Consider the following 55968-nt stretch of genomic DNA (forward strand, 5'->3'; position numbering starts at 1 on the left):
CATCCGCGTGCTCATCGCCGAGCGCCTCGAGAAGGGGCTGCGCGACCCGCGCCTCGGCTTCGTCACGATCACCGACGTGCGCGTCACCGGTGACCTGCAGCACGCGTCGGTGTTCTACACGGTGTACGGCGACGACCAGGCGCGCGAGGACTCCGCTGCTGCCCTCAAGGCCGCAACCGGCATGCTGCGCAGCGAAGTGGGCAAGCGCCTCGGCATCCGTCTCACGCCGTCGCTGGAGTTCATCCCCGACGCGCTTCCCGAGAACGCAGGGCACATCGCCGAGCTGCTGCGCGAAGCGCAGGAGCGCGATGCGGCCGTGGCCGGTCTTGCGGCCGGAGCCGCATATGCGGGCGACGCCGACCCGTACGTCAAGCCGCGCGAGGACGACGACGAGGACTGAGCACGGTCGCTTCCGCGTCACCGCGGCAGGCGCAGGCAGCCGTCGACGGCTTCGACGAGTCCGTCGACGATGAGCGAGTCGATCGCGCGATCGCGCTGCGCCGCGACCGGCCAGTCGGCGGCGACGTCGTCGGCGGGGAGAGCATGTGCGGGTGCGGCGCGCAGCGCGTGCAGCACCGCTCCGCGCGCCTGACGATCGCTGCCCTCGTATGCAGCCTGCTTGCGGCGCAGGTCACCGGTGTCGGGGTAGCCGGCCGCACGCCAGGCGCACAGCGAGGAGATCGGGCACACGTCGCATCGCGCGGAACGGGCAGTGCACACGATGGCGCCAAGCTCCATCATGGCGGCATTCACGACCGCGGCATCCTGATCGTCGCGCGGAAGCAGCCCCGCCATCGCCGCCAGATCACCGCGAGCCGGCGGCCCGGGCTGAGAACGTCCGTCGACGGCACGGGCGATGACGCGGCGGGTATTCGTATCGACGACCGGGTGACGGTCGCCATAGGCGAACACGGCGACCGCCCGCGCCGTGTAGTCTCCGATACCCGTCAGCGCGAGGAGCGCCTCGACGTCGCGCGGCACGACGCCGTCGTGTCGGTCGCGGATCTCCACCGCGGCGCGGTGCAGCCACAGGGCGCGCCGCGGGTAGCCGAGGTTCGCCCACTGCGCGACCGCCGACGCCGGGGCATCGTCGGCGAGGGCGGTCGGTGTCGGCCACCGCGCCAGCCAGGCATCCAGCAAGGGGATCACGCGCGTCACGGGCGTCTGCTGCAGCATGAACTCGCTGACGAGCACGCCCCAGGCGCCGAACCCCTCCGCGCGCCACGGCAGATCGCGCGCGTTGTCGCGGTACCAGGCGATGAGCGGCGTCGCGAGGTCGGGCATCGCACCAGCCTACGGCGGCCGTCAGGTTCGTCCTTCCGGCTCCGCGGCGAAGCGGCGCGTCGCGGCACCGCGCCTAGGCTGGAGCAATGCCCGTTCCTCCGCCCGCCGTCCACGGCATCCTTCTCGTCGACAAGCCGCAGGGGATCACCAGCCACGATGTGGTCGCCCGGGCCCGCCGCGCACTGAACACCCGCAAGATCGGGCACGCCGGCACGCTCGACCCCATGGCCACCGGGCTGCTCATCCTCGGAGTCGGACCGGCGACGCGGCTGCTCACCTTCATCGTGGGGCTCGGCAAGACGTACGAGGCCACCGTGCTGCTCGGCGTGGCGACCGACTCCGACGACGCGGACGGCGTGGAGATGCGCCGGGCGGATGCCGAGACTCTCGCCTCCGTGACCGACGAGCGCATCGCCATGGCAGTCGCGGCTCTCACGGGTGAGATCGATCAGGTGCCGAGCACCGTGTCGGCCATCAAGGTGGCCGGCAAGCGTGCCTACGACCTCGCCCGGGCGGGGGAGAGCGTCGAGCTGGCAGCCCGCCGGGTGACGGTCGATCGGTTCGATGTCGTCCGCCGCCGCGACACCGCCGACGGCCTCATCGAACTGGATGTCGTCGTGGACTGCTCCAGCGGCACGTACATCCGTGCCCTGGCCCGTGATCTCGGCGCCGCCCTCGGGGTGGGTGGCCACCTCACGGCGCTGCGGCGGACGCGCATCGGCGCGTTCGACGTGGGCGACGCCGTCTCCGAGATCACGGCGGACGCACCGCTGCTGGCGCCCGCGCACGTCGCGGCATCCGTGCTCGGCGCCCTGCCCGTCACCGCGGCTGAGGCGCGTGACCTTCGCCACGGCAAGCGTCTCGTCGGCGCCGCACCGCGCCTGGAGGGGGCGATGACACCGACGCCGGCGGCGATCGACCCCGATGGTCGGCTCGTCGGCATCGTGGAGCGCCGCGGCGCCGACATCAAGAGCGCGATGAACATGGCGGAGGACGCATGATCGAGTGGTTCGCCATCGTGCAGGTCGCCGTCGCGGTCGTGGCGGGGCTGCTCGCGATCATCCTCGGACTCGCGGGGCGTCGGCCGAGCGATCTCACCGTCGGCGCGATGGCCCTGATCCTGCTGCTCCTGCTCGCTCAGGTGGTCGTCGCGATCGTCGCGCCGCTGGTCGGCAACCCGCCGGCCGGCAGCGCACTCGAGTTCTGGGTCTACCTCGTCTCGGCGGTGCTCATACCGCCGGCGTCCGTCGTCTGGGCGCTCCTCGAGCGCAGCCGCTGGAGCACGGTGATCATGGGCATCGCCGCACTGTCGGTCGCCGTCATGGTGTGGCGCATGCAGGTCATCTGGACGACCGCTGGTATGTGAGGCCGCGGCCCCGGCGAGGGCGGGCGCCTATCATTGACAGGTCATGACTGCGCCACACGCCGACGCCGCCGCCCCGACCCGGATGACCGGAATCGGGCGCGTGCTCGTCGTCGTCTACGCCGTCATGGCGCTGGCGGCGACCGGACGCTCGTTCGTTCAGATCTTGCAGGACTTCGCGGCCGCGCCGCTCGCGTACACGCTCTCTGCGCTCGCGGCGGTCGTCTACGTGCTCGCGACGGTGGCTCTCGTGAAGTCGGACGGCCGGCGGTGGTACGTCGTGGCGTGGGTGGCGATCTGCTTCGAACTGGCGGGCGTGCTCATCGTCGGAACACTCAGCCTCACACATCCCGAGCTCTTCCTGCACGACGCGACCGTGTGGTCGGGCTATGGCTTCGGCTACTTCTGGGTACCTCTCGTGCTGCCGTTCGTCGGCCTGTGGTGGCTGCGCAGCGGCGGCCGCGAGCGCCCGGACCTGGATGGTGCCGCGGCGCCGGACGACGCGAAGGCGGGCATCGTGCGCACAGACGGGAGGTCCAGCTGGTGATCGTCTTCCACGACCCCGCGGAGGTGCCGGCCGGGTTCGGCCCCAGTGTCGTCGCGATCGGCAAGTTCGACGGGGTGCATTCCGGCCACCGAGCGGTGATCGACCGTGCCCGTGTGGCCGCGGAGGATGCCGGGGCACGGGTGGTCGCCGTCACGTTCGACCGCAACCCCTTGAGCCTGCTGCGGCCCGAGCTGTGCCCGCAGCCCGTGTGCAGTCTGCCGCAGAAGCTCGATCTGCTCGCCGCCGCGGGGGTCGATGCGACCCTGGTGCTCCGATTCGACCAGGAGCTGGCCTCTCTGGAACCTCGCGCCTTCGTCGAACATGTGCTGGTCGGCCTGGGCGTCGTGATCGTGATGGTCGGCGACGATTTCCGCTTCGGCAACGGGGGAGCGGGCGATCCCGACACCCTGGTTCGTCTCGGCGCGGAGTACGGCTTCCAGGTCGACGTGGTCGGGGACGTTCAAGGCGGAGGCCGCCGCGTGTCGTCGACCTGGGTACGGGACCTGCTCGCGGCGGGCGACGTCGAAGGCGCCGCGCGTCTGCTGGGACGCCCGCATGCGGTGCAGGGCGAGGTCGTCCACGGCCTCAAACGCGGTCGCGAGCTCGGCTACCCGACGGCGAATCTGTCAGCCGATGCGGAGGGCTTCATTCCGGCAGACGGGGTCTACGCCGGGTGGCTCGTCGACCTCGGCACCGATGGCGCGACGGTGACGACTCGCTACCCGGCGGCCATCTCGGTGGGGACCAATCCGACGTTCGATGATGTTCCGACACGCCAGGTCGAGGCGTACGTGCTCGACGAGACCGGGCTCGACCTCTACCGGCATCGGGTGCAGATCCGGTTCACGAACCGCATCCGCGGCATGGTCGCCTTCGAGGGGATCGAAGCGCTCATCGCCCAGATGGACGACGACATCACGCGGGTGCGCGCCGCCCTCGGCTGAGCCGCGCGCACCCGGGCGGGGTCAGTACGACGAGGTGTCCACGGCGCCCGACGCCTGCTCGCCGGCATCCACACGGCGCGCCTCGCCGAGGATGACAGCGCTGCCGCTCGTTCCGAGCCGTGTCGCCCCGGCGGCGAGCATCGCGAGCGCGTCGGCGTAGCTGCGCACCCCACCCGATGCCTTCACCTGCACGTCCGGGCCGACACTGGCGCGCATGAGCTCGACGTGGGGGACCGTCGCCCCACCGCCGGCGAAGCCCGTGGACGTCTTGACGAAGTCCGCGCCACCGGCCTCGGTCAGGCGGCTGCCGCGGGCGATCTGCTCGTCGTTCAGCAGCGAGGTCTCGAGGATCACCTTCGTCACCTTGCCGGCCGCGGCCGCGACCACCGCCTGGATGTCGGCGACAACGGCGTCGTCGAAGCCCGAACGCAGAGCACCGATGTTGATCACCATGTCGAACTCGACGGCGCCGTCGGCGAGGGCCTGGCGAACCTCAGCCACTTTCCCGGCAGTGGAGGTCGTGCCGTGCGGGAAGCCGATGACGGTGCCGACGTTGACGCCGGTGCCCGTCAGCCGCTGCACGGCGTGCGCGATGTCGCTCGGGCGCACGCACACGCTGAACACGCGCCATTCGGCGGCGATGTCGAGTTCCGCGTCGACGTCGGCGCGGGTCAGTTCAGGCTTCAGGATGGCGTGATCGATCGTCGCGGCGAGGTCGCGCTCGGTGATGGTGGACATGGCTCCAGCCTACGCCAGCGCGGGTCGGGAATACCCCAGGGGGGTATCATCGTTGGTATCGACAGCAGAGGCGGATCGGGACCGCCCGCGGAAGGAGCTCCACATGTCCACACACACGTACGCCGTCGAGGGAATGACCTGCGCCCACTGTGCCGGTGCCGTCACTCGTGAAGTCCGCAAGGTCGCGGGCGTGACGGACGTCGCCGTCGACGTGACCGAGGGCACGTTGACGGTGACCGTCGACGGTGGGGCGCCGGATGACGAGATCGCCGCGGCCGTCGACGAGGCCGGTTACGCCGTCGTCGCTCGCTGAGAGGAGCACAGCGTCCATGGGTGCGACCACGTCTGACGCCGAGCCGCGGGCAGAGGCGGTGCTGGAGATCGAGGGCATGACGTGCGCGAGTTGCGTCGCGCGGGTCGAGAAGCGACTGCAGCGGCTCGACGGCGTGTCGGCATCCGTGAACCTCGCGACCGAATCCGCACGGGTGGATTACCCGAGCGGCCTCGATGCCGCGGCTCTCATCGCCGCGGTGCGCGAAGCGGGGTACGACGCGCGCGTGCGAGAGCGCACCGCCCACCCGCATGCCGGCCCCCACGACGGCCCTGCGTCGTCGTCGCACGGCGGCCACGTCCACGACGTCGAAGACCGCCCGGGTGCCACACGGCTGACCACTCGTCTGCTCATCAGCGCCGTGCTGGCCGTGCCGGTGGTACTTCTCGGGATGATTCCGCCGTGGCAGTTCCCGGGGTGGCAGTGGGTGTCGTTCGTACTGGCGGTGCCCGTCGTGCTCTGGGGAGGCTGGCCCTTCCACCGCGCCACCTTCGCCAACGCCCGCCATGGCGCGATGACGATGGACACCCTCATCACGCTCGGAACAGGTGCGGCGACGCTGTGGAGCGTCTGGGCGTTGTTCTTCGGCTCGGCGGGACGTGTCGGCATGCGCCACGACGGGGGACTGTTCGCCCCCGTCCATGACCCCTCCTCGCTCGTCTACTTCGAAGTGGCGGCGGCGGTCACGGTGTTCCTGCTGCTCGGCCGCGTCATCGAGCAGCGCTCCAAGCGCGCCGCGGGGGCGGCCGTGCGCGCGCTGATGGATCTGTCGGCGCGTGATGTGGAGCTCGAAGACGGCCGTCGCGTGCCGATCGAGGCGCTCGGTGTCGGAGACCTGTTCGTCGTGCGTCCGGGAGAGAAGGTCGCCACCGACGGTGTCGTTCGCGGTGGTCGTGCCTCGGTCGACGAGAGCATGATCACGGGCGAGTCGATCCCCGTCGACGTCGACGCCGGCTCGTCCGTGACCGGCGGCACGATCGCCACCGATGGCCGTCTCGTCGTGGAGGCCACCTCCGTCGGCGAGGACACGCGCCTTGCCCGGCTGGCCCGCCTGGTCGAGGACGCGCAGGCGGGCAAGAGCCGCGTGCAGCGCCTCGCCGATCGCATCTCGGGGATCTTCGTCCCGATCGTCATCCTCCTGTCGGCTCTCACGCTGTTGGCGTGGCTCGTGGTGGGAGGCTTCAGCGGTGAGGCCCTGGCGTCGGGGTTCACCGCCGCGGTGGCCGTGCTGATCATCGCCTGCCCCTGTGCGCTCGGGCTGGCGACGCCGATCGCGATCCTGGTGGGGACCGGTCGCGGTGCACAGCTCGGTGTCCTCATCACCGGACCGGAAGCGCTCGAGGCGGCGGACCGCATCGACACCGTCGTGCTCGACAAGACCGGCACGGTGACCGAGGGCGCGATGACGGTCGACGCCGTCACGCCCATCGGCGGAGCGGATGCCGACGAGGTGCGACGACTCGTCGGATCGCTGGAGAAGGCCTCGGAGCATCCGATCGCGCGTGCGGTCGCGGCACTCGCGACCGCGCCGCAGGAGGTCGGCGCGTTCACTGGTCACGCCGGTCTCGGCGTGACCGGGATCGTCGACGGCCACCGCGTGTTCGCTGGTCGGCCGGCCTTCGCCCGTGCTCAGGCGCCGGGCTCGGGCGCGGACGTCATCGGCGCGGTCGACGCCGCCGTCGACGCCGCTCAGCGGCGCGGCGCGACCGCCATCGTCGCAGGCTGGGACGACCGCGTTCGCGGCGTCGTGGTCGTCGCCGACAGCGTTCGCAGCGACAGCGCGCGCACCGTCGCGGCGCTGGAGTCCCTGGGCCTGAACCTCGTGCTGTTGACCGGCGACAACGCGGGCGCCGCGCGCGCGGTCGCCGACGCCGTCGGCATCCGCGAGGTCGTCTCGGGCGTTCTCCCGGAAGGCAAGGTCGCCGAGATCGAGCGGTTGCGCGCCGGCGGACACCGGGTCGCCATGGTCGGTGACGGTGTGAACGACGCCGCCGCGCTGGCCACCGCCGACCTCGGCATCGCCATGGGATCCGGCACGGATGCGGCGATGCATGCGAGTGACATCGCCGTCACCGGCAGCGGCTTGTCGCCGGTGCTCACCGCGATCGGCCTCAGCAGACGCACGATGCGCATCATCCGCGGCAACCTGTTCTGGGCCTTCGCCTACAACGTCGCCGCGCTGCCGCTGGCGGCGTTCGGCGTGCTCAACCCGATGATCGCCGGCGCGGCCATGGCCTTCTCGAGCGTCTTCGTCGTGCTCAACAGCCTGCGGCTGCGCCGCTGACCCGGCCGCCGCTCGCGGCGGTGGGGGAGGGCGCGCTAGACTGACGACGAGGTCCGCCCCGTTCGTCGCCGCAGCTCGCAGAAGCGAGTACCCGCAGCCGGAGGATCCGCACCTCGCCCCACCCCGCGGCGACCGCTGCGGAACGACTGACCGGTCATCCGACCGGACCTCCGCCGGCTTTCCGGCGCTTCACGCTCAGGAGGAGCATGCCGACCACGGCATCCACTGCCACCGCGTCCCGCCGACGCGGCTCGTCCCATCGCGGGTCATCCGCCCGTCGCGACGACGACGCCCCGCTGATCCCGATCCTCGCCCGCAAAGTGCGCGAGGTCGAGGCGAAAGCCCAGAAGGGCAAGCTGGGTCCGACCAACCGCGTCAAGTTCCAGGTCATCGCCTTCCTCGTTCGCGAGGAGCGCGCGCGGGTGAAGGCTGACGAGGCCGTACCCACAGCGGCGCGGGCCGAGCTGCTCAAGCGCCTCGACGGCGTCGCGACCATCCTCGCCAAGACCGCCGCGCGCGACACCTCGCTCATCCAGCTGCTCGAGGTCGATCAGGCCACCTCTCCGGTCGCCAAGCGCATGCGTCGCGACTGGCTGCTCGAGTCGGGCGCGGAGCTGCCCGATGACGAGCTGATCATCACCGATGCGGCGCCCGCCGCCCAGAGCTGGGGACAGACCCCGGTGGTTCCGGCCGCGCTGGCCGAGCGCCAGGTCGTGCCGCCGCAGATCGAGGCGCGCCGCGAGGCGAATCCCTTCCTGGCGCCCGACGTCGCGCTGCGCGCACCGGCATCCACGGCCCGCCGCCGGCTGGACGGCTGGGAGTTGATGGGGCCGCTGTACAAGGCGTTCGAGACGGGGGCCGGCGGCGCCACCGCCTCCATGGAGCTTCCGCCCGTCCCCGAGTTCGATCGGATCTCTCCCAAGGGGCTCGAGATCATGCCGCACCAGTCCCGCTTCCTGGAGGCGGTGCGAGCCGGTCACCGGTCGTTCCTTCTGGCCGACGAACCGGGCCTCGGCAAGACCGCCCAGTCCGTGCTCGCCGCCTCCGTCGCCGATGCGTATCCGCTGCTGGCGGTCGTGCCCAATGTCGTCAAGATGAACTGGGCGCGTGAGGTCGAGCGGTGGACGCCGCAGCGACGTGCGACCGTCATCCACGGCGACGGCGACACCGTCGACGCGTTCGCCGACGTCTTCATCGTCAATTACGAGGTGCTCGATCGGCACCTGTCCTGGCTCGGCTCGCTCGGCCTGAAGGGCATGGTCGTCGACGAGGCCCACTTCATCAAGAACCTCAGCTCGCAGCGTTCCCAGAACGTGCTCGCTCTGGGCGGGCGCATCCGCGAGCAGGTGCGCAACCCGCTGATGCTCGCCCTCACGGGAACGCCGCTGATCAACGACGTCGAGGACTTCGACGCGATCTGGCGCTTCCTCGGCTGGACCAACGGCGAGAAGCCGGGCCCCGAGCTCATGGAGAAGCTCGACGCGACCGGATTCACACCGGCGGACAAGGCTTTCTACCCCGAGGCGCGCGACGCCGTGATCTCGATGGGCATCGTCCGTCGCAAGAAGAAGGACGTCGCAGCCGACCTTCCCGACAAGCTCGTCGCCGACCTGCCGGTGGAGCTCGACGACGAGTTCGGACGCTCGATCCGCGAAGCCGAGCGTGAGCTCGGGTCGCGCCTGGCGGCCAAGTACCGCCGCATCATCGAAGCGCGCGGCGACAAGGTGCTCATCGGCGAGGTCGACGAGGACATCGTCCGCCTCGTCGCGCACGGCGAGCTCGAAGAGGCGAAGGCGTCGGCCGCCGGCGCGGACAACGTCTTCACGATGGTCCGCAAGATCGGTCAGGCCAAGGCGCACCTCGCCGCTGACTACGCGGTGCAGCTGCAGCGCTCGGTCGGCAAGGTGGTGTTCTTCGCGAAGCACATCGACGTGATGGATGCCGCAGAGGCGCACTTCGCGGCATCCGGCCTGCGGACGATCTCGATCCGCGGTGATCAGACGACGACCGCCCGCCAGCAGGCCATCGACGCCTTCAACACCGACCCCGGTGTGGCGATCGCCGTCTGTTCGCTGACGGCGGCCGGCGTCGGACTGAACATGCAGGCGGCATCCAACGTCGTTCTCGCCGAGCTCTCGTGGACCGCCGCCGAGCAGACCCAGGCGATCGATCGGGTGCACCGCATCGGTCAGGACGAGCCCGTCACGGCATGGCGGATCATCGCCGCGCACACGATCGACACGAAGATCGCGGAGCTGATCGACTCGAAGCAGGGGCTCGCCCAGCGCGCCCTGGACGGCGCCCAGCTCGACCCCACCTCGAGCGATTCCGTGCAGCTGTCGGCGCTCATGCACCTGCTGCGCCAGGCGCTCGGCGCCGCCTGAGGCGGGCCGGGATTATCGACGGCGGATGTGGTGGCATCCGCCGTCGATACGGCGATAGTGTCGAGGAGGCAGCGTCGCCGAATCACATCCCGAATCACCAAAGGATCTCCACATGAAGATCGGTATCCTCACCAGCGGCGGAGACTGCCCCGGACTGAACGCGGTCATCCGCGGTGTGGTCCTCAAGGGCACCACGAACTACAACATCGAGTTCGTCGGCATCCGTGACGGCTGGCGTGGCGTCGTCGACGGCGACTTCTTCCCGCTGACCCGGCACGAGGTCAAGGGCCTCTCGAAGGTCGGGGGCACCATCCTCGGCACGAGCCGCACCAACCCCTACGAGGGTCCGCGCGGCGGCGCGGAGAACATCGCGAAGACGCTCTACGGCCACCACATCGACGGGATCATCGCCATCGGTGGCGAGGGCACGCTCGCCGCGGCCAACCGGCTGTGGAACGACGGCATCAATGTCATGGGCGTGCCCAAGACGATCGACAACGACCTCCGCGCCACCGACTACTCCTTCGGTTTCGACACCGCCGTCAACATCGCCACCGACGCCATGGATCGCCTCCGCACCACCGGAGACTCGCACCAGCGCTGCATGGTCGCCGAGGTCATGGGCCGGCACGTGGGGTGGATCGCCCTGCACTCCGGCATCGCGGCCGGTGCGCACGTGATCTGCATCCCCGAGGTGCCCATGTCGATCACCGAAATCGCCGCGCAGGTGCAGAAGGCGCATGACCGCGGTCGCGCGCCGCTCGTCGTCGTCTCGGAGGGCTTCACGCTCACGGGCATGGACGAAGCCTTCAGCGACAAGGGGCTCGACGCCTTCAACCGCCCTCGCCTGGGCGGCATCAGCGAGGTCCTGGCGCCCGAGATCGAGCGTCTGACCGGCATCGAGACGCGTGCGACCGTGCTCGGTCACATCCAGCGCGGCGGCTCGCCCTCCGGTTTCGACCGGGTGCTCGCGACGCGCCTGGGTCTGCATGCCGCAGACTCCGTCTACGAGCAGGCCTGGGGCCAGATGGTCTCGCTGAAGGGCACCGACATCGTGCGGGTGCCGTTTGCGGAGGCTCTCGGTGAGCTGAACACGGTGCCGATCTACCGCTACGAAGAGGCCGCCGCGCTCTTCGGCTGAGCCCGCCACCGGGACACCGCAGATTCCGTGTCCCACTTTTCGCTGGCGTTGTCCCACTTCCGCCGTGCCGTGTCCCACTTTCTGCTGTGCAGGAGGCCACCCGACAGCAGGAAGTGGGACACGTCCTGTGCGAGGGTCACTCTCACTGACCACGCCCTACGCAGGTTCCTCCCCGGTCGGCGTCGGGCTCTGAGGTTTCCACCGTTCGGTGCTCAGCCACCAGAGCATCGCTGCGCACGGGTGACGCTTGCGCGATGACGACCTCGAGCGACCTGCCGCTGAGTCTGCCGGACGCGTTCACCGTCGCGCAGGCGCGAGATGCGGGCGTGAGCCCCGGGCGGCTGCGGGGACGCGATCTGTCGCGTCCCTTCCACGGCGTCCGCGCGCGAGTGGAGCCCACTCCTGGCTCGCTTGAGGCATCGTGTCGGGCGCTGCTGCCGAGGCTGCGCAGCGGGCAGTTCTTCAGCCACGAGACCGCCCTGTATCTTCTCGGGGTGCCTCAGCCGGAGTGGCCGTATGAGCCGACCATCCACGTGTCCACCCACCGTCCTGCGCGCGAACCCCGTACTCACGCCGTGGTGGGTCATCGGCTGCAGCTGCGAACGCCGGCCCACACGACGGTGGGCGGGATGCCGGTCGAGCACCCGGCGCGTGCCTGGCGTCAAACGGGCACGCTCTGGCGGCTCGATGACCTCGTTGCTGCCGCAGATCACCTGATCTCAGGCCGGAGCCCGCTGACGGATGCGGCCGAGCTTCGGGGTGAGATCGAGGTGATGGGGGACGTGCGCGGCGGAATTCTCCGCAGGGCGCTGGCGCTCGCTCGCGGTGGCGTGCGCTCTCCTCGCGAAACGCGCTTGCGGTTGCTGCTGAGTCGCGCGGGCCTGCCGGAGGCCGAGGTGGCCTGGAACCTGTTCGACGATCGGGGGACGTTCGTCGCGGAGCTCGATCTGGCCTTTCCCCGCTATCGTCTCGCGGTCGAGTACGACGGCCGCGTCCACGCTGACGATGCGCGTCAGTTCGCGCGCGACGCCGACCGGTGGGCGGCCATTCGCGGCCTGGGTTGGCAGCACGAGCGGGTGCTGGCCCATCACCTCGTCGGCGATGGCCGGCTCGCGGTCGCGATGGTACGAGAAGCCCTGCAGCGTGCGGGGTGGACGCCCGGGCGCTGACGCCGAGGCACAGAGGCGCGGCGCCGGAACTGTGTGTCCCACTTCCTGCTGCCTGGGAGCGCTGTCAAGCACAGGTAATGGGACACGCCTCGGCATAAGTGGGACATGCCTCGGCATAAGTGGGACATGCCGCGGCGTGCGGGGGGGGGGGCAGGTGCGGGAGGGCGGAATCAGTCCTCGGCGAGGCCCAGCACGTCGAGCAGCCAGGCGAGCTCGAAGGCGCGCTGCTGCCAGGAGTTGTAGCGCCCGGAGACACCGCCGTGGCCCGCGACCATCTCGCACTTGAGCAGTGCGTCAGCACCGACCTCGCGCAATCGCGCCACCCACTTGGCGGGTTCGACGTAGTAGACGCGGGTGTCGTTGAGCGACGTGGTCGCGAGGATCCGCGGATACGTCACTCCCTCGCGCACGTTCTCGTATGGCGTGTACGACTTCATGTACGCGTAGACCTCGGCGTCGTGCAGCGGATCGCCCCACTCGTCCCACTCGATCACCGTCAGCGGGAGCGAAGGATCGAGGATGGTCGTCAGGGCGTCGACGAAGGGGACGTCGGCGAGGATGCCGGCGAACAGCTCGGGGGCGAGGTTCGCGACCGCGCCCATCAGCAGACCGCCCGCCGAGCCGCCCTCGGCGACGAGGCGGTCCGGTGCGGTGACGCCCGTGTCGACCAGGTGGCGCGCGACCGCGACGAAGTCGGTGAAGGTGTTGCGCTTGTGCTGCAGCTTGCCGTCCTCGTACCACTGGCGTCCGAGTTCGCCGCCGCCGCGAACGTGCGCGACGGCGAAGATGACGCCGCGATCGAGCATCGACAGACGCGCGACCGAGAAACCGGGTTCGATGGAGTGCTCGTAGGACCCGTACCCGTAGAGGTGGAGCGGACGCGGCGCGTCCCCCGGCTCGCCGAACGAGCGCTTCCACACGATCGAGACGGGCACGCGGGTGCCGTCGGATGCCGTGACCCACTCGCGCCGCTGCCCGTAGGCCGACGGATCGTATCCGCCGAGCACGGGCTGGCGCTTGCGCAGGTGCAGCTCACGCGCCGCCACGTCGTAGTCGTAGACGGTTCCCGGGGTGAGGAACGAGCCGTAACCGAGCCGCACCACGGGTGGGGCCCATTCGGGATTGCCGCCGGCTCCGGCGGTGTAGAGCTCCTCCTCGAAGGCGAGCTCGTCGATGCTGCCGGTGGCGTAGTCCAGGATCCCCATTCGCGACAGCCCGTCGCGTCGGTACGACACGACCCCCCAGTCGCGGAAGGCGGACATATCCAGCACGCGCCGCCCGGGAGTGTGGGCCAGCACGACGTCACGTTGGCCCTGTGGATCGGATGCCGCGACGCGCACCAGTTCGAAATCGAGCGCGCCGTCGTTGTGCACGATGTAGAGCACGTCCTCGCCGCCCACGACGGCATGGGTGGCCGAGTACTCGACGCCTTCTCGACGCGGCCAGATGGATCGCGGCTCGGAACGCAGATCGGTCGCGTCGACGAGGTACTCCTCGGTCGTGATGGAGGAGCCCACCTCGATGACCAGGTACTTCTCGCTGCGCGTGAAGCCGGCACCCACCCAGTAGCGCTCGTCCGGCTCGTGGAACAGGCGCGCGTCGGCTGCGGCATCGGTGCCGACCTCGTGCAGCCAGACGGTGTCGGGTCGCCACGCGTCGTCGACCGTTGTGTAGACGATGTACCGGCCGTCGGGGGAGAACGACGCTCCCGCCGAGGTGTTCTCGATGACGTCGGGCAGGTCCTTCCCGCTGACGAGGTCCCGCACACGCAGCGTGTAGCGCTCGTCGCCCTCCACATCGACGCCGAAGAGCAGTCGAGAACTGTCGGTCGAGACGTCGAAGCTGCCCAGGGAGAAGAACTCGTGACCGTCGGCCTCGACGTTGCCGTCGAGCAGGACGATCTCGCCCGGGACGTCGACGCCCGGCGTCAGGACAGGAGGCGTCCAGTCGTCGGGGCCGGCCAGAGGCGCGCGGCATTGGATGCCGTACTGCTTGCCCTCGACGGTGCGCCCGTAGTACCACCATGCGCCCTGACGCGTCGGAACGGACAGGTCGGTCTCGAGGGTGCGAGCCTTGATCTCGTCGAAGATGCGCTGGCGCAGCCCCGCGAGGTGGGCCGTGCGCTGCTCGGTGAAGGCGTTCTCGGCTTCGAGGTGCGCGATGACTTCGGCATCCTCCTTCTCCCGCAGCCACTCGTAGTCGTCTCGCACCTCGTCGCCGTGATGACGGCGAAGCGTCGGACGGGCGGCGGCTACGGGGGCGGACAGCGGCGTGGAGGACGTCTCTCGGGTCACCGCTCCACGCTAATCCACGCCCGGCGTGTCGGGGCGGGATCGCCGTTCTGCGAGGGGCCTTGAATGTGGGAGTATTTCTGTGGTCCGGTTGCCGGAGAATGAAACCACGGTGAACTCTTCGTTCGCATCGCCGATTCCGTCGGCTCCCTTCCTGTGAATCCCGACGAAAGCGAACTGTGGAAACCGCTGCCCTCATCGTCGTGCTGGTGATCGTGCTGGCGCTGTTCTTCGACTTCACGAACGGCTTTCACGACACCGCGAACGCGATGGCCACCCCGATCGCGACCGGGGCGCTCAAGCCCAAAGTCGCCGTTCTGCTCGCCGCGAGTCTCAACCTCGTCGGCGCCTTCCTGTCCACCGAGGTGTCGAAGACGATCTCGCACGGGATCATCCGCGAGGACCAGATCGAGCCGCTCGCGTTCTTGCCGATCATCTTCGCCGGCCTGATCGGTGCGATCACCTGGAACATGCTGACCTGGCTGCTGGGTCTGCCCTCCAGCTCCTCGCACGCCCTGTTCGGCGGGTTGATCGGGGCGACGCTCGTCGGCGCGAGCGCGGCGGCCATCGATTTCGGCATGGTGCTGAGCAAGGTCGTCCTGCCGGCATTGATCGCCCCGTTCACGGCCGGTGTCATCGCCTTCCTGGCGACGCGGCTCGCCTACGCGATGACGCGTCGCTACGACAACAAGCCCGACGGTCGCGACGGGTTCCGCTGGGGCCAGATCTTCACCTCCTCCCTCGTCGCCCTCGCCCACGGCACGAACGATGCGCAGAAGACGATGGGAGTCATCACCCTCGCGCTGATCATGGCGGGCTGGCAGAGCGGTGCCCATGCCGACCCGCAGCTGTGGGTGATCCTGGCCTGTGCGTTCACGATCGCGCTCGGCACCTACATGGGCGGCTGGCGCATCATCCGTACGCTCGGCAAGGGGCTCACCGACGTGAAGCCCGCACAGGGCTTCTCCGCCGAGACGTCCACGGCGGCGACCATCCTCGCCTCCAGCGCGCTCGGCTTCGCACTGTCGACCACGCAGGTCGCCTCCGGTTCGGTGATCGGCTCCGGACTCGGTCGGCGCGGCTCGAAGGTGCGCTGGCGTACCGTCGGGCGCATCGCCGTGGGGTGGGTGCTGACGCTGCCCGCCTCCGCCGCCGTCGGCGCCTTCGCGGCCCTGCTGGTCGTCTGGTTCGGAAGTGCCGGCATCGTCGTCGACGCGGTGCTCGCCGTCGCGATCATCGTAGGTCTGTTCCTGCGCTCGCGCCGCGATCACGTCGACTCCTCCAACGCGATGAGCGAGGTCGCCGATTCGGGTCTCGCCGTCAAGGTCAAGCGCAACCCGCCGCCCACGCGTCGCCAGCGCGCCATCCTGCGCGCGGAGCGCGCGCAGGAGAAGGCGGAACGCGCCAAGGAGCGAGCGAAGAGCACGGCGCCCCGCGGAAAGAAGCCCTCGCCCACGAAGTCCTCGGCCACGAAGCCTTCGGTCGAGAAGTCCGGTGCTGAGAAGACGGGGGAGCGCTGATGGGTATCAGCATCGACTGGTTGGCCTTTGTCCAGGTCTTCGCCGCCGCCTTGATCGGTGCGCTGCTCGTCGTCGGCTTCTATGCGGGCGGTCTTCGGCTGCTGGTACGTGGCGGACGGGCGCCCATCGTCGCTCCCGCGGAGTTCACCGACGCGATCACCGTGATCAGCGAGAAGGAGGCGCGTCGTGCGGCCAAAGCCGCCGCGAAGGCGGCGAAGAAGAGCCCTCTGACCGACGGGCAGAAGCGTCTGGCGCTGATCGGCGCCTACCTGTCGTTCGCGCTGTGCGGCGTCGCGGTTCTCGCTGGACTCGCCCTGATCGTCCTGCACTGATCTGCCGGCGCCGCGGGCGCCTCACGCCGAGAACTGCGGGAGGGCCCGCGCCGCGTCGGCGGCGGCGCCTAGGCTGAGCTCATGGCCCCCGACTCGTTCTCGTTCGGCATCCATCCACCCGCCCAGCGCGTGATCGTCCATCTCAGCGATACGCATCTGCTCGCCGGGAATCGGCCCCTCGGTGGCCGATACGACACCGCCGCCAACCTCACCGCGACGTTGGCGGCAGTCGAGCGCACCGGCGTCACGCCCGACGCCATCGTGTTCACGGGCGACCTGACCGATCTGGGTGAGCCGGACGCCTACGCCGCCCTGCGCGCCGAGGTCGAACCCGTCGCTGCGCGGCTGGGCGCGCCCATCGTGTGGGTCGCGGGCAATCACGACGAGCGCCCCGCGTTGCGTGCGGGACTTCTCGACGAGGCGCCGAGTCTCGAACCCGTCACCGGTGTGTGGGACCTCGGCGGACTGCGCCTGATCGCTCTCGATTCCTCCGTGCCGGGGTGGCATCACGGCGACCTGGATGCCGCACAGCTCGACTGGCTCCGCGGCATCCTCGCCGAACCGGCGCCGCTGGGCACCGTGCTGGCTCTGCATCATCCGCCGCTGCCGAGCCACATCCCGTTCTTCGATATCCTCGAACTCCGTCATCAGAGCGAGTTCGCGGCGGCGCTCACCGGCAGCGACGTCCGCGCCATCCTCGCCGGACACCTCCACTACGCCACGGCGGGCACCTTCGCCGGCATCCCGGTCAGCGTCGCATCGGCGACCTGTTACGCGATGAACCTCCAGCGTCCGCCGCAGGAGGTCAACGGCATGGACGGCGGACAGTCCTTCCATCTCGTGCACGTCTACGACGACACCATCACGCACAGCGTCGTCCCGGTCGGTGAGGCCGAGACGGCCGAGGTCTTCAGCGAGGAATGGACACGGGCGATGGCCGCACTCGACCCGGAGGAGCGGCTCGAGGCCTTCTCCCGAAAGCGCTGAGATCGCGAGGTGTCCCGGGCGCGGCAGATGCGCTCATGCGGCTTGACTTCGAGTGCACTCGAAGTTCTACCGTGGGGACATGACCCTGCTCCCCGTCCCCGCGCGCGAGGGCGTCTCGATCGCCGAGGCCGCCGCCGCCACCGACGTCTCGACGCACACCCTGCGCTACTACGAGCGCGAGGGGCTCATGCTGACGCCGATCGACCGCGCCTCCTCGTCGCACCGCCGCTACTCGGATGCCGACATCTCCTGGGTGCGCTTCCTGACGCGGCTGCGCCTCACGGGCATGCCGATCGCCGGCATCCGCGCGTACACCGAACTCGTGCGCAGCGGCGAGTCGACCATCGCCCAACGGCGGGAGCTGCTGGTCGCGCATCGTGAACGCGTGCGCGCACAGCTCGACGAGATCACCGCGAGTCTGCGGGCCATCGACCACAAGATCGACATCTATGACAAGGAGATCGCACACTCATGAAGACCACCACTCTGGGAAGCGCCACCCCCATCGAGGTCAGCCGCCTCGGTCTCGGCCTGATGGGAATCAGCGCCTTCTACACCGGCGCCGGACAGGACGATGCGGATGGTGCACGCACCATCCTCGGGGCCCTGGATCGCGGCGTCACCTTCCTCGACACGGCGGAGATGTACGGTCCGTACACGAATGAGGAACTGCTGGGCACGACGCTCGCCGACGCCGGACGCCGCGACGAGGTCGTCATCGCCACGAAGTTCGGCACGGTTCGCCACACCGCGGGCGGTGAGCGCGGATTGGACGGAACTGCGGCCAACGTGCGCCTGGCCGTCGAGGGGTCGCTGCAGCGTCTGCGCACCGACCGCATCGACATCTACTATCAGCACCGGATGGATCCGTCGACCCCCATCGAAGAGACCGTCGGCGCGCTTGCCGAACTGATCGCCGAGGGCAAGATCCGCGGCTACGGACTATCGGAGGCGTCGGTCGCGACGATCCGTCGTGCGCACGCGGTTCATCCCGTCACCGCGGTGCAGACGGAGTACTCGCTCTGGACCCGTGACCCCGAGGCGGAGCTGCTTCCGACGCTGTCCGAGCTGGGCATCGGGTTCGTGCCGTACTCGCCGCTGGGCCGCGGATTCCTCACGGGCACCATCCGCTCGCTGGACGTGCTCGACGACGACGACTTCCGCAAGAGCAACCCGCGCTTCGCCGACGGCGCGCTGCAGGCGAACCTCGCGATCGTCGACGCCGTCGAGAAGGTCGCCGCGGATGCCGGCGCCACCCCCGCTCAGGTCGCGCTGGCGTGGCTGCTGGCGCAGGGGGAGCACATCGCGCCGATCCCCGGCACGCGAAAGCTCACCCGTGTCGAGGAGAACATCGCAGCGGTCGATCTGGTGCTGACGCAGGACCAGCTGGCCGCGCTGGCCGCCGTCGGCTCTCCGGTCGGCGACCGCTATGCCGACATGTCGACGGTCAACCGCTGACCGTCGGGGTGCCCTTCGTCGCGGCCTCGGCCTCGGCGGAGGGCACCCGTCTGTGCGGTGTACGCCGTGTACACCGGATGCGCGTCGTCGTCGCGGGTAGGCTCGACCGCGACCACCCGAGGCGACGACCCAAAAGGACTGCACTCATGGCACCTGCCGCAACGACGCGCACCGAGACCGACTCCCTGGGATCGATGGAGATCCCCGCCGATGCCTACTGGGGCATCCACACCGCACGGGCGCTCGAGAACTTCCCGATCTCCATGCGCCCGATCTCCGTGTACAAGGACCTCGTGACCGCGCTCGCGATGGTCAAACAGGCTTCCGCCCGCGCGAACCTGGAGATCGGAGTGCTCGACGCCGAACGCGCCGATCTGATCGACCGCGCCGCCCAGCGGGTGATCGACGGAGAGTTCCACGACCAGTTCGTCGTCGGCGTGGTGCAGGGCGGTGCCGGCACCTCGACCAACATGAACGCGAACGAGGTCATCACCAACATCGCCCTCGAACTCGCCGGACGTCCGAAGGGCGACTACGCCTATCTCTCACCGATCGATCACACCAACCGCTCGCAGTCGACCAATGACGTCTACCCGACCGCGGTGAAGGTGGGGCTCAGTCTCGACCTGAAGACCCTCCTGGAGGAGCTGGACCTCCTGCGCCAATCGTTCCTCGCGAAGGCGGTCGAGTTCCACGACATCCTCAAGATCGGTCGCACCCAGCTGCAGGATGCCGTGCCCATGACCCTGGGCCAGGAGTTCCACGGGTTCGCGACGACCCTCGGCTACGACCACCAACGCCTGACCGAGAACGCGTACCTGCTCTTCGAGATCAACATGGGCGCCACCGCGATCGGCACCGGCATCACGACCCACCCCGGTTATGCGCCCGCCGTCCTACGCCACCTGCGGGAGATCACGGGCCTCGACCTGGCGACCGCCGACGATCTGGTCGAAGCCACGAGCGACACGGGGTCGTTCATGTCGTTCTCCTCGACCCTCAAGCGCAACGCGATCAAGCTCTCGAAGATCGCGAACGACCTGCGCCTGCTCTCCAGCGGTCCGCAAGCGGGCCTGGGGGAGATCAACCTGCCCGCGCGTCAGGCCGGATCGAGCATCATGCCCGGCAAGGTGAACCCGGTGATCCCCGAGGTCGTCAACCAGGTGGCGTTCTCCGTTGCCGGCGCCGACCTCACCGTCACGATGGCCGTCGAGGGCGGGCAGCTGCAGCTGAACGCGTTCGAGCCGATCATCGCCCACTCGATCTTCCAATCGATCACGTGGATGCGCCGCGCCATGCGCACCTTCCGGATCAACTGCGTCGACGGCATCACCGCGAACCGTGAGCGTCTGGGGGCGATGGTGGGCTCATCTGTCGGAGTGGTCACCGCGCTCACGCCGTTCATCGGCTACGCCGCCTCGGCAGCGCTCGCCAAGACCGCGCTGCTGACCCATCGCAACGTCGGCGACCTCGTCGTCGAGGCGGGGCTCATGACCCGCGACGAGGTCGACAAGCAGCTCTCTCCGGCGCGGCTGTCGGGCCTGGAGGCGATCACGCAGGCCATTCCCGTCGTACAGCCCGCCGAGAACCTCGTCGAGAGCTGACGAACCCTTTGCGCGAGACGCACGCGGGCCGATAGCGTCACTGTCAGCAACGCGCCGCACCGGCCGACCGAGGAGAGACGCATGACCGACCCCACTCAGCCCCCCGTGAATCCGCAGACGCCGCCGGCGGCACCGCCGGTCGCACCGCCGGCGTATCAGCAGGCCGGTTACCCGTCCGCTCCCGCCTACAACGGCGGCCCGGCGGCCTCCGGCTCCGTTCCCGGGCGCACGCTCGGCATCGTCGCCCTCGTTCTGGCCATCGTGCCGGTGGGGCTGCAGCTGATCGGTCTCATCCTCGGCATCGTCGCCCTGGTGCAGTCCAAGAAGGCGGGCGCGAAGAACGGCATGGCGGTCGCCGCCATCATCGTCAGCTCGGTGCTGATCGTCGTCGGCATCATCGTCGGCATCATCATCGCCGTCGTGCTTGCCAACACGGCCGGTGACCTGATCCAGTTCTGCGCGAACAACCCGAGCGGCATCTACGAGCTCAACGGCAAGACCATCACCTGCAACGGCGGCTGAGCCGCCTGCAGACGACGCCCCGGCGTCCGCGCGTGCGGATCGCCGGGGCGTCGTGCGTGTCAGTCCAGAATGCGGCAGTGAGTGGTGAGCTCACCGATGCCGTCGATACCCACTGTCACGATCGAGCGGTCGCGCAGGAAGATCTGCGGATCGCGAGAATACCCCGCCCCTCCCGGGCTTCCGGTCGAGATCAGGGTGCCGGGCAGCAGTGTCGCCGACTGCGACAGATGCGCGATCAGCGTTGCCACCGAGCGAATCATCTGTCCCGTCGAGGCGTCCTGCACGGTCTGACCGTCGACGACCGCCCAGATGTGCAGGTTCTGCGGATCGGCGATCTCGTCGGCGGTGACGACGAAGGGACCGTTGGGGGTGAAGCCGTCGAACGACTTGCAGCGTGACCACTGCGCTTCCGAGAACTGGATGTCGCGCGCGGTGATGTCATTGACCACCGTGTACCCCCAGACATGGGCCAGCGCGTCCTCTGCGGCGACGTCCTTGGCGGGCGTACCGATCACGACCCCGAGTTCCGATTCGTAGTCGACCGACTCGCTGAGCGATCGCGGCCACGAGGTCGTGGCGTCGTGTCCGGACAGCGAGTTCGGCCAGAGCACGAACACGGTCGGAGCGGTGTCGGCCTTGAGGCCGAGCTCGCTGGAGTGCGCCGCGTAGTTCAAACCGACGGCCAGGACGATGGGCGGCGCGTCGACCGCGGGGCCGAATGTCAGGCCGTCCAGAGGGATGCCGTCGACATCGCGGGCAGCCTCGCGCACGCGAGCGAGGAGCTCGTCGCCCCCCTCGATCAGGGCCTGCAGCGTGCGCGGAGCCGCGTCGAACAGGTCCGCCACGGGGGCGATCCGTCCGGGTGCGACCACGACGACCAGCTGCGGATCGTCCGTTTCGGGCAGGAGGACGTGGGCGAAACGCATCCCTCCAGGGTAGTGCGGGGCGATGAACTCCGCAGGTTTTGGTGATTTCGGTCACCGCGCATCTGCCGTACAGATTCTGCCCACACACAGACTCAGCGCCCGGTGCCGCGGCGATGCCTGCGTGTCTCCCGGGCGCTGAGTTGGCCTGCATTCATTGTGTTCCGAGCTCTCGGAGGGTGTCAAGAGGGTGCCCGGCCCATCCGCGCATGCTTGGATGGAGGTATGACCGAAGAGCGCACCAAGCCCGAGTTCGACGCCCCTGCAGGACCTGCTCCCACCGACCTCGTCATCCGCGACATCATCGTGGGTGACGGCGACGAGGCGAAGCCCGGCGACAATGTCACCGTGCACTACGCCGGCGTCGAGTACGAGTCTGGCGAGGAGTTCGACTCCTCGTGGGGTCGCGGCGAGTCGATCCAGTTCCCGCTGCGCGGACTGATCCAGGGATGGCAGGACGGCATTCCCGGAATGAAGGTGGGCGGACGTCGCGAGCTGATCATCCCGCCCCACCTGGCCTACGGCCCCGCCGGTGGTCACTTCCTCGGTGGCAAGACGCTGATCTTCATCATCGATCTGCTCAAGGTCGGCTGATCAGACATTTTCGTGAGGAGGGGGTGGATGCCGCGGCATCCACCCCCTCCTCGTCTCTCCCGGACTGTTCCTCGAGAGTTTTTCCATGTGTGGGAATACATACGGATTTCGCGTGTTGACTAGCCGCAGACCGTTTCCCCGACGAAGGATGGCAGACATGACCGAGACGACCACGATTCCCGAGATCCCCGGCTACAAGGCAGGCACCTGGGTGCTCGACCCCGCGCACAGCGAGGTCACCTTCAGCCTCCGCCACATGATGATCTCGAAGGTGCGCGGCGTCTTCGGGCTCAAGAGCGCCACCATCGAGGCTCCGGAGAACCCGCTCGAGGCGAAGGTCAGCGCGACCGTCGACGTCGCCTCGATCAACACGAACGACGAGAACCGCGACAACCACCTGCGCAGCGCCGACTTCTTCGATGTGGCGCAGTTCCCGACGATCGAGTTCGTCTCCACCGGTGTTCGTTACCAGGACGGCGACTTCCTCGTCGATGGCGACCTCACCATGCACGGTGTCACCAAGCCGGTGACTTTCGAGCTCGAGTTCGGCGGCTTCGGAACCGACCCCTACGGCAACTACAAGGCCGGCGCCACCGCCACCGGCGTCATCAACCGCGAGGACTTCGGTCTGACGTGGAACGCCGCGCTGGAGACCGGCGGCGTGCTCGTCGGCAAGGATGTCACGATCACGCTCGACCTGCAGGGTTCGCTTCAGGCCTGACCCCCTTCGCCCTACGGCGGTCGTCCCCGCTCACGCGGGACGGCCGCCGTTGCGGCATCCGTAGTCGGTTCTGCGCGAGCAGGATGCCGAGGAAGACGACCCCGGCGCCGACCGGCTCATGCCAGCCGATGCGTTCACCGAGGACGAGAAAGCCCAGCGCCACGCCCACGACCGGCGTGATGTACGTCACGGTCGACGCCGCCGTGGGCCCCCAGGCCCGCAGCGTGTTCTGGTTCCAGATGTAGGCCACGCCCGTGCCGAGGCAGCCCAGCAGCACCATGCTCGCCACGATCCACGGGTCCAGTCGTACGGGTGTGAGGGCCACTGCCGGCGCCACGAGCGTCATGATCACCGCGGCGATCCCGATGTTCACGAACGAGAAGGCGAGAGGGCTCATGCCCGAGTTCGCAAGGAAGCGGCGCATGTACGCGAGGCTGAAGCCGTAGCACGCGGTCGCGCCGAGAAGGGCGAGCTGGGCGAGCAGGCTCTGCGTGAGGTCGAGGCCGGTCCACGGAGCGATGATCACCACCACCCCGCCGATGCCGACGGCGATGCCCGCGATCTGCACCGGCTTCAGGCGCTCCACGCGGAACACGAGCGCCGCCATGATCGCGGTCATGATCGGCGTCGTCGCGTTGTAGATGCTTCCCAAACCCGACGACACGTGCTGCTCGGCCCACGAGAACAGCAGGAACGGCACGACGCAGAAGCTCACCGCGAGCACCGTCATGTGGCCCCACACTCGGGCGTCCTCGCGGCCCAGGCCGGGCAGTCGGTCGCGACGGACGAGGACGAAGACGCCGAGCGTGGCCGCGCCCAGCACGAGACGCCCCCACGCGACCTGCGCGGGAGAGATGCCGCCGAGGGCGACCTTCATGAACAGGAAGCTCGATCCCCAGATGATCCCCATGAGGACGAACTGGACGGCGATCGCCGCCGAGGAGGGCCCCGGGCGAACCGGGGTGGGAGCGGGCGAGCGGGTCACGCGCCGACTCTAGCGGCGGCCGCGGACGCCGTCGGCGCCCGCGGTATGCCACGTCCGAAACCCGCCGAAGCCTGGCAGGAATCGGTCGCGGCATCGAGCGTCAGGGATCGGGCGTCAGGGAACGGGGTTCTCGGCGTCGTAGCTGCGGAACCCCGGGTACAGGCGAGCGAGGGTCGCGACGATCGCGATGATCAGGATGCCGCCCACCAGCGGCGGGAACCAGAGCGTGGTGATCGTGGCGAGCGTCCCCGCGTAGAGGGCTCCGATGCGGGGGCCGCCGGCCACGACGACGATGAAGATTCCCTGCAGCCGTCCCCGCACGACATCCGGCACCGCAGCCTGCAGCATGGTGGAGCGGTAGATCGCGCTCACGTTGTCGGCGGCGCCGCCGACGGCCAGCGCCACGCAGGCGGCGACGATCATCGCGATGTTCGCATGGTCGGCATCGACTCCATCCGGGGCGCCGACGCCGACCGCGGCGAGCACCAACGCGAGAGCGAAGGCGCCGATGGCCGCGCCGTACACCTCGACCGCGCGCGCGATGCCTCGTCCATGCCAGCGATATCCGCCGACGCGCCCGGAGAACAGGCTCGAGAGGAAGGCGCCGGCCGCGATCGCGGCGGTGAGGATGCCGGCCGTGACCGGCCCGCCCCCGAGCAGCACCATCCCGAGTGCCGGGAACAGTGCGAGCGGCTGCCCGAAGGTCATCGCGACGATGTCCATCACGAACTGCAGGCGGATGTTCGGCGCACGTTTCAGGAACGCGATCCCGTCCTTGAGCGACTCCAGCCCCGGGCGCACCGTCTCGCCCTCGGGGCGCATGGCGGGCAGCGTCCAGAGCCCGAGGAACAGGCTGAGCATGAGGATGACGTCGATCGAGTAGGTCCAGGCGTATCCGGTGGTCGCCACCAGGATCCCCGCCAGTGCGGGACCGGCCATGACCATGATGCCCACCGTGACGCCCTGCAGGGCCGCTGCGGAGGGCAGCAGCTCGCGGGGGAGGAGGCGCGGGATGATCGCGGAGCGGCTCGCCATCACGATGGAGTTGGCGGCCGCGTTGACGACGCTGAGGACGTAGAGCGACCAGACGGCCTCCTGCTGCGTCCAGGCCAGGACGGCCAGCAGCAGCGTGGAGGCGAAGGTGACGGTCGCGGCCGTCAGAGCCACGGTGCGCCGGTCGAAGGCGTCGGCGAGCATGCCGCCGTAGATGCCCGCGAGCACCATCGGCACCAAACCCGCCACGGCGATCATCGAGACGGCGAACGTCGACGATGTCAGTGCGTACATGTGCAGCATGACGGCCATGATCGTGAGCTGGCCGCCGAGCCCCGACAGCGTCGAGCCGATCCACAGTCGCGCGAACGCAGGGCTGTGCCGGAACGGCGTCAGATCGATCAGGTGGCTGCCGCTCATGCGTCCACCTCGACGCGCTTGTGACGCGAGGCGTGTCCGCGGAGGATCGTGACGTCGCGCGGCGCCACGCCGAAGTGATCGGCGAGTACGCGCGTCACCGCGTCGTTGGCTGCGCCGTCGACGGCGCGCTCGCGCACGAAGACCGTGAGGCCCTCGGCATCCTGCTCGACGAGGGGGCCCTTGCGGCTGCCGGGTTTGACGTGGACGGAGAACTGCACGCCTCGAGCCTAAGAGGATTGGCCCGGGCCGCGGCGCCGAGTTTCCGGGACGGGCTCGGCGCTGGTAGACTCCTGAGGTTGCCGTTCGATCGGCCGCGGATAAAGAGAGCCCACGCATCAGGCGTCGGGCGCCGCGCAACGAAGAGGAAGGGGATCACCTATGGCACTGGAAGCAGACGTCAAGAAGGCGATCATCGAAGAGTACGCGACGCACCCCGGTGACACCGGATCCCCCGAGGTGCAGGTCGCGATGCTGACGCAGCGCATCAAGGACCTCACCGAGCACCTCAAGGAGCACAAGCACGACCACCACTCGCGTCGTGGCCTGTTCCTGCTCGTCGGTCAGCGTCGTCGCCTGCTGGGTTACCTGCAGGACATCGACATCAACCGTTACCGCTCGCTCATCGAGCGTCTCGGTCTGCGCCGCTAAGGCTTCGCGCCCAGCGTTCAATCGCGCAAAACATTCTTGGAGAGCCTCCCCACGGTGTGGGGAGGCTCTCGTCATTCCACGGCATCGTGAGGCGCTGACGCCCGGCGCCGGCGTCAGGCGCGGGCGGCGAGCAGGTCGGCGTGCCAGCGCTCGGCGACGTCGGGATGCGCGCGCAGGCGCGACTTGAGGGCGTTCTCGCCGTAGAGGCCGTGAATCGGGTTCGTCGGGTCCTGCGTCACCCCGCGCGCCTGCGCGGCCATCTCCAGCGGCAGTTCGATGAGCGGCAGCCGCGCATCGAGGGCGGGGTTGAAGAAGAAGGGCACCGAGATGCGATCGTCCGGATGCCGCGGCGAGACGACTCGGTGATTGGTGGCGATGAGATAGCCGCCGGTCGCGTACTCGAGCATCTCGCCGATGTTCACGACGAATGCTCCCGGCACGGGCGGCGCGTCGACCCATTCGCCGTCGCGCTCGACCTGGAGCCCACCCTTGCCGGGCTCGACCCACAGCAGCGTGACGACGCCAGAGTCCTTGTGCGCACCCACGCCCTGCGCGGGCTCGGGGGAGGCCGAGCCGGGGTAGCGCACGATCTTCAGCAGCGTCGAGGGATCTCCGAAGTGGTCGTCGAAGTATCCTTCGGAGGCGCCGAGGGCGAGCGCCCACGCGCGCAGCAGCTTTCGCGCGACGCCGGTGAGGTGCTCCTGCCACAGCGCGGCGACCTCGCGCAGTTCTGGCTGAGCCGCCGGCCAGAGGTTCGGGCCGATCAGTCGCGCGAAGTCGGGAGCGGCGGGGTCCGTGACCGCCTCCCGTTCTGGCCCGATGTCGATCTGCTCGCGCCAGTCGACCTTTCCCTGGGTGCGTTCCCCGCCCACCCGCGTGTACCCGCGGAAGTGCGCGCTCGTCACGTTCTCGATCGCGAGCTTGTCGGCCTCCGGCAAGGCGAAGAAGTCCCGCGCTGCGCGATGCAGGCGCTGTTCCAGCTCGGGGGTGACGCCGGTGCCGGTGAGATAGAAGAACCCGACGTCGTGCGTCGCCGATCGCAGCTCGTCGCGGAAGCGCGCTGCCGCCGCCGGCCCCGCGTCCAGCAGCGAGAGGTCGAGCACGGGGAGAGTGGGATCGCTCATGAGGCGAGGGTAGGCGTCCTGGTGCCGGCGCCGGCGGCATGTTGCGTCCGGTTACCGGTATGCGGGTCGGGAATAACCTGGACACCGCGGTGTTGTACGAGATACATTCACTTGCATGGAATGGATGCCGAGGCATCCGGAAGGCGAAGGACACCGTGAACGAGAAGAGCCCGCAGATGCAGTTCGGCATCTTCACCGTCAGCGACATCACGCAGGACCCCACCACGGGCCACACGCCGAGCGAGGCCGAGCGCATCCGCGCCACCGTGGAGATCGCGAGGCACGCCGAAGAGGTGGGCCTGGACGTCTTCGCGCTCGGCGAGCACCACAACCCGCCGTTCTGGTCGTCGTCGCCCACGACGACGCTGGCGTACATCGCCGCCCAGACCGAGCGGCTCATCGTCTCGACCTCGACGACGCTGATCACCACGAATGACCCCGTGAAGATCGCCGAGGACTACGCGATGCTGCAGCACCTCTCCGGTGGCCGCATGGACCTCATGCTCGGCCGCGGCAACACGGGGCCCGTCTACCCCTGGTTCGGCAAGGACATCCGTCAGGGCCTTCCGCTGTCGATCGAGAACTACGCGCTGCTGCACAAGCTGTGGCGTGAGGACGTCGTGGACTGGGAGGGCAAGTTCCGTACCTCGCTGCAGGGCTTCACCGCGACCCCGCGGCCCCTCGACGGCGTCGCGCCCTTCGTCTGGCACGGCTCGATCCGCACGCCCGAGATCGCGGAGCAGGCCGCGTATTACGGCGACGGCTTCTTTGCGAACAACATCTTCTGGCCGGCCGAGCACTACCAGCGCCTCATCGGTCTCTACCGCCAGCGCTGGGAGCACTACGGCCACGGCGCACCGGAGACGGCGATCGTGGGCCTGGGCGGCCAGGCGTTCATGGCGAAGAACTCGCAGGATGCCGTGAACCAGTTCCGTCCGTACTTCGACAACGCCCCGGTGTACGGCCACGGCCCGTCGATGGAGGACTTCACCGAGATGACGCCGCTGACCGTCGGCTCGCCGCAGCAGGTCATCGACCGCTACGCGGGGATGCGCGACATCTTCGGCGACTACCAGCGCCAGCTGTTCCTCATGGATCACGCCGGCCTGCCGCTGAAGACGGTGCTGGAGCAGCTCGACTTCCTCGGCGGCGAGGTCGTGCCGGTGCTGCGCAAGGAGTTCGCGAAGGACCGTCCCGAGAACGTGCCGGACGCCCCGACGCACGCCTCTCTGGTCCGCGCCGCCTACGGCGACGGACCCTCACGCCAGGCGACGCCGCGCGCCAACCGCGGTGACAACCTGAGCGGGCCCTCGCCCTACCAGGACGCCCCCGCCCCCGCCGGTGCCGCGTTCGGAGTGGGGGCGACCCGATGAGCGCGCGTCGCATCGCCGTGGTCTCGGCCGGCCTGTCGAATCCCTCGTCCACGCGCATGCTCGCCGACCGCCTGGCGGCGGCGACGGTCGCGGCGCTGGCTGAGCTGACGGGTCCTGACGGCGCGCCCATCCAGGCCACCGTCGACACGATCGAACTGCGCGATCTCGCACACGACATCACGAACAACCTCCTGACCGGCTTCGCTCCACCCGCGCTGGAGTCGGCCATCAACACGGTCGTGTCGGCTGACGCCCTCATCGTGGTCACCCCGATCTTCTCCACGAGCTACTCGGGGCTGTTCAAGTCGTTCATCGACGTGCTCGACCCCGACGCGCTCACGGGCAAGCCCGTGCTGATCGGCGCCAACGCCGGCACGGCGCGTCATTCGCTCGCGATCGACTACGCCATCCGCCCGCTGTTCGCCTACCTGCACGCCGAAGCCGTCTCGACGGGTGTGTTCGCGGCATCCAGCGACTGGGGCGCCGCAGCCGATCAGGTCGCGCCGCTGAGCTCGCGCGTCGAGCGCGGTGCCCGCGAACTGGCCGAGGCCGTCGCGCGCCGTCAGCCCGCCGGCAGCGACGACCCGTTCGACCCCGCGAACTACCTCGGAGAGGGACGTTCCTTCGGTCACCTGCTCGGCGGTCTCGCCGGGGAGTGACTCCTGACGACGCCCCCGATCACGCTCCGGCGCGGTCGGGGGCATCGCCGTCTCAGCCGGCTGCGGCCTCGGCGCGGGCGAGGGCGGATGCCGCGCGCACGAGAGCCAGGTGCGAGAGCGCTTGCGGGGTGTTGCCGGCCTGCCGCTTCTCGGCCACGTCGTACTCCTCGGACAGCAGGCCGACATCGTTCGCGCGGGCACAGGCGCGGTCCATGAGCGCCCGCGCGTCGGCGAGACGGCCGCTCGCCGCGTACTGCTCGACGAGCCAGAACGAACACGCCAGGAACGGGTTCTCCGTGCCTTCCAGCCCGTCCACCCCCGACTCGGTGCGATAGCGCAGCACGAGGCCGTCGACCATGAGGGTGCGCTCGATCTCGGCCACGGTGGCCAGCATGCGCGGGTCGTCCGCGGCGCAGAATCCGACCGTCGGAAGCAACAGCAGCGAGGCATCGACCGCGTCCGTCGCGGTGTGCTGCACGAAATGGCCTCGTGGGGAGACTCCGTGAGCGTCGATGTCGGCGCGCACCCGGTCGCGCAGCTGCTCCCAGTGCGCGTCGGGGCCGTGCAGACCGTGTTCGCGCACCGAGCGCACGCCGCGATCGAATGCCGCCCACACCATGGCCCGGGAGTGCACGAAAACCTGCGGCGCACCGCGGATCTCCCAGATGCCCTGATCGGGTTCGTCGATGCGCTCCTCGGCACGGCGCAGCAGCGCGCGCTCCAGCGGCCACGAGATCGCCGACTGCTCGATGCCGGCCGCACGCGCGGCGAACAGGCACGTCATGACCTCACCGGTCACGTCGGCCTGGTACTGCTGCGCCGCGCCGTTGCCGATCCGCACGGGCGCGGCACCCCCGTAACCGGGCAGGTCGCCGAGCTCCCGTTCGATGAGGTCGCGCTCGCCGGCGATGCCGTAGACGATCTGCAGGTCGGCCGGGTCGCCCGCGATCGCCCGCAGCAGCCAGCGCTGCCAGTGCGCCACGACGTGCGCGAAGCCCTGGCCGAGCAGCACCTCGATCGTCAGCGAAGCGTCTCGCAACCAGACGAAGCGGTAGTCCCAGTTGCGCTCGCCGCCGAACTGTTCGGGCAGCGACGTGGTGGGTGCGGCGATGATGCCGCCCGTGTCGCGGTGCGTGAGCGCGCGCAAGGTCAACAGCGAACGCACGACGACGTCGCGGTGCGGCCCGTGCACGTCGATGCGTTCGGCCCACGCGCTCCACCATTCGCGCGTGCACTGCAGGGCATCCTCGACGTCGAGCGGGGCGGGAACAGGGCGGTGCGAGGCATGCCAGGTGAGCGTGAGGTCGCGGTGCTCGCCGGCGGCGACGCTCAGCGTGCCGCGGTGCACGTGGTCGGTGGCCGTCAACGGTGCACCGCGCAGGGCCACGGCATCCGGTCCGGCGATCGCCGTCACCTCGGGGGCGTCGGCCGTCCCGGTCTGGCGCACCCACGGCAGCGCGCGGGCGTAGTCGAAGCGCAGCCGCACCTGCTGCTCGAACGCGACGCGGCCGCTGATGCCGACGACGCGGCGCACCAGGTCGACGCGGTGCACGACGTCGAGATGCCGGGGATCGACGGGCAGACAATCGTGCACCTCGGCCACGCCGTCCGCGCTCTCCCAGCGCGTGATGAGGGTGAAGGTGTCGCCGTCGTAGTGCCGTGTCGCCCGCGCGTCGGGATCGGCGGGCCGCAGCGCCCATCGTCCCTGATGGTCGTCGCCGAGGAGGGCGGCGAACACGGATGCCGAATCGAACCGCGGCAGGCACAGCCAGTCGATCGATCCGTCGCGCGAGACCAGCGCCGCCGTGCGGCAGCTGCTCAGGAGCGCGTAATCCTCGATGGGCGTGGGGGAAGAGATCCGGCCCGCGTATGCATCTGCCACGGAATGATTCTGCCCCCTCGCCGCCCCGCACCGGGCGACATAGGGTGTGCACATGGCTGACGTGTCGACACTGGTGATCATCGGGGCAAGCGGCGATCTGACACAGCGACTGCTGCTGCCGGCGCTCGCCGATCTGCTGCGAGGACAACCGCAACGGCAGCTGCATCTGGTCGGTGTCGGTCGCACCGAGATCAGCGACGCGCAGTGGCGGCGACGTGTGCGGACCGCGTTCCGGGAAGCCGGAGCGGACGATGCCTTCTCCGCTGTCGCATCGACGCCGTTCATCACGGCCGACGCGACGACCGCCGCGGGCCTGCGCGCGGTGATCGGCGCCGTCCCGGAGGGGCGGCTCGTGCTGTACTTCGCCGTGCCGCCCGCTGCGGCGGCGGCCGCCTGCGCGGCGCTGTCTCCGGCCGATCTGCCCGAGGGGACGATCCTCGCGTTGGAGAAGCCGTTCGGTGAAGACGAAGCCAGCGCGCGTGAACTCAATGCGGTACTGCTGAAGCTGCTGCCCGAGGAGCAGGTCTTCCGCGTCGATCACTTCCTCGGCCGCTCCACCGTTCTCGACGTGCTCGGCGCCCGGTTCGCGAACCGGCTTCTGGAGCCCATCTGGTCAGCGGAGCACATCGAGCGGGTCGAGATCCGCTTCGACGAGACCCTCGGGTTGGAGGGGCGTGCGGGCTTCTACGATCACGCCGGGGCACTCGTCGACATGATCCAAAGCCATCTGCTGCAGGTGATGGCCGTCGTCGCGATGGAGCCCCCCGCGGCCCTCACCGCGACGGACGTGCGTGACGCCACCGCGGCGGTGCTGCGGGCGACGCACGTCTGGGACGACAACGCCGTGCGCTCCTCGCACCGCGCGCGCTACACGGCCGGCACGGCGGGCGAGGAACGGATGCCGTCGTACGTCGACGAGCCGGGCGTCGATCCCGCGCGGGAGACCGAGACGCTCGCCCAGGTGCGCGTCGAGGTGCGAAACGCCCGGTGGGCGGGCGTGCCGTTCACCCTGCGCTCCGGGAAGGCCCTGGCCGCCAAGCGAGCAGAGGTCGACGTCGTCCTGCGTCCCGTGCGCCACCTGCCGCTGGGGTTCACCGGCGATGCGAGTGGTGCCGTCCTGCGCTTCGGACTCGGGCCGGACAAGCTCACGATGGAGATCTCGGTCAATGGCGGTGACGAGCCGTTCGCTCTGCACCGCGCGACGCTCGAGGCCGACCTCGGCCTCGGCACCCACGCCGCGTACACGGAGGTTCTCGCCGCGATCCTCGACGGCGACGCCATGCTGGCCGTGCGCGGCGACGCCGCCGAGGAGTGCTGGCGCATCATCCAGCCCGTCCGCGACGCGTGGCGGCGCGGCGACGTGCCCATGGATGACTACCCTGCCGGATCGGACGGTCCCCACGGGTGGGGCGTTTCCTGAGTCATCTCCAGCGGTACTCGGTCTCCGGCCGTCCGCGCGTGCCGTAGCGGGGCGTGCGCTCGACGCGGCCGGCCTCGGCGAGGTGCTCGAGGTAGCGCCGGGCTGCCACGCGCGACATTCCCAAGGCGTCGGCGGCTTCGGTCGCCGACAGTCCGCCGCCTTCGCGGACGGCCTGGGACACCCGTTCCAGCGACGCGGGGGACAGCCCCTTCGGCAGTCCGATCGTGCCCGTCGGACGCAGCGCCCCCAGCATCGCGTCGATCTCGGACTGGGTCGCTGCCCCCGATGTCGCGCGGGCGCGCTCGCGATATGCGCGATATTGCTCCATCCGGTCGTGGAAGGTCGCGAAGGTGAACGGCTTGACGAGGTACTGCGCCGCGCCGAGGGCGACCACCTGACGGACGACGTCGGCGTCGCGTACCGAGGTGATCGCGATGACGTCGACGTCGGCGGCGTGTGCGCGCACGTGGCGCAGGACGTCCAGGCCCGAGCCGTCGGGCATGGTCATGTCCAAAAGGACGAGGTCGATGCGCTCCCGGTCGGGCGCGTCCAGAATCGCCGAGACAGCGGCCCGCGCGCCCGCGCACTCGGCGACCACCTCGAAACCGTCGACCCGCTCGATGTACGAGCGGTGCAGCTCGAGCGTCAGCGCCTCGTCGTCGACGAGCAGGACGCCGATCATGACCGCACCGTCGGCAGGACGACGCGGAACGTCGTCGGGGAGATCTCGACGGTGATCGTCCCGCCGATCTCGTCGATGACGGCACGCACCAGCGCCAGCCCGACGCCCCGACCGTCGCTGCCGGCCGGTTTGGTCGAGAATCCTCGCTCGAACATTCGTGCACGCACCTCCTCGTCGGGGCCGTCCCCGGAGTCGGAGACGGTGAGCAGCAGTTCGTCCTCCGCCGTGCGCGACATGTGCACGCGCACCCACCTCGGCGCCGGACCGCTCGCGGCAGCGTCCAGGGCGTTGTCGATGAGGTTGCCGACCAGCGCGACCGCGTCGATCGGGCTGAGCAACGAGCGGGGAGCGTCGGGGGCGATGTCGGTCGACCAGTCGATCCCGCGTTCCATCGCCTGCGAGGCTTTGCCGAGCAGCAGCGCCCCGACGGTGGGATCGCCCTCGGTGCGGGCCGCGACCTGGTCCACCAGCGCCTGACTCTGACGCGCCGAATCCGTCAGGATGCCGATCGCATCATCCGTGCGTCCCAGTTCGATGAGTGCGACGGCAGCGTGCATGCGATTGCCGTGCTCGTGCGTCTGTGCGCGCAGGGCCTCGCCGAGCGTGCGCATCGACTCCGCGGATGCCAGGGTGTCGCGGATGGCGCCGGCGGGGAGGTCGCCGGCGACCAACCGCGTCGCGCGGCGGGCGAGCACCGCGCCGGCGAGCCCGGCGCCGACGAGCACGAGGCCGACGGCGGCGACCACGAGCAGCCGCGGCACCACTTGCGCGGTGACCGTTCGGATCGTCACGCCGACCGAGACCCAGCCGACGAGGCGTCCGTCCGCCTCCACCGGCATGATCGTGCGCAGCGACGGTCCGAGGGTCCCGCTGAACTCTTCGGTGAGGGCTGTCGGGGTGTTCGGGATGGTGCCGATGTAGCGCTTTCCGATCTGCGCCGGGTCGCGGTGCGTCACGCGGATGCCGTCGGCATCCATGATCGTGACGAAGTCGACACCCGCGTCCGACATGACCGCCGTCGCCATCGGCTGCAGCGCCTGGCTGGCGGCGACGTCGTCGCCGTGCGCGAGAGCCGTGGAGACCTCCTCCAGGTCGGCGAGGGTGGCCGACACCGCCTGCGTCACACGCTCCGCCTCGGCGCGTGCCGTGCGCTGCGCCTCCAGCACCAGCAGTCCGGCGGTGGCCAGAGCCAGCACGAGAGCGGCGCCGGCCAGCCACAGGAAGATCCGGGACGCGGCGCTGCGTCCGATTCTTCGGGTCATGGCGTCCTCGGCGGTCGATGGCGGGTCGTCGGCCGTCCCGACGGGTATCGGAGCGGCCGCCGGGACCAATACGACCACAAGTGAACCACGAGGCAGCCGACGCTGCACTCTGTGCGTGTGGCCGCCAGCGTCGGCGCCACCCGAACAACGACCCGTTCACACCTGGAGGCGGACATGGCCCTCACATCATCTTTCAAGCTCCCCGGCTACAACTGGCGCCGCGGCAAGAGCTCGTGGGACAAGCACACCTGGCTCTACGTCGCGGTGATCATCGCTGTGGTCCTGGGCGCGGTGGTCGGCCTCGTCTGGCCGGAGTTCGCGAAGGGGCTCGAGCCGGTCGGCAAGGCCTTCGTGAACCTCATCAAGATGATGATCGCGCCGATCATCTTCTGCACCATCGTCGTCGGGGTGGGATCGATCGCGAAAGCGGCGACGGTCGGCAAGATCGGGGGCCTCGCACTGCTCTACTTCCTCGTGATGTCGACCTTCGCCCTCGCGATCGGCCTCGTGGTCGGCAACATCATCCACCCGGGTGAAGGGCTGAACATGGCCGGTGCCACGTACGACGCCGGCAAGTCCGGAGAGGCCACCGACACCGTGAGCTTCCTGCTCGGGATCATCCCCACGACGTTCTTCAGCGCCTTCACCGGCCCGAGCGTCCTGCAGGTGCTCTTCATCGCGCTGCTGGTGGGCTTCGCCCTGCAGCAGCTCGGGAAGAAGGGCGAGCCGATCATGTTCGCCGTCAAGCAGCTGCAGGTGCTGGTGTTCCGCATCCTCGGAATGATCCTCTGGCTCGCTCCGATCGGCGCCTTCGGCGCGATTGCGGCGGTCGTCGGCAAGACCGGCGTCTCGGCCATCGTGAGCCTCGGCATCCTGATGATCGCCTTCTACATCACGTGCGCGGTGTTCATCATCGGCGTGCTCGGGTCGCTGCTGTACGCGGTCACCCGGGTCAACATCTTCAGCCTCATCAAGTACCTCGCGCGCGAGTACCTGCTCATCATCGGCACCAGCTCCTCCGAGTCGGCTCTGCCGCGTCTGATCGGAAAGATGGAGCACATCGGTGTGTCCAAGCCCGTCGTGGGCATCACCGTGCCCACCGGCTACTCCTTCAACCTCGACGGCACCGCGATCTACCTGACGATGGCGTCGCTGTTCATCGCGACGGGGATGGGGATGCCGATGTCGATCCCCGAGCAGATCGGCCTGCTGGTGTTCATGATCATCGCCTCCAAGGGCGCCGCGGGCGTCACCGGTGCGGGCCTGGCGACCCTCGCCGGCGGTCTGCAGGCGTTCCGCCCCGATCTGGTCAACGGTGTCGGGGTCATCGTCGGCATCGACCGCTTCATGTCCGAGGGTCGCGCGGTCACCAACTTCACCGGCAACGCGGTGGCCACTCTCCTCATCGGCACCTGGACGAAGCAGATCGACCGTGACCGCGTGCGCGATGTGCTCGCCGGCCGCATCCCCTTCGACGAGGCCACCCTCACCGGCGACGGTCACGATGGCATGTCGACCGACACCGCGGCGGTCGGCACCCAGGGGCTGGAGGAGGCGGCGATCGCCGAAGCCGAGGCGAAGCAGGAGCGTGCCCGCGAGCGCGCCGGGGTCCGCTGACCCGAACCGCCTACGACGGCGCCGCGCCCCCGATCACGCGTCGGGGGCGCGGCGCCGTTGTGCGCGGGCCACGATCGCGTCCGCCGCCGCGCCGAGCACGATCGCCACGACGACCGAGGCGATGACCGCGGCGACGGTGCCGCCCGGGATCAGTGCGGCGACGGCCGCCCCCAGCAGGGCCTGATAGAGCGCCCACGCGCTCGCCGCCGGCGCCGCCAGCAGCAGGTATCGCCGCATCGGCATCCGCGAGGCGCCCGCGACGAGATTCACGGCGAGGCGGGCGAACGGGATGAAGCGGGCCGTGAACATCAACGTCGCGCCGCGGCGGTCCAAGGCGCTGCGCGCCCCGCCGAGAGCCGCCGCCGCTCTCGGACCGCGCATCCAGCGCCATCGTTCGAGGCCCGCGGTGCGGCCGACGAGGTAGCAGCCGAGGTCTCCGGTCAGTGCGGCTGCCGCCGCGACGACGATGACGGCGGCGAGCGGGGGAGAGCCTTCCGCGACGGCGAGCGCCCCGAGCGTCGTGACGGCGGCTTCGCCGGGGATGACGACGAGGAAGGCGTCGCCGACGACGAGGGCGGCCATCGCGGGGAGGGCCCAGGGACTCTGGGCGAGGGCCTGCAGCCACGCGTCGGTCACGCCTTCGGAATAGCATGCCGTCATGAACGCGCGGGGAACGGCGCGTGCGACGGTGACGTCGGGATGGCCGCCGCGGGACCGTTCGGCGAACACTGCGTTCCCGAGGCCGATTCGGCCCCGTCGCACGCGCTGCAGCCGCAACGCTGGACCCATGAGAGTCGCGTTCGTCGCCGAGTCGTTCCTGCCTCATATGAACGGGGTCACCGGTTCGGTGCTGCAGTCGGTCCGCCATCTCACCGCGAGCGGGCACGAGGCCCTCGTCGTCGCCCCGGGCGCTCCGGGCGCGCGCTCTGACCAGCAGACGCGTCTGCTGCCCTCGATGCCGCTGCCGGGCTACCCACAGGTCCGCGTGGCGCTCGGGCGCACCGGAACCCTGGCCGGCATCCTGCGCGACTACCGTCCCGACGTCGTGCACCTCGCCTCGCCGTTCGTGCTGGGCTGGCGTGCCGTTGCAGCGGCGGCGAGCCTGGACCTGCCGACCGTGGCCGTCTACCAGACCGACGTCATCGCCTACGCCAGAAAGTACGGTCTGCCGCGGGCGACGGCCCTCACCGCGGCGCATGTCGCCCGCTTGCATGCGCGTGCGACTCTCACCCTCGCCCCGTCGTCGTCGGCGCTGGCGCAGCTGCACGAGCTCGGCGTCGATCGCACCCGCCTGTGGGGTCGCGGCGTCGACACCGAGCGTTTCCACCCCGACCGCCGCAGTGACGCGTGGCGCCACTGGATCGCTCCCGGCGAGGTCATCGTCGGCTATGTCGGGCGCCTCGCCCCCGAGAAGCAGGTGGAGGATCTGGCCGCGATCGCCCGGATGCCGGGCGTGCGGCTGGTCATCGTCGGCGACGGGCCCGCGCGTGCACGGCTGGAGCGCACGCTGCCGGGCGCGGTTTTCCTCGGCCACCTCTCGGGTCTGGAGCTCGCCCAGGCGATGGCCGGCTTCGACGTCTTCGTGCACCCGGGGGAGAGCGAGACGTTCGGTCAGACGATCCAGGAGGCGCACGCCAGCGGGGTTCCCGTGGTGGCCACCGGACGTGGCGGCCCCGTCGACCTGGTCCGCTCCAGCGTGGACGGCTGGCTCTACCGGCCCGGTGACCTCGGCGATCTGCGTGAGCGCGTGCGTGACCTCGTCGGAGACGTGACCAAGCGGCGCGCCTTCGGTACGGCGGCGCGCGCCGGCGTCGAAGGACGCACCTGGCCGGCACTCGTCGACGTGCTCCACGGCTACTACCTCGAGGCGCAGCAGCTGCATGCCGCCGACGCGGCGCGCACACCGGGGCCGCACCCGGCATCCCTCGCGCCCGCGCCCTCACCCCGGTCGTGGAGCCGCGTCGTGGCGCTCGGCGACTCGCTCACCGAGGGCCTGTGCGACACGTCACGGATGCCCGAGGGGCAATACCGCGGTTGGGCCGACCGTCTGGCGACGCTCCTTGCACAGCGGTCGTCGTCGACGGTGCGCTACGCGAACCTCGCCGTCCGCAGCCGCCGAGTAGGGGATCTCCTCGACGAGCAGCTGCCACGGGCTCTCGAGCTCGCGCCGGATCTGACCACCGTGCTGATCGGCGCGAACGACCTCGTGTCGCATCGCGCCGATCCCGACGCGCTCGCCGATCGCCTGGACGAGGCCGTCGGCGCGCTGCGGGCCGCCGGCAGCGACGTGCTGCTCGTGACACCGTTTCTTCCCGCTCGTCGCGCATCGGGTCTGTTCGCGCGCCGGTTCGCCCGTTTCGCCGAGCGGCTGCGCGAGACGGCGTCGGCCCACGGGGCGTTCCTGCTCGACCTCGACAGCGATCCGGACGTCGGGGAACTCGAGAAGTGGGCGCACGACAAGGTGCACCTGAGCTCGCGGGGCCACCGTTTCGTCTCGTATCGCGCCGCGGAGGTGCTCGGGCTGCCCGATGTGGAAACGCTCGGGGCGCTCGATGCCGCCCTGCACGCGGAAGAGGACCGTCCGGTCTCCGGGACCTGGCTGCTGCGCGACGCTCTGCCCTGGGTCTGGCGGCGCCTGCGCGGACGCACAGCGGGCGACGAGATCACCGCAAAGCACACCGACTACATCGAACTGCCGGCCGGAGGATCCACCGCGCGCACGCGCGCGGCGCAGCCGTGAGGAGCGAACGTCAGCCGCTCTTGCGTCGGAACTCCCGCTTCGTGACCGCGCCGTGGGTGCCGTGCACCGCGGAGTCGCCGTCGAGGTGGGCCTCTCCGGTGCGACGCTGCGCGTTCTTCTTGTCGAGCGCCTCCTTGAACTTGCGCTTCATCTCCTCGGATGCCGTCGTGTCGTCGGTGCTCATGGCATCAACCATACGCACGCCGAGGTGCGACTGATAGGGTTGAGCAGGTTGCCGTGGATCTTCCGCGGCATCCGGAGCAGGCCGGCAGGAAGCTGGTCCCCTGTGGTGGGTTCCCGTTCGACACGATCCGATGCGAACGGTGGCTTTCTACTGGTGGCCAGCGCTGATCGTCCCGGCGGCGCCGCACGCGGAGCCGCCGCGCGTCTGGATCTGCCTGTTCCTGCTCCTTCGCACGATCTCGTGCGCGAAACGCGCGCGCGAGTCTAAACAAAGAAGGAGAGACCTCTTGGAAGGTCCAGAAATCACCGCCGCCGAAGCCGTTCTCGACAACGGCCGATTCGGCACCCGCACGATCCGGTTCGAGACCGGACGACTGGCGCAGCAGGCACAGGGTGCCGTCGCCGCCTACCTCGACGAAGAGACCATGCTGCTGTCGGCCACGAGCGCGGGCAAGCACCCGCGTGAGGGCTTCGACTTCTTCCCGCTGACCGTCGACGTCGAAGAGCGTTCGTACGCGGCCGGCAAGATCCCGGGATCGTTCTTCCGCCGCGAGGGCCGTCCCTCCACCGAGGCGATCCTCGTGTGCCGCCTCATCGACCGGCCGCTGCGCCCGTCGTTCGTGGATGGCCTGCGCAACGAGGTCCAGATCGTCGTCACCGTCCTGAGCATCGCCCCGGGCGAGTTCTACGACGCGCTGGCGATCAACGCGGCATCGCTGTCGACGCAGATCTCCGGCCTGCCGTTCTCTGGCCCCATCGCCGGTGTCCGCCTCGCGCTCATCCCGGGCCACGGCGAGCACGCCGACCAGTGGGTCGCGTTCCCGACGGCCGCTCAGGTCGAGGAGGCCGTGTTCGACCTGATGGTCGCCGGTCGCGTCCTCGAGGACGGCGACGTCGCGATCATGATGGTCGAGGCCGAAGCCACCGAGAACAGCTGGAACCTCATCAAGGCCGGCGCGGTCAAGCCCAGCGAGGAGATCGTCGCGCAGGGCCTGGAGGCCTCCAAGCCCTTCATCAAGGAGCTCGTCGCGGCGCAGAACGTGGTGGCGAACACCGCGGCCAAGGAGATCCAGCCCTACCCGGTCTTCCCGGCGTACGCGAAGGAGACCTACGACTTCGTCGCCGGTCGCGCCTACGACCGCCTCGTGCCGGTGTACCAGATCGCCGACAAGATCGAGCGTCAGAACGCCGACGACGCCGTGAAGGACGACGTCAAGGCGCAGCTGGTCGCCGCCGTCGAGGCGGGCGAGCTGCCCGAGAGCGCGCTGGCCGAGTTCGGCGGCGCCTACAAGTCGGTCACCAAGCTCATCGTGCGCAGCCGCATCCTCACCGAGGGTGTGCGCATCGACGGCCGTGGCCTGGCGGACATCCGTCCGCTGGATGCCGAGGTGCAGGTCATCCCGCGCGTGCACGGTTCGGCGATCTTCCAGCGCGGCGAGACCCAGATCCTGGGTGTCACCACGCTGAACATGCTGAAGATGGAGCAGCAGATCGACTCGCTGTCGCCCACGACGAGCAAGCGGTACATGCACCACTACAACTTCCCGCCGTACTCGACCGGTGAGACCGGCCGCGTGGGCTCGCCGAAGCGTCGTGAGATCGGGCACGGCTTCCTCGCCGAGCGCGCCCTCGTGCCGGTGCTGCCCAGCCGCGAGGAGTTCCCCTACGCGATCCGTCAGGTCTCCGAGGCTCTCGGCTCCAACGGCTCGACGTCGATGGGCTCGGTCTGCGCCTCGACGCTGTCGCTGCTCAACGCGGGTGTGCCGCTGCGCGCCCCCGTGGCCGGCATCGCGATGGGCCTCGTCTCCGACCAGGTCGACGGCCAGACCCGCTATGCGGCGCTGACCGACATCCTCGGCGCCGAGGATGCCCTCGGCGACATGGACTTCAAGGTCGCAGGCACGAGCGAGTTCGTCACGGCGATCCAGCTCGACACGAAGCTCGACGGCATCCCGTCGTCGGTGCTCACGGCCGCGCTGACGCAGGCCAAGGACGCGCGCATGACGATCCTGAACGTCCTCAACGCCGCCATCGACGGACCGGACGAGATGGCGCCGACCGCGCCGCGCGTCATCAGCGTGCAGATCCCCGTCGACAAGATCGGTGAGCTGATCGGCCCGAAGGGCAAGACGATCAACGCGATCCAGGACGAGACCGGCGCGCAGATCTCCATCGAGGAGGACGGCACCGTCTACATCGGCGCGACCGATGGCCCGTCGGCGGAGGCCGCGCGCGCTCAGGTCAACGCGATCGCCAACCCCACCAACCCGGAGGTGGGCGAGCAGTTCCTCGGAACCGTCGTCAAGCTCGCGGCGTTCGGTGCCTTCATCTCGCTGCTGCCCGGCAAGGACGGCCTGCTGCACATCAGTGAGGTGCGCAAGCTCGCCGGTGGCAAGCGCGTCGAGAACGTCGAAGACGTGCTCGGCGTCGGCCAGAAGCTGCTCGTCAAGATCACCAAGATCGACGACCGCGGCAAGCTGTCCCTCGAGCCGGTGCTCGAAGAGGCCGCCGACCAGGAAGGCCGTGCGGCGGCCAGCGAAGGCCCGGAGGCTCCCGCCGAAGGCTGAGTGCTTCGTCGCCCGGCGCTGAGGGATCCACCCTGAGCGTGCCGCGGCGGCGACCCGGACACGGATGCCCGCTTCCTCCCGTCTCGGAGGGGCGGGCATCCGTTCGTTCATCCGGTGTCCACCGGATGGGGGACACCGCCCCCGCGCACAGCGACGCCGTGACGCAAGCGTTATGGAATGTTTACCGTTCGTTGGGCTCAATGCGCGGACCGTACCCGCGTCTGCCCTACCCTCGGAACTACGCATCGGGGGGTGGGTAGACAAGAAGAGCGACACCGCATCCGCGGTTCGTGAAGGGGGTGAACGGATGGGTTACTTCGGTATCGGCGCGACACCGACGGCCGTCAGAACCGCGCCGCCCGCGCACCCCTCCGCTCCCATTCCCGTTCAGGGGGCACCCGTGGGAGCCGGCATCCGCGTTCCGCTCGGCGAGTCCGGGCTTGAGGTCTTTCCGTTCCTCCTCGGTGCCGCCGAGTTCGGCTGGCATGTCGATCTCACCGCCGCGCACGCGATTCTCGACGCGTACCACGCGCGTGGTGGCAACGCGGTGCACACGTCCGACGGATATGCGGCGGGGCGCAGCGAGCACATCGTCGGGCAGTGGCTGCAGCGCCGCGGCATCCGCGACGACATCGTCGTCGCCGTTCGTGTCGGAGCCAACCCCGACCACCCCGGGCTCGGACCGGTGAACCTCATCCGCGCGGTCGAGGCGTCGCTCACGCGGCTGCACACGGACCGGATCGACCTGCTCTACCTCGACCCGCTGTCGGATGACGCGACAACCCTCGAAGACACCCTGGCGACGGTGGAATGGCTGATCGAGTCGGGAAAGGTGCGCGCCGTGGGAGCCTACGGCCACACGGCCGCCCAGCTGGTCGAAGCCCGGATTCTCGCATCGGCGGGTTACCCCCGCCTCACGGTGCTGGACGTCCCGTACAACATCCTTCGGCAGTCCGAGTTCGATGGCGATCTGCGTCTCGTGGCCAGCGCGCAGGGTATCGCCGTGACGCCCTCGCAGGCGCTCGAGCACGGCTATCTCGCCGGTGTGCACCGCGACCGTGCGCAGGTCGCGTATTCGGTACGCGGCATCCAATTGGCTGCGGCCATGAACCGGCGCGGATCGCGTACGCTGCGTGCGCTGGACCGGATCGGTGACGAACTGTCGGTGCCGCCGTCCGCCGTCGCCATCGCTTGGCTGCTGGCGCAGCGCGCGGTGGTCGCCCCCATCGTGAACGTCTTTGCCGTGACCCACGTCGAAGAACTCGTGCAGGGTGTGGGCGCGCGGCTCAGTCGCTCGCACCTGGGTGAGATCTCGCGCGCCACGCAGTAGAGGCGGCGCGGCGTCGCGTGTCAAGACCCGGGTTGACGTCGACCGCCTGACGTAGGCTGGGAGCTGCCCCACCCCCAGGCGAGACGAGTATGACGTGACGCATTACCTGTACCTCGTGCGACACGGAGAACATCTCGACGCGGAGCACGGTCTGGAAGACGGGCCGCTGTCGCCGCGGGGGAGACGCCAGGCGGAGCTTCTCGCCGACCGCCTCTCCGGCGTGCCGTTGGATGCTGTGTGGCACTCGCCCCTGGAGCGCGCGGCCGAGACGGCTCGCGCCGTGTCGGGCCGCCTTCCCTCGGTGACCCCGAAGCCGTCCGCACTGCTGTTCGACTGCATCCCCACCGGGATGCTGCCCGAGACGCCGTCGATCTACGAGCCGTTCTTCGGCTCCTACACCGAGGCCGAGATGGAAGCGGGGCGCGCGCAGATGGGCGACGCGGTCGCCGAGTTCCTCGTGCGAAAGCCCGCCGCCCACGAACTGCTCATCACCCACAACGCCGTGATCGCCTGGTTCGTGCGTGAGGTGCTCGATGCCCCCGACTGGCGGTGGATGACGATCAATCAGGCGCACTGCGGCCTCACCGTGCTCGCGCAGCGCAAGGGGCGTCCGTGGGCTCTCGTGACCCACAACGACCTCGCGCATCTGCCCATGGAGCTGCGCACGGGCTTGCCCGAGGTTCCCCCGGTCTGAGTCGGCAGGATGCGGCGGCCGCGTCCGGCGGGCGGTATCCGACGGCCTGCGCTCGCTGGTCGGCGTTCACAACTCCGGACAGTCTCGCCGGGCTGTCGGGGCGCCCGCACCGCCGCGCGGAAACTCCGGCCGCACGTCGACGATTCTCCGGAGTTGGGAACAGTCCGCGCCGCTGGTCAGTCGTTGCGTGCGACGATCCGCGTGGCGATGCGGCGGATCTCCGCGACGATCGGCGCAAGATCGCCGTCGACCTCCGCGACGTCGTCATACGCGTCGTCGAGCACCGCCAGCAGATCGATCGACTCGTCGTCGGCGCCGTGACGGTAGCGGGAGTGTGCCCACCGCGTGAGCGCACGCGGGCTCACCTCGTCATGAAGAACGAGGTGGCACAGTCGATGCACGACGACCGGTTCGAGGTCCGAGTGAACCGCCTCGGTGATACCCGCGTCGCCCGCTGCCCGGTCGATCAACTCGTCGACGTCGAACCGATTCGCGGTCTCATCGATCAGCGCCAGCTGCACCAGGTCGTAGCCGTCTCTGCCGGCGATCAGCGCCGCCGTCGCCGCGTCGGCGAGCAGGGTTCGTGCGCCGGGCAGATCGGCGCGCCAACAGGCGACGGCCGCCACGAGTTCGGTGACGTCGTGTTCCCCAGCGGGCATGTCGACATCCTTCCACGCGCCTCGGCCGGTCAGTCGATGCAGCCGCCCGAGCTCAGAGCACCTTGCCGTACCAGCGCGTCGCGTTGGGGTTCTCGTTGTAGGGCTCGATGGCGGTGAAACCCGAGCGTGCGTAGAGCGCGCCGGCGGCTTCGAGCGTGTGGTGGGTGTCGAGTACCAGTTCGGCCGCGCCGAAGGCGCGAGCCCGCTCCTCGAGCCCGTCCAGCAGCAGCCGACCCCAGCCGCGACCGCGCGTGCGCGGCTGCAGGTAGAGGTGCTTCACCTCGTACCGCACGCCCGTCGGCGCGTCCTCGATCCGTCGGATGCCGCCGCATCCGACGTCCGCCCCGTCCTCGTCGACGAGGACGAGGAAGACACCTGCTGGCGAGGTGAAGACGGATGCCGTGGGAAAGACGGGACGGTAGGCCTGGCCCTGAGGGAAGGCGTCGGCGCGCATCTGGAAGTACTCCTCCAGGAGGGCATGTGCGCGCGGGTCGTCGGCGGCGAGGGCGTGGAGCAGCACCATCCCTCGAGCGTAACCGTGTCGGTCGCACGGCCTAGGCTGGAACCATGACGACGAGAGTGGCCCTCGTGGGCGGCACCGGCAAGCTCGGTGCGATCATCGCCGGCGTGATCGATGAGCTCGACGACTTCGAGACGGTCGCCGTTCTCGGCTCTGCGAGCGATCTCGCCGAGATCGACGCGGCCGATCTCGTCGTCGACGCGTCGACACCCGGCGTGTCGATCGATGTGGTGCGGGCGGCGATCGAACGCGGCAAGAACGTGCTCGTCGGCACCTCCGGGTGGTCCACCGAACGGATCGCGCTGGTGCGCCCCCTCGTCGAGGCGGCGGGCACGGGCGCGGTCTTCATTCCCAACTTCTCCCTGGGCTCTGTCGTCGCCACGGCGTTGGCGGCGGCGGCGGCGGCGTTGTTCCCCTCGATCGAGATCGTCGAGACCCATCGCGAGACGAAGGTGGATTCACCCAGCGGCACGGCCGTGCGCACCGCCGAACTGATCGCCGACGCCCGCGTCGGGGTCGGCCCGGTGGAATCGCCGCACGTCGACCAGAGGGCGCGCGGCCAGCAGGTCGCCAGTGTTCCCATCCACTCTCTGCGACGACCCGGTGTCATCGCGAAGCAGGAGACGATCCTGTCGGGGCCGGGGGAGTCGCTGACGATCGTCCACGACACGGTCGAGCCGGCACGTGCCTACGCACCCGGCATCCGCGTCGCCCTCGCAGCCGCGCGCGACGCGCGCGGGGTCACGATCGGCCTCGACGCGCTCATCGATCTGGGACTCGGTACGCCGCGCGACGCCGTGTCGGCGAGCGAGGTCATCGACGAAGGCGCCGTTCCGGGCCAGGTCGCCCGCGTCACCGGGGCATGAGGGCCCGCGCGGGTGTCGCCGTCATGGCGGCGCTGCTCGTCCTCTACATCGTCCTCGTCGCACAGCGCGCGTGGCTGTTGTTGACCTCGGGGCAGATCATCGGCGTCGCGATGGGGGTGGCGCTGCTCGTCCTGCCCGTCATCGCCGGGTGGGCGCTCTGGCGAGAGCTCTCATTCGGGCGCAGTGCCGAGCGACTCGCACGGCGTCTGGAGGCCGAGGGTGCGCTGCCGACCGAGGAGCTGGATGTCCGTGTGAGCGGCCGTCCCGATCGTGCGCAGGCCGACGCCGTGTTCCCGCACTATCGAGAAGATGTCGAGGCGCACCCGACCGATTGGCGAGCCTGGTTCCGGCTGGGGCTGGCTTACGACGGCGCCGGCGACCGACGCCGCGCCCGCGAAGCCATTCGGCGGGCGATCACGCTCGAGAAGAAGCCGACGACGCGCTGATCACGCCGGCACCGCGGCGGCCACGGCATCCTCGACCGTCGGGTGCGAGAAGACGAAGCCGGATGCCGTGAGCGCTTCGGGAACCACGTTCATGTCGCACGTGAGCAGTCCCTCCGCCGCATCGCGCCCGAGCACCAGCTTCAGCGCCCACTCCGGCACCCGCAGCAGGTAGGGGCGGTTCATCCGTCTCGCGAGCGCCAGACCGAGGTCGTTGGCCGTCGTCCGCTGGGGGCCCGCGAGGTTGACAGGGCCGGTGAGGGCGTTGTCGATGACATGCCGGATCGCGCGGACCTCGTCGTCGAGAGAGATCAGCGGCCAGACCTGCGTTCCGCGCCCGATGGGGCCCGACAGGCCGAGTTTGGTCAGCAGCAGAAGGGGCTTGAGAACACCGTCGGCGTGCACCACCGGCGCGGTCCGCAGCAGGGACACGCGGGCACGATCTCCGGCGCCGCGCGTCGCGGCCGTCTCCCACTCGCCGCAGAGGTCTGCGAGGAAGGAGTCTCCGCGGGGCGACGACTCCGTGAAGGTGACTTCCGGCGCCGACGGGTAGTAGCCGACCGCGGACGACGACACGAAGTGCGGGGCGTCATCGCCGAGGACGCGCACGGCTGCCGCCAATGCCTGGGTCGGCGCGATCCGCGACCACACGAGGTCGTGCTTGTACCGCCGCGTCCACGGGAAATGCCCGAGGGTGGCTCCGTTGAGACCGACGACGGCCCGCGCCCCTTCGAGGGCGGAGGGCGGCAGCGGTCGGCTCGCCGGATCCCAGGAGAGCTCGTCCGGCGCGGCGCTGGGGCGGCGCACGAGGCGCGTCACGGCGATGCCGTCGGCGCGCAGGCTCGCCACGAGGGCACGGCCGATCAGGCCGGAGGCTCCGGCGACGACGACGCGCCCCTCGGCGCGCGACGAGTCGTTCTCAGGCAAGCGTGGCCTCGAGGGTGATCTCGATGCCTGCCAGCGCGGCCGAGACGGGGCATCCCGTCTTCGCTTCGCCGGCAATGCGGGCGAAGTCCTCGGCCGACAGCCCCGGGACCACCGCGTTGACGTTCAGGTGCGAGCCGGTGATGCCGGTGCCCGGGATGAAGGTGACAGACGCCGTTGTCTCGATGCTCTCGGGGGGCGTCCCGTTGCCGGCGAGCGCGTGCGAGAGTGCCATGCTGAAGCACGAGGAGTGCGCCGCGGCGAGCAGTTCCTCCGGGGTCGTGACCGACGCGGAGCCCTCACTGCGCGCCTTCCAGTCGACGGCGAACGGACCCTGGTTGGAACTCTCCAGGGCGATCTCGCCGGACCCGTCGGTGAGGGACCCCTTCCAGCTCGTGGACGCTTCGCTCGTGACGCTCATGTGTGCTCCTCGTGTCGGATGCGGGCCGCGTATCGGCGGTGTGCATCCGAGCCTAGACGGGCCCAGGCTCCCGCGGAACCGGTGCGGCCGGCGCGGGCGCAGACCCTCAGACGGTGGCGGGGGTGGCGGTGACGCGCCCGAGCTCCAGCTCGATCGCGCTGCGGCTGGGAGTACCGCCGAAGCGGGTCTGGATGACCCCGTCGCGGTCGAGGATCAACGTCGTCGGCGTCTGAAGCACGTGGAAGTGCTTCGCGATGTCGGGACGGTCGGTGAGGTCGACGTCCAGGTGCATCACGCCGTCGTGGGCATCGGCGATCGACCCCAGCACGCGGTGCACGCCGGGGCAGCGTGCGCACATCTGCGTGCTGAACTGCAGCAGGGTGGCCCGCTCGCCGAGGGCGTCGGCTCCGAGGCGTCGCGGTTCCACGACTTCATCGGTCGAGGCCCGGCGGGGACGATTCTGCGTCCACCGCAGGAGCAGTCCGACGGCGAGGGTCACGGCGAGCAGTGCGGTCAGCACGAGCACGGCATCGACGATGTTCACGGTCTGCCACGATACCGCCTCCGGAGGTGCACCGGCTCCGATGACGGGCCGTGCGTAACAGTCCCGGCGTCGGCGGGCGAGGGTAGGGTGGCTGGCGTGAGCGCGGCATCCATCCCCACCCCCTACGAAGACCTCCTCCGCGAGGTGCTCGCCGACGGCGTGCACAAGGACGATCGCACCGGCACCGGCACGACGAGTGTGTTCGGACGCCAGATCCGTTTCGACCTGTCGCAGGGCTTCCCGCTCATCACGACAAAGCGTGTGCACATGAAGTCGATCGCCTATGAACTGCTCTGGTTCCTGCGAGGTGAGTCGAACGTCTCGTGGCTCCAGCAGCACGGTGTGACCATCTGGGACGAATGGGCGGATGCCGACGGCGAGCTCGGGCCGGTCTACGGTGTGCAGTGGCGCTCGTGGCCGACGCCGTCCGGCGAGCAGATCGACCAGATCTCACAGGTCATCGAGCAGATCCGTGCCAACCCCGACTCGCGCCGGCTCATCGTGTCGGCGTGGAACCCCGCCGACATCCCGCAGATGGCACTCGCTCCCTGCCACGCGTTGTTCCAGTTCTACGTCGCGGACGGCAAGCTGTCGTGCCAGCTGTATCAGCGCAGCGCCGACATGTTTCTCGGTGTGCCGTTCAACATCGCGTCCTACGCGCTGCTGACGATGATGATCGCCCAGCAGACGGGGCTCGAGCCCGGCGATTTCGTGTGGACCGGCGGTGATTGCCACATCTACGACAACCACCTCGAGCAGGTCCGCGAGCAGCTCACGCGGGAGCCGTATCCGTATCCCCGCCTCTCGTTCGCGCGGACGCCCGCGTCGATCTTCGACTACACGTACGACGACATCCTCGTCGAGGACTACCAGCACCACCCCACGATCCGAGCCGCGGTCGCGGTATGACCCGGCTCGGCCTGATCTGGGCCGAGGCGCGCGGCGGCGTCATCGGCAAGGACGGCGGCATGCCGTGGCACGTGCCCGAGGACCTCGCGCATTTCCGCGCCGCGACGATGGGGGATCCGGTCATCATGGGGCGCCGGACGTGGGAGTCCTTCCCGCCCCGCTTCCGGCCCCTTCCGGGGCGACGCAACGTCGTGGTCACCCGCAATGAGTCCTGGCGGGACGACGGCGCGGAGCGGGCCGCCTCGCTCGATGGTGCGCTGGAGCTCGTCGACAGGGAAGAGGCGGCCTGGGTCATCGGGGGAGCGGGGCTGTTCGCCGAGGCGATCGCGCGCGCCGATGTGCTGGAGGTCACCGAGCTCGATCTCGAGGTCGACGGTGACACGTACGCCCCCCGGCGGGACGGGTGGGCCGTGGCGCGCATCGACCCGGACGATGGCTGGTCGCTCTCGCGCACCGGCGTCCCCTATCGCTTTCTGACTCTGATCCGTCCCTGAACGGTTCGTGTCTCGAGCGGCGACGACGACAGGGAGCTCAGAATGGGCAAGACAGCGGTGGTGACGGGCGCCAGTTCGGGCCTCGGCGCGGAGTTCGCGCGTCAACTGGCGGCACGCGGAGCCGACCTCGTCCTGGTCGCCCGAGACAAGGACGCGCTCGAGGACATCGCGGAGCGACTGCGCGCAGATCACCGGGTACAGGTCGAGGTGCTCGCCGCCGATCTCGTCGCCGATGACGGTCTCGCCGCGGTCGTGGCCCGCGTCGCCGACCGCGAGCGACCGATCGGCATCCTCGTCAACAATGCGGGATTCGGACTCGACCTCGACTTCGCGGCGGGCGACATCGCCGACGAGCAGCGCCACCTTGATCTGCACGTGCGTGCGACGATGCATCTGACCCACGCCGCGCTGGGCACCATGCTCGAGCGGGGATACGGCCGGATCGTCAATGTCGCCTCGGTCGCGGGTTTTCTTCCGCGAGGCACCTACGGTGCGGTCAAGGCCTGGGTGATCTCCTTCAGTCGATGGGCCAACATCGCGTACGCGCCGCGCGGCGTCACCGTGACGGCGCTGTGCCCGGGCTTCACGCACACGAACTTCCACGAGCGCTTGGGGCTGCCGCCAGGGCGGGAGGGCATTCCCGCGGTGATGTGGCTCGACGCAGCGGACGTCGTCCGCGAAGGGCTGCGCGACGCCGCGCGGGGCAAGGCCGTCTCGATTCCCTCTCTGCGCTACAAGGTGCTGGTGGCGGCGATGCGTGTGCTGCCGGGCCCCGTGGCCGCGCGCCTGGCGCGCACCGGACGCTGAGGACTCGGCCGTGACCCACCCGCGGTCTGCTCCGACGGGGTCGCCGCGAGCCGGTAGCCTGGAAGCATGACGCACTCGGGCAATCCCTTCGGACAGGTCCTCGTCGCTCTCGTCACTCCGATGACGGCCGACGGTGAAGTGGACTGGCCCGCTGTCGAGAAGCACATCGACGACGTCATCACCGCCGGCGCCGACGGCATCGTCGTCACGGGCACGACCGGCGAGACGAGCACACTCACCGACCCCGAGAAGCTGAAGCTCGTCGAGGTCGGCAAGTCCGTCTCCAGCGGGCGGGCGAAGATCATCACCGGTGGCGGCTCGAACGAGACCGCGCACGCGATCGAGCTCTACAAAGCCAGTGAGAAGGCCGGCGCCGACGGCATCATGATCGTGACGCCGTACTACAACAAGCCCACGCAGGCCGGCATCTTGACGCACTTCCGTCTGGTCGCCGACGCCACCGACCTTCCCGTCATCCTCTACGACATTCCGGGACGCACCGGCGTGCCGATCAAGTACGAGACGATCCTGCGGCTCGCCAACCACCCGAACATCCTCGCGGTCAAGGACGCGAAGGGCGACTTCAGCGAGGTCAGCCGGGTGCTCAACCAGACCGACCTGATGTACTTCTCCGGTGACGATGCGAACGTCCTGCCGCATCTGTCGATCGGCGCGTCGGGCCTCATCGGCGTGACGGCGAACATCACTGCGACGCCCTACCGCGTCATCGTGGATGCCGTCAACCGCGGAGACCTGGCCACGGCGACCGCCGCCCACCAGCAGCTCGAGCCGCTCGTGCGCGCCGTCATGACGCACGTGCCCGGGACCGTGAGCGCGAAGTACATCCTGCACGGACTCGGCCGCATCTCGAGCCCTCGGGTGCGGCTCCCGCTCGTCGGCCCCGAAGAGTGGGAGGCCGCCCTCATCGAGGATGAGCTCGCACTCGTGAAGGGCGTCGACGGCGCCGACTTCTCCAACTTCCGTCCCGACCGCAACGCCGCCGCCGGCGGCGCGCTTCCCAAGGTCCACGGCACCACCCGCTGAGCGACCGCGATACCGGTGGATGCCGCGGCATCCACGAAAGGCAGACGATGCCCACGACGTTCTCCGAGCCTCCCGCGCTCGCCCCCCAGACCCTTCGCGTCATCCCGCTCGGCGGGTTGGGCGAGATCGGTCGCAACATGACGGTCTTCGAATACGACGGCAAGCTCCTCGTCGTCGACTGCGGCGTGCTGTTCCCCGAGGAGCACCAGCCCGGCGTCGACCTCATCCTCCCCGACTTCGAGCCGATCAAGGATCGGCTCGACGATGTCGTGGGCGTCGTGCTCACGCACGGCCACGAGGATCACATCGGCGCGGTGCCGTACCTGCTGCGGTTGAAGAACGACATTCCCTTGATCGGTTCGAAACTCACCCTCGCCCTGGTCGAAGCGAAGCTCAAGGAGCATCGCATCAAGGCCTACACGCTCACCGTGGAGGAGGGGCAGGATGAGCAGGTCGGTCCGTTCGACCTCGAGTTCGTCGCGGTCAACCACTCGATTCCCGATGCGCTCGCCGTCGCGATCCACACCGACGCCGGGACGGTGCTGGCCACCGGTGACTTCAAGATGGACCAGCTGCCGCTGGATGGACGCCTCACCGACCTGCGCGCGTTCGCCAGCCTCGGCGAGGACGGCGTCGACCTCTTCCTGGTCGATTCCACCAACGCCGACGTGCCGGGCTTCACACCGCTCGAGCGCGACATCGGTCCGGTTCTCGACCAGGTGATCGCCAAGGCACCTCGACGGGTCATCGTCGCGAGCTTCTCCAGCCACGTCCATCGTGTGCAGCAGGTCATCGATGCGGCGGCGGCAAACGGACGCCGCCTCGCGTTCCTCGGCCGCTCGATGGTGCGCAACATGACGATCGCCGAAGACCTCGGCTACCTGCGCGTCCCGGACGGGGTGCTGATCGACTACAAGAAGGCCCAGGATCTGCCCGACGACAAGATCGTCTACATGTCGACCGGGTCGCAGGGTGAGCCCATGGCGGTCCTCAGCCGCATGGCGAACCTGGACCACGCGATCGAGCCCGGGCCGGGTGACACGGTCATCCTCGCCTCGAGCCTGATCCCGGGCAACGAGAACGCGGTCTATCGCGTGATCGACGGGCTCACCAAGCTGGGAGCCAACGTGGTGCACAAGGGCAATGCCAAGGTGCACGTCTCGGGTCACGCGGCGGCGGGCGAGCTGCTGTACTGCTACAACATCCTCCAGCCACGCAACGTCATGCCGGTGCACGGCGAGTACCGTCACCTCATCGCCAACGCCAAGCTCGCGCAGGACACCGGCATCCCCGCGGAGAACACGATCATCGCCGAGAACGGCACCGTCGTCGACCTCAAGGACGGCGTTGCCCGCGTCGTCGGCCAGCTCGATCTCGGCTTCGTCTACGTCGACGGATCGACGGTGGGCGAGATCACCGACGCCGACCTCAAGGATCGCCGGATCCTCGGCGAGGAGGGCTTCATCTCGGTGATCGTCGTCGTCGATGCCACGACGGGGCGGATCATCACCGGCCCCGAAATCCACGCACGAGGGTTCGCCGAGGACGACAAGGTGTTCGACGACGTCAAGCCCAAGATCGCCGCGGCCCTCACGGAGGCGGCTCAATCGGGCGTCCGCGACACCCACGCGCTGTCGCAGGTCGTGCGCCGCACGATCGGTCGGTGGGTGAACCAGCGGCTGCGTCGTCGCCCGATGATCGTCCCCCTCGTCATCGAAGCCTGAGCAGTCGCGGCGCAGCGCTACGATCGGCTCCATGCCCGTCAGCTTTCGTGTGCGCCCCGCGACACAGGCCGATGGCGCGTTCCTCGGAGACATGGTCGTCGAGGCGGCGAACTGGCGGCAAGGGGGCGCGCGGCCGCGGCACGAGGTGCTGACGCACCCCGATCACAATCGCTACATCTCGGGGTGGATGCGTCCCGGCGACGCCGGCTTCGTCGCGATCGACGCGCAGGACAGTCCGGTCGGTGCCGCGTGGTACCGGATGCTGCCGCGCACCGATCCCGGCTTCGGGTACATCGGCACGGGCGTGCCGGAGCTCATCATCGGGGTGCGGCCCATCTGGCGGGCTCACGGGGTGGGGCGTGCCCTCCTGCAGCGGCTCTGCGAGCACGCGCGCGCACAGGGATACGCTCGCATCAGCCTGTCGGTGGAACGGGGCAACTACGCCCAGACGCTCTACCGCAGTGAGGGCTTCGCCGTCACGCAGGCCGGTCATGGCCGCGACACCATGGTCAAGCGCCTGCGTTGACCAGGCGCGGCGGATGCCGGGCCCGTCTCGGGCCGCGTCAATCCGCGGATCCGGGGACCTCTGCGCCTACCGTGGAGTAATGGCACGATCCACGAGCACGCCCACGAACGCCCGCGCGTCCGCGAAGGGCTCATCGACCCGTGCCCGCAAGCCCGCGCCGGCTCCCACGAAGTACGTCGACGACACCGACCGCCCGCCGCTCGCCGTCCGCGCCTGGCTCGGCGTCGCGCACGCCGTCGGCGGCATGTTCCGCGCTTTCGGCCTCGAGACGCTCGAGAAGGACCAGCGCCGCGACGGCTTCCCGTTCCTGCTCGTCGTGCTGGCCGCGCTCGGCGCCGTCAACGAGTGGTTCTTCATCGGCAACGACGCCGCGACGCAGATCAGCGCCTACACCGTGGGGCTGTTCGTCGGCCGCGTCGCCTTCATCATGCCCGTGCTCCTGCTGGTGCTGGCGGGTTGGCTGTTCCGGCACCCGCCGTCCATCCACGACAACGGGCGCATCGGCATCGGCTTCGGACTGTTCGTGCTCTCGATCGCCGGCTTCTGCCATGTTGCGGGCGGTCGGCCGCAGCCGTCGCAGGGCATGCCGGCGCTCAGCGCCGCGGGCGGTCTGTTCGGGTGGACCATCGGCGAGCCGCTGTCGCTGCTCACGCCGATCGGCGCCTACATCCTCCTGGGTGCGCTGACACTGCTGAGCATTCTCATCCTCACCAAGACCCCGCCCAACCGCATCGGCCGCCGTCTCGGAGACCTGTACGCGTGGATGTTCGGCGCCGAGCGCCCCGACGCGCCCGCGGCCGACGCACCCACGGTCGCCTTCGGCGAGACGGACGATGCCGCGGAGAAGGACCTGCCGTGGTGGCGCCGCAACAAGTTCGGCCGGGAGGAGGACGTCGACGGCCACCTGGGCTCCGATGACCTGACGGCGCTCCTGGACACCAGCGGCGACGGCGGCTTCGAGCAGGCCGTCGCGATGCCGGCGGCCGTTCCTCCGGTGCCCCCGCTGCCGGAGGCGCCGACCGAGATCATCGATCCGGCGGTGATCGCCCACGCGAAGAAGGCCGCCCGTCGTGCCGACACCGGCATCCGCGAGGACAGCGGCGAGATCATCCTCGACGACGGGATCCTCCCGGGTATCTCCGCCCTGGGCGACGACCACGATGGACAGCCGCCGCAGGCGCCCTATCGGCTTCCCTCGGTCGCCGCACTGGCCCAAGGCGACCCGCCGAAGGCGAGATCGGAGGCGAACGACCGCGTGGTCGCGGCCATCAGAGGCGTCTTCGAGCAGTTCGGTGTCGATGCGCGCGTCACGGGCTTCTCGCGCGGGCCGACGGTGACCCAGTACGAGATCTCGCTCGGCCCCGGCGTCAAGGTCGAGCGCATCACCGCGCTCACCAACAACATCGCGTACGCCGTCGCGTCGAACGAGGTGCGCATCCTCGCGCCCATCCCCGGCAAGAGCGCCATCGGTGTCGAGATCCCCAACACCGACCGTGAGATCGTCACCCTGGGCGACGTGCTCCGCTCACAGGCGGCGACCAGTCAGACGCATCCGATGACGATCGGCGTCGGCAAGGACGTCGGCGGCGGCTACGTCGTCGCGAACCTGGCCAAGATGCCCCACCTGCTTGTGGCCGGTTCCACCGGCTCGGGCAAGTCGAGTTTCGTGAACTCGATGATCACGAGCCTGCTGATGCGCGCCAAGCCCTCCGAGGTGCGCATGGTGCTCATCGACCCCAAGCGCGTCGAGCTCACGAGCTATGCCGGCGTCCCGCACCTGATCACGCCCATCATCACGAACCCGAAGAAGGCCGCGGAGGCGCTGCAGTGGGTCGTGAAGGAGATGGACATGCGGTACGACGACCTCGCGTCGTTCGGCTTCCGCCACATCGACGACTTCAATCGCGCGGTGGTCGCGGGGGAGATCAACCTCCCCGTCGGCAGTGAGCGCGTGCTCAAGCCCTACCCCTATCTGCTCGTGGTCGTGGACGAGCTCGCCGACCTCATGATGGTCGCCCCGCGCGACGTCGAGGACTCGATCGTGCGGATCACCCAGCTCGCCCGCGCCAGCGGCATCCACCTCGTGCTCGCGACGCAGCGGCCCTCCGTCGACGTGGTCACGGGTCTGATCAAGGCGAACGTGCCCTCGCGCCTGGCGTTCGCCGTCACGAGCGTCACCGATTCGCGCGTCATCCTCGACCAGCCCGGTGCCGACCGACTCATCGGTCAGGGCGACGGTCTCTTCCTGCCGATGGGTGCGTCCAAAGCGCTGCGCGTTCAAGGCGCGTGGGTGGCGGAGAGCGAGATCGAGAAGGTCGTCACGCACGTCAAGAACCAGGCTCGGCCGGAGTACCGGGCCGATGTCGCCGCG

General features: G+C 69.6%; 55 protein-coding genes (2 of these 55 only partly in view). 37 read left to right on the top strand and 18 right to left on the bottom strand.

Annotated features, from left to right (window positions below; genetic code table 11):
• Positions 1-400 carry the 3' portion of a 30S ribosome-binding factor RbfA gene (gene rbfA, locus CEP17_RS14195; protein WP_039414614.1) on the top strand. Its footprint begins 35 nt before the window's first position, so 400 of the gene's 435 nt are visible here — the last part of the coding sequence; its start codon lies off the left edge, out of view; its stop codon occupies positions 398-400.
• Positions 401-417: 17 nt separating this feature from the next.
• Here rbfA and CEP17_RS14200 read toward each other — a convergent pair whose 3' ends face one another.
• Positions 418-1284, bottom strand: coding sequence for an A/G-specific adenine glycosylase (locus tag CEP17_RS14200; protein WP_039414616.1), 867 nt, complete (start codon positions 1282-1284; stop codon positions 418-420).
• Between the two features lie 86 nt (positions 1285-1370).
• On the opposite strand from CEP17_RS14200, the gene truB reads away from it, so the two are divergent.
• The 4 genes from truB to CEP17_RS14220 are packed head-to-tail and all read left to right on the top strand — an operon-like array spanning position 1371 to position 4138.
• Entirely contained in the window at positions 1371-2285 is a 915-nt protein-coding gene (truB, locus tag CEP17_RS14205; RefSeq protein WP_112932696.1) for a tRNA pseudouridine(55) synthase TruB, read from the top strand.
• Entirely contained in the window at positions 2282-2650 is a 369-nt protein-coding gene (locus tag CEP17_RS14210) for a hypothetical protein (protein ID WP_112932697.1), read from the top strand. The genes truB and CEP17_RS14210 overlap by 4 nt, the downstream gene beginning before the upstream one ends.
• 43 nt (positions 2651-2693) lie before the next feature.
• Entirely contained in the window at positions 2694-3194 is a 501-nt protein-coding gene (locus CEP17_RS14215) for a hypothetical protein (RefSeq protein ID WP_112932698.1), read from the top strand.
• Positions 3191-4138, top strand: a complete 948-nt coding sequence (locus CEP17_RS14220) for a bifunctional riboflavin kinase/FAD synthetase (RefSeq protein WP_112932699.1) — start codon at positions 3191-3193, stop codon at positions 4136-4138. Before CEP17_RS14215 ends, CEP17_RS14220 begins: the two co-directional genes overlap by 4 nt.
• Positions 4139-4159: 21 nt before the next feature.
• Here CEP17_RS14220 and deoC read toward each other — a convergent pair whose 3' ends face one another.
• Positions 4160-4876 (bottom strand): deoxyribose-phosphate aldolase, encoded by a 717-nt coding sequence (deoC, locus tag CEP17_RS14225; protein WP_112932700.1) that lies wholly within the window; start codon positions 4874-4876, stop codon positions 4160-4162.
• 103 nt (positions 4877-4979) lie between these two features.
• Between deoC and CEP17_RS14230 the strand changes: the two genes are divergently transcribed.
• The 5 genes from CEP17_RS14230 to CEP17_RS14250 all read left to right on the top strand — a co-directional run bounded on the left by CEP17_RS14230 (position 4980) and on the right by CEP17_RS14250 (position 12185).
• Entirely contained in the window at positions 4980-5189 is a 210-nt protein-coding gene (locus tag CEP17_RS14230; RefSeq protein WP_112932701.1) for a heavy-metal-associated domain-containing protein, read from the top strand.
• A gap of 16 nt (positions 5190-5205) precedes the next feature.
• Complete coding sequence (locus tag CEP17_RS14235; RefSeq protein ID WP_112932702.1) at positions 5206-7491, top strand: heavy metal translocating P-type ATPase; 2286 nt, start codon at positions 5206-5208, stop codon at positions 7489-7491.
• Between the two features lie 206 nt (positions 7492-7697).
• The gene (locus CEP17_RS14240) at positions 7698-9875 is read left to right on the top strand and encodes a DEAD/DEAH box helicase (protein ID WP_112932703.1); all 2178 of its coding nucleotides are present in this window, start codon (positions 7698-7700) and stop codon (positions 9873-9875) included.
• Between the two features lie 112 nt (positions 9876-9987).
• The gene (locus CEP17_RS14245) at positions 9988-11016 is read left to right on the top strand and encodes a 6-phosphofructokinase (RefSeq protein ID WP_005048745.1); all 1029 of its coding nucleotides are present in this window, start codon (positions 9988-9990) and stop codon (positions 11014-11016) included.
• A 254-nt stretch (positions 11017-11270) separates the two neighbouring features.
• Positions 11271-12185 carry a hypothetical protein gene (locus CEP17_RS14250; RefSeq protein WP_051039420.1) on the top strand — a complete coding sequence of 305 codons (915 nt, stop codon included), beginning with the start codon at positions 11271-11273 and terminating at the stop codon, positions 12183-12185.
• Between the two features lie 170 nt (positions 12186-12355).
• Here the strand turns inward: CEP17_RS14250 and CEP17_RS14255 are convergent, their stop codons facing one another.
• Entirely contained in the window at positions 12356-14479 is a 2124-nt protein-coding gene (locus CEP17_RS14255; RefSeq protein WP_112932704.1) for a S9 family peptidase, read from the bottom strand.
• Positions 14480-14655: 176 nt separating this feature from the next.
• On the opposite strand from CEP17_RS14255, the gene CEP17_RS14260 reads away from it, so the two are divergent.
• The 7 genes from CEP17_RS14260 (at position 14656) to CEP17_RS14290 (ending at position 20899) form a co-directional block, all read left to right on the top strand.
• Positions 14656-15996 carry an inorganic phosphate transporter gene (locus CEP17_RS14260; RefSeq protein WP_112932705.1) on the top strand — a complete coding sequence of 447 codons (1341 nt, stop codon included), beginning with the start codon at positions 14656-14658 and terminating at the stop codon, positions 15994-15996.
• Entirely contained in the window at positions 15996-16328 is a 333-nt protein-coding gene (locus CEP17_RS14265; RefSeq protein ID WP_036289744.1) for a hypothetical protein, read from the top strand. Before CEP17_RS14260 ends, CEP17_RS14265 begins: the two co-directional genes overlap by 1 nt.
• Positions 16329-16409: 81 nt before the next feature.
• Complete coding sequence (locus CEP17_RS14270; RefSeq protein ID WP_112932706.1) at positions 16410-17315, top strand: metallophosphoesterase; 906 nt, start codon at positions 16410-16412, stop codon at positions 17313-17315.
• 79 nt (positions 17316-17394) lie between these two features.
• Positions 17395-17790 (top strand): MerR family transcriptional regulator, encoded by a 396-nt coding sequence (locus CEP17_RS14275; RefSeq protein WP_039414645.1) that lies wholly within the window; start codon positions 17395-17397, stop codon positions 17788-17790.
• Positions 17787-18773, top strand: coding sequence for an aldo/keto reductase (locus CEP17_RS14280; RefSeq protein ID WP_112932707.1), 987 nt, complete (start codon positions 17787-17789; stop codon positions 18771-18773). The genes CEP17_RS14275 and CEP17_RS14280 overlap by 4 nt, the downstream gene beginning before the upstream one ends.
• A gap of 146 nt (positions 18774-18919) precedes the next feature.
• A complete protein-coding gene (locus tag CEP17_RS14285) occupies positions 18920-20377 on the top strand; it encodes an aspartate ammonia-lyase (protein WP_036315616.1) in 1458 nt (485 codons plus the stop codon).
• Between the two features lie 81 nt (positions 20378-20458).
• Positions 20459-20899, top strand: coding sequence for a DUF4190 domain-containing protein (locus tag CEP17_RS14290; protein ID WP_112932708.1), 441 nt, complete (start codon positions 20459-20461; stop codon positions 20897-20899).
• A 59-nt stretch (positions 20900-20958) separates the two neighbouring features.
• On the opposite strand, the gene CEP17_RS14295 is transcribed toward CEP17_RS14290, so the two are convergent.
• Positions 20959-21825, bottom strand: coding sequence for a fumarylacetoacetate hydrolase family protein (locus CEP17_RS14295; protein ID WP_036315621.1), 867 nt, complete (start codon positions 21823-21825; stop codon positions 20959-20961).
• Positions 21826-22047: 222 nt separating this feature from the next.
• On the opposite strand from CEP17_RS14295, the gene CEP17_RS14300 reads away from it, so the two are divergent.
• The gene (locus tag CEP17_RS14300) at positions 22048-22416 is read left to right on the top strand and encodes an FKBP-type peptidyl-prolyl cis-trans isomerase (protein WP_112932709.1); all 369 of its coding nucleotides are present in this window, start codon (positions 22048-22050) and stop codon (positions 22414-22416) included.
• Positions 22417-22573: 157 nt separating this feature from the next.
• Complete coding sequence (locus tag CEP17_RS14305) at positions 22574-23137, top strand: YceI family protein (protein WP_112932710.1); 564 nt, start codon at positions 22574-22576, stop codon at positions 23135-23137.
• Here the strand turns inward: CEP17_RS14305 and CEP17_RS14310 are convergent.
• The 3 genes from CEP17_RS14310 to CEP17_RS14320 form a co-directional block, all read right to left on the bottom strand.
• Entirely contained in the window at positions 23103-24122 is a 1020-nt protein-coding gene (locus tag CEP17_RS14310) for a DMT family transporter (protein ID WP_112932711.1), read from the bottom strand. The genes CEP17_RS14305 and CEP17_RS14310 overlap by 35 nt on opposite strands.
• Positions 24123-24236: 114 nt before the next feature.
• Positions 24237-25535 carry an MFS transporter gene (locus CEP17_RS14315; RefSeq protein ID WP_112932712.1) on the bottom strand — a complete coding sequence of 433 codons (1299 nt, stop codon included), beginning with the start codon at positions 25533-25535 and terminating at the stop codon, positions 24237-24239.
• Complete coding sequence (locus CEP17_RS14320; RefSeq protein WP_036287653.1) at positions 25532-25753, bottom strand: DUF167 domain-containing protein; 222 nt, start codon at positions 25751-25753, stop codon at positions 25532-25534. Before CEP17_RS14320 ends, CEP17_RS14315 begins: the two co-directional genes overlap by 4 nt.
• Before the next feature lie 160 nt (positions 25754-25913).
• Here CEP17_RS14320 and rpsO point away from each other — a divergent pair, with 160 nt between their 5' ends.
• On the top strand, positions 25914-26183 hold the full coding sequence (rpsO, locus tag CEP17_RS14325; protein WP_005048780.1) for a 30S ribosomal protein S15: 270 nt from the start codon (positions 25914-25916) through the stop codon (positions 26181-26183).
• Between the two features lie 113 nt (positions 26184-26296).
• Here rpsO and CEP17_RS14330 read toward each other — a convergent pair whose 3' ends face one another.
• Complete coding sequence (locus CEP17_RS14330) at positions 26297-27307, bottom strand: 2-oxoglutarate and iron-dependent oxygenase domain-containing protein (RefSeq protein WP_112932713.1); 1011 nt, start codon at positions 27305-27307, stop codon at positions 26297-26299.
• A 176-nt stretch (positions 27308-27483) separates the two neighbouring features.
• On the opposite strand from CEP17_RS14330, the gene CEP17_RS14335 reads away from it, so the two are divergent.
• Positions 27484-28680 (top strand): LLM class flavin-dependent oxidoreductase, encoded by a 1197-nt coding sequence (locus tag CEP17_RS14335; RefSeq protein WP_204359898.1) that lies wholly within the window; start codon positions 27484-27486, stop codon positions 28678-28680.
• Positions 28677-29339, top strand: coding sequence for a CE1759 family FMN reductase (locus CEP17_RS14340; RefSeq protein ID WP_036287646.1), 663 nt, complete (start codon positions 28677-28679; stop codon positions 29337-29339). Before CEP17_RS14335 ends, CEP17_RS14340 begins: the two co-directional genes overlap by 4 nt.
• Positions 29340-29391: 52 nt before the next feature.
• Here CEP17_RS14340 and CEP17_RS14345 read toward each other — a convergent pair whose 3' ends face one another.
• On the bottom strand, positions 29392-31221 hold the full coding sequence (locus tag CEP17_RS14345) for a glycoside hydrolase family 15 protein (RefSeq protein WP_204359838.1): 1830 nt from the start codon (positions 31219-31221) through the stop codon (positions 29392-29394).
• A 52-nt stretch (positions 31222-31273) separates the two neighbouring features.
• Between CEP17_RS14345 and CEP17_RS14350 the strand changes: the two genes are divergently transcribed.
• A complete protein-coding gene (locus CEP17_RS14350) occupies positions 31274-32641 on the top strand; it encodes a glucose-6-phosphate dehydrogenase (protein WP_112932715.1) in 1368 nt (455 codons plus the stop codon).
• Between the two features lies 1 nt (position 32642).
• Here the strand turns inward: CEP17_RS14350 and CEP17_RS14355 are convergent, their stop codons facing one another.
• Both CEP17_RS14355 and CEP17_RS14360 read right to left on the bottom strand, forming a co-directional pair.
• Complete coding sequence (locus CEP17_RS14355) at positions 32643-33323, bottom strand: response regulator (protein ID WP_112932716.1); 681 nt, start codon at positions 33321-33323, stop codon at positions 32643-32645.
• Entirely contained in the window at positions 33320-34585 is a 1266-nt protein-coding gene (locus tag CEP17_RS14360; protein WP_112932717.1) for an ATP-binding protein, read from the bottom strand. The genes CEP17_RS14355 and CEP17_RS14360 overlap by 4 nt, the downstream gene beginning before the upstream one ends.
• A gap of 174 nt (positions 34586-34759) precedes the next feature.
• Here CEP17_RS14360 and CEP17_RS14365 point away from each other — a divergent pair, with 174 nt between their 5' ends.
• Positions 34760-36202 carry a cation:dicarboxylase symporter family transporter gene (locus CEP17_RS14365; RefSeq protein WP_036320258.1) on the top strand — a complete coding sequence of 481 codons (1443 nt, stop codon included), beginning with the start codon at positions 34760-34762 and terminating at the stop codon, positions 36200-36202.
• Positions 36203-36235: 33 nt separating this feature from the next.
• Here CEP17_RS14365 and CEP17_RS14370 read toward each other — a convergent pair whose 3' ends face one another.
• Positions 36236-36838, bottom strand: a complete 603-nt coding sequence (locus tag CEP17_RS14370; protein WP_112932989.1) for a VTT domain-containing protein — start codon at positions 36836-36838, stop codon at positions 36236-36238.
• A gap of 151 nt (positions 36839-36989) precedes the next feature.
• Here CEP17_RS14370 and CEP17_RS14375 point away from each other — a divergent pair, with 151 nt between their 5' ends.
• A complete protein-coding gene (locus tag CEP17_RS14375; RefSeq protein WP_112932718.1) occupies positions 36990-38942 on the top strand; it encodes a GDSL-type esterase/lipase family protein in 1953 nt (650 codons plus the stop codon).
• A 10-nt stretch (positions 38943-38952) separates the two neighbouring features.
• Here CEP17_RS14375 and CEP17_RS15145 read toward each other — a convergent pair whose 3' ends face one another.
• Positions 38953-39126 carry a DUF5302 domain-containing protein gene (locus CEP17_RS15145; RefSeq protein WP_162722461.1) on the bottom strand — a complete coding sequence of 58 codons (174 nt, stop codon included), beginning with the start codon at positions 39124-39126 and terminating at the stop codon, positions 38953-38955.
• A 286-nt stretch (positions 39127-39412) separates the two neighbouring features.
• Between CEP17_RS15145 and CEP17_RS14380 the strand changes: the two genes are divergently transcribed.
• The 3 genes from CEP17_RS14380 (at position 39413) to CEP17_RS14390 (ending at position 43716) form a co-directional block, all read left to right on the top strand.
• Positions 39413-41692 carry a polyribonucleotide nucleotidyltransferase gene (locus CEP17_RS14380; protein WP_112932719.1) on the top strand — a complete coding sequence of 760 codons (2280 nt, stop codon included), beginning with the start codon at positions 39413-39415 and terminating at the stop codon, positions 41690-41692.
• Positions 41693-41999: 307 nt separating this feature from the next.
• Positions 42000-43022 (top strand): aldo/keto reductase, encoded by a 1023-nt coding sequence (locus CEP17_RS14385; protein ID WP_112932720.1) that lies wholly within the window; start codon positions 42000-42002, stop codon positions 43020-43022.
• A gap of 94 nt (positions 43023-43116) precedes the next feature.
• Entirely contained in the window at positions 43117-43716 is a 600-nt protein-coding gene (locus CEP17_RS14390) for a histidine phosphatase family protein (protein ID WP_112932721.1), read from the top strand.
• A 176-nt stretch (positions 43717-43892) separates the two neighbouring features.
• Here CEP17_RS14390 and CEP17_RS14395 read toward each other — a convergent pair whose 3' ends face one another.
• Positions 43893-44375 carry a hypothetical protein gene (locus CEP17_RS14395; protein WP_112932722.1) on the bottom strand — a complete coding sequence of 161 codons (483 nt, stop codon included), beginning with the start codon at positions 44373-44375 and terminating at the stop codon, positions 43893-43895.
• A 52-nt stretch (positions 44376-44427) separates the two neighbouring features.
• Positions 44428-44898 (bottom strand): GNAT family N-acetyltransferase, encoded by a 471-nt coding sequence (locus CEP17_RS14400; RefSeq protein ID WP_112932723.1) that lies wholly within the window; start codon positions 44896-44898, stop codon positions 44428-44430.
• Positions 44899-44942: 44 nt separating this feature from the next.
• On the opposite strand from CEP17_RS14400, the gene dapB reads away from it, so the two are divergent.
• Positions 44943-45761 (top strand): 4-hydroxy-tetrahydrodipicolinate reductase, encoded by an 819-nt coding sequence (gene dapB, locus CEP17_RS14405; protein ID WP_112932724.1) that lies wholly within the window; start codon positions 44943-44945, stop codon positions 45759-45761.
• Positions 45758-46207: a hypothetical protein gene (locus CEP17_RS14410; protein WP_112932725.1), complete on the top strand. Its 450-nt coding sequence runs from the start codon at positions 45758-45760 to the stop codon at positions 46205-46207. The genes dapB and CEP17_RS14410 overlap by 4 nt, the downstream gene beginning before the upstream one ends.
• On the opposite strand, the gene CEP17_RS14415 is transcribed toward CEP17_RS14410, so the two are convergent.
• From CEP17_RS14415 to CEP17_RS14425, 3 genes are all read right to left on the bottom strand, one after another.
• Positions 46208-47131 carry a TIGR01777 family oxidoreductase gene (locus CEP17_RS14415; RefSeq protein ID WP_112932726.1) on the bottom strand — a complete coding sequence of 308 codons (924 nt, stop codon included), beginning with the start codon at positions 47129-47131 and terminating at the stop codon, positions 46208-46210.
• Positions 47124-47549 carry an OsmC family peroxiredoxin gene (locus tag CEP17_RS14420; protein WP_036320048.1) on the bottom strand — a complete coding sequence of 142 codons (426 nt, stop codon included), beginning with the start codon at positions 47547-47549 and terminating at the stop codon, positions 47124-47126. The genes CEP17_RS14415 and CEP17_RS14420 overlap by 8 nt, the downstream gene beginning before the upstream one ends.
• A 106-nt stretch (positions 47550-47655) precedes the next feature.
• Positions 47656-48093: a thioredoxin family protein gene (locus tag CEP17_RS14425; protein ID WP_039416574.1), complete on the bottom strand. Its 438-nt coding sequence runs from the start codon at positions 48091-48093 to the stop codon at positions 47656-47658.
• Positions 48094-48180: 87 nt separating this feature from the next.
• Between CEP17_RS14425 and CEP17_RS14430 the strand changes: the two genes are divergently transcribed.
• From CEP17_RS14430 to CEP17_RS14460, 7 genes are all read left to right on the top strand, one after another.
• The gene (locus CEP17_RS14430; protein WP_112932727.1) at positions 48181-49002 is read left to right on the top strand and encodes a thymidylate synthase; all 822 of its coding nucleotides are present in this window, start codon (positions 48181-48183) and stop codon (positions 49000-49002) included.
• The gene (locus tag CEP17_RS14435) at positions 48999-49496 is read left to right on the top strand and encodes a dihydrofolate reductase (protein ID WP_039416580.1); all 498 of its coding nucleotides are present in this window, start codon (positions 48999-49001) and stop codon (positions 49494-49496) included. Before CEP17_RS14430 ends, CEP17_RS14435 begins: the two co-directional genes overlap by 4 nt.
• A 42-nt stretch (positions 49497-49538) precedes the next feature.
• The gene (locus CEP17_RS14440) at positions 49539-50303 is read left to right on the top strand and encodes an SDR family oxidoreductase (protein WP_036320030.1); all 765 of its coding nucleotides are present in this window, start codon (positions 49539-49541) and stop codon (positions 50301-50303) included.
• 66 nt (positions 50304-50369) lie between these two features.
• Positions 50370-51347 (top strand): 4-hydroxy-tetrahydrodipicolinate synthase, encoded by a 978-nt coding sequence (dapA, locus tag CEP17_RS14445; protein WP_036320028.1) that lies wholly within the window; start codon positions 50370-50372, stop codon positions 51345-51347.
• A 47-nt stretch (positions 51348-51394) separates the two neighbouring features.
• Positions 51395-53071 carry a ribonuclease J gene (locus CEP17_RS14450; protein WP_112932728.1) on the top strand — a complete coding sequence of 559 codons (1677 nt, stop codon included), beginning with the start codon at positions 51395-51397 and terminating at the stop codon, positions 53069-53071.
• Between the two features lie 31 nt (positions 53072-53102).
• The gene (locus CEP17_RS14455; RefSeq protein ID WP_036317923.1) at positions 53103-53597 is read left to right on the top strand and encodes a GNAT family N-acetyltransferase; all 495 of its coding nucleotides are present in this window, start codon (positions 53103-53105) and stop codon (positions 53595-53597) included.
• Between the two features lie 79 nt (positions 53598-53676).
• On the top strand, positions 53677-55968 hold the 5' portion of the coding sequence (locus tag CEP17_RS14460; RefSeq protein WP_112932729.1) for a DNA translocase FtsK. Its footprint extends 402 nt past the window's final position; only the first 2292 of its 2694 coding nucleotides appear in the window; it begins with the start codon at positions 53677-53679; the stop codon falls past the right edge of the window.

This window comes from Microbacterium sp. PM5, assembly GCF_003293595.1.
GTDB lineage: Bacteria > Actinomycetota > Actinomycetes > Actinomycetales > Microbacteriaceae > Microbacterium.

Bases quoted from the DNA above. Each gene is read 5' to 3' on its own strand.
- CEP17_RS14385 (WP_112932720.1), top strand. From the start codon at position 42,000: ATGGGTTACTTCGGTATCGGCGCGACACCGACGGCCGTCAGAACCGCG.
- CEP17_RS14210 (WP_112932697.1), top strand. From the start codon at position 2,282: ATGATCGAGTGGTTCGCCATCGTGCAGGTCGCCGTCGCGGTCGTGGCG.
- CEP17_RS14265 (WP_036289744.1), top strand. From the start codon at position 15,996: ATGGGTATCAGCATCGACTGGTTGGCCTTTGTCCAGGTCTTCGCCGCC.
- CEP17_RS14375 (WP_112932718.1), top strand. From the start codon at position 36,990: ATGAGAGTCGCGTTCGTCGCCGAGTCGTTCCTGCCTCATATGAACGGG.
- deoC (WP_112932700.1), bottom strand. From the start codon at position 4,876: ATGTCCACCATCACCGAGCGCGACCTCGCCGCGACGATCGATCACGCC.
- CEP17_RS14315 (WP_112932712.1), bottom strand. From the start codon at position 25,535: ATGAGCGGCAGCCACCTGATCGATCTGACGCCGTTCCGGCACAGCCCT.
- CEP17_RS14215 (WP_112932698.1), top strand. From the start codon at position 2,694: ATGACTGCGCCACACGCCGACGCCGCCGCCCCGACCCGGATGACCGGA.
- CEP17_RS14200 (WP_039414616.1), bottom strand. From the start codon at position 1,284: ATGCCCGACCTCGCGACGCCGCTCATCGCCTGGTACCGCGACAACGCG.
- CEP17_RS14240 (WP_112932703.1), top strand. From the start codon at position 7,698: ATGCCGACCACGGCATCCACTGCCACCGCGTCCCGCCGACGCGGCTCG.
- CEP17_RS14250 (WP_051039420.1), top strand. From the start codon at position 11,271: ATGACGACCTCGAGCGACCTGCCGCTGAGTCTGCCGGACGCGTTCACC.
- CEP17_RS14420 (WP_036320048.1), bottom strand. From the start codon at position 47,549: ATGAGCGTCACGAGCGAAGCGTCCACGAGCTGGAAGGGGTCCCTCACC.
- CEP17_RS14270 (WP_112932706.1), top strand. From the start codon at position 16,410: ATGGCCCCCGACTCGTTCTCGTTCGGCATCCATCCACCCGCCCAGCGC.
- CEP17_RS14330 (WP_112932713.1), bottom strand. From the start codon at position 27,307: ATGAGCGATCCCACTCTCCCCGTGCTCGACCTCTCGCTGCTGGACGCG.
- CEP17_RS14450 (WP_112932728.1), top strand. From the start codon at position 51,395: ATGCCCACGACGTTCTCCGAGCCTCCCGCGCTCGCCCCCCAGACCCTT.
- CEP17_RS14235 (WP_112932702.1), top strand. From the start codon at position 5,206: ATGGGTGCGACCACGTCTGACGCCGAGCCGCGGGCAGAGGCGGTGCTG.
- CEP17_RS14285 (WP_036315616.1), top strand. From the start codon at position 18,920: ATGGCACCTGCCGCAACGACGCGCACCGAGACCGACTCCCTGGGATCG.
- CEP17_RS14455 (WP_036317923.1), top strand. From the start codon at position 53,103: ATGCCCGTCAGCTTTCGTGTGCGCCCCGCGACACAGGCCGATGGCGCG.
- CEP17_RS14360 (WP_112932717.1), bottom strand. From the start codon at position 34,585: ATGACCCGAAGAATCGGACGCAGCGCCGCGTCCCGGATCTTCCTGTGG.
- CEP17_RS15145 (WP_162722461.1), bottom strand. From the start codon at position 39,126: ATGAGCACCGACGACACGACGGCATCCGAGGAGATGAAGCGCAAGTTC.
- CEP17_RS14340 (WP_036287646.1), top strand. From the start codon at position 28,677: ATGAGCGCGCGTCGCATCGCCGTGGTCTCGGCCGGCCTGTCGAATCCC.
- CEP17_RS14305 (WP_112932710.1), top strand. From the start codon at position 22,574: ATGACCGAGACGACCACGATTCCCGAGATCCCCGGCTACAAGGCAGGC.
- CEP17_RS14280 (WP_112932707.1), top strand. From the start codon at position 17,787: ATGAAGACCACCACTCTGGGAAGCGCCACCCCCATCGAGGTCAGCCGC.
- dapB (WP_112932724.1), top strand. From the start codon at position 44,943: ATGACGACGAGAGTGGCCCTCGTGGGCGGCACCGGCAAGCTCGGTGCG.
- rpsO (WP_005048780.1), top strand. From the start codon at position 25,914: ATGGCACTGGAAGCAGACGTCAAGAAGGCGATCATCGAAGAGTACGCG.
- CEP17_RS14435 (WP_039416580.1), top strand. From the start codon at position 48,999: ATGACCCGGCTCGGCCTGATCTGGGCCGAGGCGCGCGGCGGCGTCATC.
- CEP17_RS14440 (WP_036320030.1), top strand. From the start codon at position 49,539: ATGGGCAAGACAGCGGTGGTGACGGGCGCCAGTTCGGGCCTCGGCGCG.
- CEP17_RS14355 (WP_112932716.1), bottom strand. From the start codon at position 33,323: ATGATCGGCGTCCTGCTCGTCGACGACGAGGCGCTGACGCTCGAGCTG.
- CEP17_RS14275 (WP_039414645.1), top strand. From the start codon at position 17,395: ATGACCCTGCTCCCCGTCCCCGCGCGCGAGGGCGTCTCGATCGCCGAG.
- CEP17_RS14395 (WP_112932722.1), bottom strand. From the start codon at position 44,375: ATGCCCGCTGGGGAACACGACGTCACCGAACTCGTGGCGGCCGTCGCC.
- CEP17_RS14410 (WP_112932725.1), top strand. From the start codon at position 45,758: ATGAGGGCCCGCGCGGGTGTCGCCGTCATGGCGGCGCTGCTCGTCCTC.
- CEP17_RS14290 (WP_112932708.1), top strand. From the start codon at position 20,459: ATGACCGACCCCACTCAGCCCCCCGTGAATCCGCAGACGCCGCCGGCG.
- CEP17_RS14335 (WP_204359898.1), top strand. From the start codon at position 27,484: ATGCAGTTCGGCATCTTCACCGTCAGCGACATCACGCAGGACCCCACC.
- CEP17_RS14400 (WP_112932723.1), bottom strand. From the start codon at position 44,898: ATGGTGCTGCTCCACGCCCTCGCCGCCGACGACCCGCGCGCACATGCC.
- CEP17_RS14365 (WP_036320258.1), top strand. From the start codon at position 34,760: ATGGCCCTCACATCATCTTTCAAGCTCCCCGGCTACAACTGGCGCCGC.
- CEP17_RS14245 (WP_005048745.1), top strand. From the start codon at position 9,988: ATGAAGATCGGTATCCTCACCAGCGGCGGAGACTGCCCCGGACTGAAC.
- CEP17_RS14295 (WP_036315621.1), bottom strand. From the start codon at position 21,825: ATGCGTTTCGCCCACGTCCTCCTGCCCGAAACGGACGATCCGCAGCTG.
- CEP17_RS14350 (WP_112932715.1), top strand. From the start codon at position 31,274: ATGGCTGACGTGTCGACACTGGTGATCATCGGGGCAAGCGGCGATCTG.
- truB (WP_112932696.1), top strand. From the start codon at position 1,371: ATGCCCGTTCCTCCGCCCGCCGTCCACGGCATCCTTCTCGTCGACAAG.
- CEP17_RS14230 (WP_112932701.1), top strand. From the start codon at position 4,980: ATGTCCACACACACGTACGCCGTCGAGGGAATGACCTGCGCCCACTGT.
- dapA (WP_036320028.1), top strand. From the start codon at position 50,370: ATGACGCACTCGGGCAATCCCTTCGGACAGGTCCTCGTCGCTCTCGTC.
- CEP17_RS14300 (WP_112932709.1), top strand. From the start codon at position 22,048: ATGACCGAAGAGCGCACCAAGCCCGAGTTCGACGCCCCTGCAGGACCT.